General features: G+C 58.2%; 52 protein-coding genes and 1 tRNA gene (1 of these 53 cut by a window edge). 12 read left to right on the top strand and 41 right to left on the bottom strand.

What is annotated here, in order from left to right:
• The first annotated feature begins 738 nt into the window (after positions 1-738).
• The 4 genes from HBN79_RS14515 (at position 739) to HBN79_RS14505 (ending at position 4,863) form a co-directional block, all read left to right on the top strand.
• The gene (locus HBN79_RS14515; RefSeq protein ID WP_169916830.1) at positions 739-2,337 is read left to right on the top strand and encodes a VPA1262 family N-terminal domain-containing protein; all 1,599 of its coding nucleotides are present in this window, start codon (positions 739-741) and stop codon (positions 2,335-2,337) included.
• Positions 2,334-3,794, top strand: a complete 1,461-nt coding sequence (locus HBN79_RS14510; RefSeq protein ID WP_095020377.1) for a hypothetical protein — start codon at positions 2,334-2,336, stop codon at positions 3,792-3,794. The genes HBN79_RS14515 and HBN79_RS14510 overlap by 4 nt, the downstream gene beginning before the upstream one ends.
• Before the next feature lie 501 nt (positions 3,795-4,295).
• Positions 4,296-4,607, top strand: a complete 312-nt coding sequence (locus tag HBN79_RS23990; RefSeq protein ID WP_010655636.1) for a hypothetical protein — start codon at positions 4,296-4,298, stop codon at positions 4,605-4,607.
• A gap of 49 nt (positions 4,608-4,656) precedes the next feature.
• Positions 4,657-4,863, top strand: coding sequence for a hypothetical protein (locus HBN79_RS14505; protein WP_010655635.1), 207 nt, complete (start codon positions 4,657-4,659; stop codon positions 4,861-4,863).
• Positions 4,864-5,133: 270 nt separating this feature from the next.
• Here the strand turns inward: HBN79_RS14505 and guaA are convergent, their stop codons facing one another.
• The 4 genes from guaA to HBN79_RS14485 all read right to left on the bottom strand — a co-directional run bounded on the left by guaA (position 5,134) and on the right by HBN79_RS14485 (position 9,910).
• Positions 5,134-6,711 carry a glutamine-hydrolyzing GMP synthase gene (guaA, locus tag HBN79_RS14500; protein WP_095001455.1) on the bottom strand — a complete coding sequence of 526 codons (1,578 nt, stop codon included), beginning with the start codon at positions 6,709-6,711 and terminating at the stop codon, positions 5,134-5,136.
• 103 nt (positions 6,712-6,814) lie between these two features.
• Positions 6,815-8,284, bottom strand: a complete 1,470-nt coding sequence (gene guaB / locus HBN79_RS14495) for an IMP dehydrogenase (protein WP_016779630.1) — start codon at positions 8,282-8,284, stop codon at positions 6,815-6,817.
• Positions 8,285-8,567: 283 nt separating this feature from the next.
• Positions 8,568-9,116, bottom strand: coding sequence for a sugar ABC transporter ATPase (locus HBN79_RS14490; protein WP_095001456.1), 549 nt, complete (start codon positions 9,114-9,116; stop codon positions 8,568-8,570).
• A gap of 50 nt (positions 9,117-9,166) precedes the next feature.
• Positions 9,167-9,910, bottom strand: a complete 744-nt coding sequence (locus HBN79_RS14485; protein WP_095001457.1) for a sulfite exporter TauE/SafE family protein — start codon at positions 9,908-9,910, stop codon at positions 9,167-9,169.
• 80 nt (positions 9,911-9,990) lie between these two features.
• Between HBN79_RS14485 and xseA the strand changes: the two genes are divergently transcribed.
• The 3 genes from xseA to leuA all read left to right on the top strand — a co-directional run bounded on the left by xseA (position 9,991) and on the right by leuA (position 14,224).
• Positions 9,991-11,370, top strand: coding sequence for an exodeoxyribonuclease VII large subunit (gene xseA, locus HBN79_RS14480; RefSeq protein ID WP_095001630.1), 1,380 nt, complete (start codon positions 9,991-9,993; stop codon positions 11,368-11,370).
• 3 nt (positions 11,371-11,373) lie between these two features.
• The gene (locus tag HBN79_RS14475) at positions 11,374-12,198 is read left to right on the top strand and encodes a M23 family metallopeptidase (RefSeq protein ID WP_169916829.1); all 825 of its coding nucleotides are present in this window, start codon (positions 11,374-11,376) and stop codon (positions 12,196-12,198) included.
• A 346-nt stretch (positions 12,199-12,544) separates the two neighbouring features.
• Positions 12,545-14,224: a 2-isopropylmalate synthase gene (gene leuA, locus HBN79_RS14470; RefSeq protein ID WP_095026022.1), complete on the top strand. Its 1,680-nt coding sequence runs from the start codon at positions 12,545-12,547 to the stop codon at positions 14,222-14,224.
• A gap of 211 nt (positions 14,225-14,435) precedes the next feature.
• Here leuA and HBN79_RS14465 read toward each other — a convergent pair whose 3' ends face one another.
• The 21 genes from HBN79_RS14465 to trmJ all read right to left on the bottom strand — a co-directional run bounded on the left by HBN79_RS14465 (position 14,436) and on the right by trmJ (position 33,232).
• Positions 14,436-15,227, bottom strand: a complete 792-nt coding sequence (locus HBN79_RS14465; protein WP_095018338.1) for an amidohydrolase — start codon at positions 15,225-15,227, stop codon at positions 14,436-14,438.
• A complete protein-coding gene (locus tag HBN79_RS14460) occupies positions 15,215-16,363 on the bottom strand; it encodes a pyridoxal phosphate-dependent aminotransferase (protein WP_095024169.1) in 1,149 nt (382 codons plus the stop codon). The genes HBN79_RS14465 and HBN79_RS14460 overlap by 13 nt, the downstream gene beginning before the upstream one ends.
• Before the next feature lie 123 nt (positions 16,364-16,486).
• Positions 16,487-17,956 (bottom strand): ribosome biogenesis GTPase Der, encoded by a 1,470-nt coding sequence (gene der / locus HBN79_RS14455; RefSeq protein ID WP_016779615.1) that lies wholly within the window; start codon positions 17,954-17,956, stop codon positions 16,487-16,489.
• A gap of 138 nt (positions 17,957-18,094) precedes the next feature.
• Positions 18,095-19,246: an outer membrane protein assembly factor BamB gene (bamB, locus tag HBN79_RS14450; protein WP_095018336.1), complete on the bottom strand. Its 1,152-nt coding sequence runs from the start codon at positions 19,244-19,246 to the stop codon at positions 18,095-18,097.
• Positions 19,239-19,880: a tetratricopeptide repeat protein gene (locus HBN79_RS14445; protein WP_095001464.1), complete on the bottom strand. Its 642-nt coding sequence runs from the start codon at positions 19,878-19,880 to the stop codon at positions 19,239-19,241. Before HBN79_RS14445 ends, bamB begins: the two co-directional genes overlap by 8 nt.
• 40 nt (positions 19,881-19,920) lie before the next feature.
• Positions 19,921-21,210 carry a histidine--tRNA ligase gene (gene hisS, locus HBN79_RS14440; protein ID WP_169916828.1) on the bottom strand — a complete coding sequence of 430 codons (1,290 nt, stop codon included), beginning with the start codon at positions 21,208-21,210 and terminating at the stop codon, positions 19,921-19,923.
• Between the two features lie 22 nt (positions 21,211-21,232).
• Positions 21,233-22,342, bottom strand: a complete 1,110-nt coding sequence (ispG, locus tag HBN79_RS14435) for a flavodoxin-dependent (E)-4-hydroxy-3-methylbut-2-enyl-diphosphate synthase (protein ID WP_086795918.1) — start codon at positions 22,340-22,342, stop codon at positions 21,233-21,235.
• 3 nt (positions 22,343-22,345) lie between these two features.
• Positions 22,346-23,332: a RodZ family helix-turn-helix domain-containing protein gene (locus tag HBN79_RS14430; RefSeq protein WP_095020374.1), complete on the bottom strand. Its 987-nt coding sequence runs from the start codon at positions 23,330-23,332 to the stop codon at positions 22,346-22,348.
• Complete coding sequence (pilW, locus tag HBN79_RS14425; RefSeq protein ID WP_095020373.1) at positions 23,332-24,090, bottom strand: type IV pilus biogenesis/stability protein PilW; 759 nt, start codon at positions 24,088-24,090, stop codon at positions 23,332-23,334. The genes HBN79_RS14430 and pilW overlap by 1 nt, the downstream gene beginning before the upstream one ends.
• A gap of 12 nt (positions 24,091-24,102) precedes the next feature.
• Positions 24,103-25,251: a 23S rRNA (adenine(2503)-C(2))-methyltransferase RlmN gene (rlmN, locus tag HBN79_RS14420; RefSeq protein WP_095001468.1), complete on the bottom strand. Its 1,149-nt coding sequence runs from the start codon at positions 25,249-25,251 to the stop codon at positions 24,103-24,105.
• 28 nt (positions 25,252-25,279) lie between these two features.
• On the bottom strand, positions 25,280-25,705 hold the full coding sequence (ndk, locus tag HBN79_RS14415) for a nucleoside-diphosphate kinase (RefSeq protein ID WP_016779608.1): 426 nt from the start codon (positions 25,703-25,705) through the stop codon (positions 25,280-25,282).
• Positions 25,706-25,799: 94 nt separating this feature from the next.
• A complete protein-coding gene (iscX, locus tag HBN79_RS14410) occupies positions 25,800-26,000 on the bottom strand; it encodes a Fe-S cluster assembly protein IscX (RefSeq protein ID WP_016779607.1) in 201 nt (66 codons plus the stop codon).
• A 12-nt stretch (positions 26,001-26,012) separates the two neighbouring features.
• Positions 26,013-26,354, bottom strand: a complete 342-nt coding sequence (gene fdx, locus HBN79_RS14405) for an ISC system 2Fe-2S type ferredoxin (RefSeq protein ID WP_003443365.1) — start codon at positions 26,352-26,354, stop codon at positions 26,013-26,015.
• A 3-nt stretch (positions 26,355-26,357) separates the two neighbouring features.
• On the bottom strand, positions 26,358-28,220 hold the full coding sequence (gene hscA / locus HBN79_RS14400) for a Fe-S protein assembly chaperone HscA (protein WP_095018332.1): 1,863 nt from the start codon (positions 28,218-28,220) through the stop codon (positions 26,358-26,360).
• Between the two features lie 50 nt (positions 28,221-28,270).
• Positions 28,271-28,792 (bottom strand): co-chaperone HscB, encoded by a 522-nt coding sequence (hscB, locus tag HBN79_RS14395; RefSeq protein ID WP_095001470.1) that lies wholly within the window; start codon positions 28,790-28,792, stop codon positions 28,271-28,273.
• Positions 28,793-28,800: 8 nt separating this feature from the next.
• Entirely contained in the window at positions 28,801-29,124 is a 324-nt protein-coding gene (gene iscA / locus HBN79_RS14390; protein ID WP_016779604.1) for an iron-sulfur cluster assembly protein IscA, read from the bottom strand.
• A gap of 68 nt (positions 29,125-29,192) precedes the next feature.
• The gene (gene iscU / locus HBN79_RS14385; RefSeq protein WP_007929523.1) at positions 29,193-29,579 is read right to left on the bottom strand and encodes a Fe-S cluster assembly scaffold IscU; all 387 of its coding nucleotides are present in this window, start codon (positions 29,577-29,579) and stop codon (positions 29,193-29,195) included.
• A 96-nt stretch (positions 29,580-29,675) separates the two neighbouring features.
• Positions 29,676-30,890, bottom strand: a complete 1,215-nt coding sequence (locus HBN79_RS14380; RefSeq protein ID WP_019823684.1) for an IscS subfamily cysteine desulfurase — start codon at positions 30,888-30,890, stop codon at positions 29,676-29,678.
• Between the two features lie 49 nt (positions 30,891-30,939).
• Positions 30,940-31,431 (bottom strand): Fe-S cluster assembly transcriptional regulator IscR, encoded by a 492-nt coding sequence (gene iscR, locus HBN79_RS14375; RefSeq protein ID WP_003443378.1) that lies wholly within the window; start codon positions 31,429-31,431, stop codon positions 30,940-30,942.
• Positions 31,432-31,682: 251 nt separating this feature from the next.
• Positions 31,683-32,459: a serine O-acetyltransferase gene (gene cysE / locus HBN79_RS14370; RefSeq protein ID WP_095001471.1), complete on the bottom strand. Its 777-nt coding sequence runs from the start codon at positions 32,457-32,459 to the stop codon at positions 31,683-31,685.
• Positions 32,460-32,461: 2 nt separating this feature from the next.
• Positions 32,462-33,232, bottom strand: coding sequence for a tRNA (cytosine(32)/uridine(32)-2'-O)-methyltransferase TrmJ (gene trmJ / locus HBN79_RS14365; RefSeq protein ID WP_095018331.1), 771 nt, complete (start codon positions 33,230-33,232; stop codon positions 32,462-32,464).
• A gap of 144 nt (positions 33,233-33,376) precedes the next feature.
• Between trmJ and suhB the strand changes: the two genes are divergently transcribed.
• Positions 33,377-34,192 carry an inositol-phosphate phosphatase gene (suhB, locus tag HBN79_RS14360; RefSeq protein WP_016779599.1) on the top strand — a complete coding sequence of 272 codons (816 nt, stop codon included), beginning with the start codon at positions 33,377-33,379 and terminating at the stop codon, positions 34,190-34,192.
• 158 nt (positions 34,193-34,350) lie between these two features.
• Here the strand turns inward: suhB and HBN79_RS14355 are convergent, their stop codons facing one another.
• The 6 genes from HBN79_RS14355 to queA all read right to left on the bottom strand — a co-directional run bounded on the left by HBN79_RS14355 (position 34,351) and on the right by queA (position 40,425).
• Positions 34,351-34,878: a glycine zipper 2TM domain-containing protein gene (locus HBN79_RS14355; RefSeq protein WP_095001472.1), complete on the bottom strand. Its 528-nt coding sequence runs from the start codon at positions 34,876-34,878 to the stop codon at positions 34,351-34,353.
• 121 nt (positions 34,879-34,999) lie between these two features.
• Positions 35,000-35,914, bottom strand: a complete 915-nt coding sequence (gene secF, locus HBN79_RS14350) for a protein translocase subunit SecF (protein WP_095001473.1) — start codon at positions 35,912-35,914, stop codon at positions 35,000-35,002.
• Between the two features lie 9 nt (positions 35,915-35,923).
• The gene (gene secD / locus HBN79_RS14345) at positions 35,924-37,792 is read right to left on the bottom strand and encodes a protein translocase subunit SecD (RefSeq protein ID WP_095001474.1); all 1,869 of its coding nucleotides are present in this window, start codon (positions 37,790-37,792) and stop codon (positions 35,924-35,926) included.
• 66 nt (positions 37,793-37,858) lie between these two features.
• A complete protein-coding gene (gene yajC / locus HBN79_RS14340; RefSeq protein ID WP_095001475.1) occupies positions 37,859-38,194 on the bottom strand; it encodes a preprotein translocase subunit YajC in 336 nt (111 codons plus the stop codon).
• A gap of 42 nt (positions 38,195-38,236) precedes the next feature.
• Entirely contained in the window at positions 38,237-39,352 is a 1,116-nt protein-coding gene (gene tgt, locus HBN79_RS14335) for a tRNA guanosine(34) transglycosylase Tgt (RefSeq protein ID WP_083369874.1), read from the bottom strand.
• 11 nt (positions 39,353-39,363) lie between these two features.
• The gene (queA, locus tag HBN79_RS14330; protein WP_095025428.1) at positions 39,364-40,425 is read right to left on the bottom strand and encodes a tRNA preQ1(34) S-adenosylmethionine ribosyltransferase-isomerase QueA; all 1,062 of its coding nucleotides are present in this window, start codon (positions 40,423-40,425) and stop codon (positions 39,364-39,366) included.
• Positions 40,426-40,531: 106 nt separating this feature from the next.
• Between queA and HBN79_RS14325 the strand changes: the two genes are divergently transcribed.
• A tRNA-Leu gene (locus HBN79_RS14325) sits at positions 40,532-40,616 on the top strand.
• A 147-nt stretch (positions 40,617-40,763) separates the two neighbouring features.
• Here the strand turns inward: HBN79_RS14325 and HBN79_RS14320 are convergent.
• Positions 40,764-41,135 carry a hypothetical protein gene (locus HBN79_RS14320; RefSeq protein WP_169916827.1) on the bottom strand — a complete coding sequence of 124 codons (372 nt, stop codon included), beginning with the start codon at positions 41,133-41,135 and terminating at the stop codon, positions 40,764-40,766.
• A 145-nt stretch (positions 41,136-41,280) separates the two neighbouring features.
• Between HBN79_RS14320 and HBN79_RS14315 the strand changes: the two genes are divergently transcribed.
• The gene (locus HBN79_RS14315; protein WP_095024016.1) at positions 41,281-41,610 is read left to right on the top strand and encodes a hypothetical protein; all 330 of its coding nucleotides are present in this window, start codon (positions 41,281-41,283) and stop codon (positions 41,608-41,610) included.
• On the opposite strand, the gene HBN79_RS14310 is transcribed toward HBN79_RS14315, so the two are convergent.
• The 3 genes from HBN79_RS14310 to HBN79_RS14300 all read right to left on the bottom strand — a co-directional run bounded on the left by HBN79_RS14310 (position 41,611) and on the right by HBN79_RS14300 (position 43,293).
• Entirely contained in the window at positions 41,611-41,994 is a 384-nt protein-coding gene (locus HBN79_RS14310) for a cytochrome c family protein (protein WP_095020368.1), read from the bottom strand. It lies immediately after the preceding gene.
• A 91-nt stretch (positions 41,995-42,085) separates the two neighbouring features.
• On the bottom strand, positions 42,086-42,646 hold the full coding sequence (locus HBN79_RS14305) for a DUF924 family protein (protein WP_169916826.1): 561 nt from the start codon (positions 42,644-42,646) through the stop codon (positions 42,086-42,088).
• A gap of 29 nt (positions 42,647-42,675) precedes the next feature.
• Positions 42,676-43,293 (bottom strand): LysE family translocator, encoded by a 618-nt coding sequence (locus HBN79_RS14300; RefSeq protein ID WP_016779589.1) that lies wholly within the window; start codon positions 43,291-43,293, stop codon positions 42,676-42,678.
• A 170-nt stretch (positions 43,294-43,463) separates the two neighbouring features.
• Here HBN79_RS14300 and HBN79_RS14295 point away from each other — a divergent pair, with 170 nt between their 5' ends.
• The gene (locus tag HBN79_RS14295; RefSeq protein WP_095018326.1) at positions 43,464-43,916 is read left to right on the top strand and encodes an Lrp/AsnC family transcriptional regulator; all 453 of its coding nucleotides are present in this window, start codon (positions 43,464-43,466) and stop codon (positions 43,914-43,916) included.
• A gap of 122 nt (positions 43,917-44,038) precedes the next feature.
• On the opposite strand, the gene HBN79_RS14290 is transcribed toward HBN79_RS14295, so the two are convergent.
• Complete coding sequence (locus tag HBN79_RS14290) at positions 44,039-44,956, bottom strand: LysR family transcriptional regulator (protein ID WP_169916825.1); 918 nt, start codon at positions 44,954-44,956, stop codon at positions 44,039-44,041.
• 117 nt (positions 44,957-45,073) lie between these two features.
• Here HBN79_RS14290 and HBN79_RS14285 point away from each other — a divergent pair, with 117 nt between their 5' ends.
• The gene (locus HBN79_RS14285; protein WP_095001482.1) at positions 45,074-45,961 is read left to right on the top strand and encodes an SDR family oxidoreductase; all 888 of its coding nucleotides are present in this window, start codon (positions 45,074-45,076) and stop codon (positions 45,959-45,961) included.
• Between the two features lie 87 nt (positions 45,962-46,048).
• On the opposite strand, the gene uxuA is transcribed toward HBN79_RS14285, so the two are convergent.
• From uxuA to manD, 5 genes are all read right to left on the bottom strand, one after another.
• Positions 46,049-47,224, bottom strand: a complete 1,176-nt coding sequence (gene uxuA / locus HBN79_RS14280; RefSeq protein WP_095024020.1) for a mannonate dehydratase — start codon at positions 47,222-47,224, stop codon at positions 46,049-46,051.
• 17 nt (positions 47,225-47,241) lie between these two features.
• Positions 47,242-48,693, bottom strand: coding sequence for a mannitol dehydrogenase family protein (locus HBN79_RS14275; protein WP_095020363.1), 1,452 nt, complete (start codon positions 48,691-48,693; stop codon positions 47,242-47,244).
• An 11-nt stretch (positions 48,694-48,704) separates the two neighbouring features.
• On the bottom strand, positions 48,705-49,997 hold the full coding sequence (locus tag HBN79_RS14270; protein WP_095001485.1) for an MFS transporter: 1,293 nt from the start codon (positions 49,995-49,997) through the stop codon (positions 48,705-48,707).
• A 137-nt stretch (positions 49,998-50,134) separates the two neighbouring features.
• On the bottom strand, positions 50,135-51,163 hold the full coding sequence (locus HBN79_RS14265) for a Zn-dependent oxidoreductase (protein ID WP_095018323.1): 1,029 nt from the start codon (positions 51,161-51,163) through the stop codon (positions 50,135-50,137).
• Positions 51,164-51,239: 76 nt separating this feature from the next.
• Positions 51,240-51,556 carry the end of a D-mannonate dehydratase ManD gene (gene manD / locus HBN79_RS14260; protein ID WP_095001487.1) on the bottom strand. It continues 895 nt past the right edge of the window, so 317 of the gene's 1,212 nt are visible here — the last part of the coding sequence; its start codon lies beyond the right edge, outside the window; the stop codon is at positions 51,240-51,242.

The following is a 51,556-nucleotide window of genomic DNA, read 5'->3' as shown; positions in this document are numbered from 1 at the left end:
AGATATCTGCAACCAGATCCCAGGCTGCGTCGGGGAGTTCATACCGCTTTGCCATCTTGGCCTCCTGGCTTTAATGGCGGTGTATTTTACAGAAAATCGTATTTCTTGGGTTTACGTACAGAGCCTAGTATTGGAGTCTAAATTTCCTGCTTCCCGACTGCCATTAAAAACCTTCTTGGTGTTGAAGTCATTGACCTTGTCACCCGCGAATAACCCGCGATAAACCATGACAGCTTATCGCATGACGAGTGCCTTTAAGATGGAGTTAGAAAACAGCGCCAACTTACGAGGCATATATGACTACGCTGCGATCAAACTCCGCAGATAAGCGCTCATGAATTTAGCAACCAGGTACTCACACCGGTTTAGGCTAACCAAAATCAAGCCAACGCTGGGCACAGCTCACAACAATGGGAATACTCGCCTCACTACAGACTTGCAAAAATAAGGCCCGCAATTCGCGGGCCCTATATACATCAGAAAACGACTAAGTTCGCATATACCAACTTCAGGCTAACTCCCACTCTATTATCAGCAATAAATAAATATCCTTATAAATCAGTCGTTAACTACCATGCTTCTGATCCATGCCACGAGTAATACCATGTTAAGAAAACCTGATTTCATAGATCTGTCTTGAGCACGTAACTCAGCCAAACGCCTGCACAGCATCAAGCGAGGCGCTTGGCACTCGAATTGGAACATAATGAGAGTTTTTGAGCCCAGGCAGATACCCTCATGGACCGATACGAGCCACCCGAGCCTCGCTCTCCGTTGCCGGAGCTCACCCAGCTTCTCACGCCCGGCACGCTCGGGTTTTATACCCATGTCGAATGTACAGAGCTGTACGCCAGTCGACCCGATCATGACGGTATTATCAATATCTTCACGCTATTGATTGCCGAGGAACAATCTGATCTCGAGCCAGCGGCTGCCTGCTTCTTGACGCCGAAACCTATTCGAATCAAATCGCTCAATGGCTGGAGCTTTGGCCTCCGCCGTTACACGGTGGCGATCGGCACGCTCATCCCGGCTCTCACGGCTTTGGAGGCCGGGGAAGGATGGAAACTTTCAGGCGATGAACTCGAAATCGGCGAGCTTTTACCGATGCCCGCACAGTTTGTGCCGCCGGACAATGGCGCGCCGGTTCCATGGAACAAACTCCTCAAAAACAACTTCTGGACCGGCTCGCACCTATTTGAATGGACCGATCATAAGAAAGAACCCCTGACGCCGCTCTTCGCAGATCCTCGCCGGTTGCAAGAGCTATCGGCAGAGATCGAGAAGTATATCCCGCTCCAATTGGCCACAATGTCAGACCGGCTCGGCAACTTGGCGGTCCAGCTTCCGATCACTGTGCTGATGGCGAAATTCGAAAAGCTTCAAGATGGCGATTTTCAAGTCGAACATGCCTGGCATCCTAAGGCCTCCCCGCGTCCCTTGATGGCAGTCTGCGAATTGGAACACGACAACATCATCACTGGCTTTGCTTCAGCAAGACTAAAAGAAAGGATCACCCCTCTCCCGATGCGTGCTGGCCGTGGGCTGCATCGGGGCTTCATCTGGGACGAACAGAGCAGCACGCTCCTCGTCGCCTCCGGCGCAGGCTCTTTTATCTCTACCATTTCATTCAACATGCGTTCACCCGATCCGGAGCCACGCACCTTTTCGGTCAAAAAACCGGATGGCAGTTGGGACTCTCGACGCGTCGGTATGACTGCCTTTTCAAATCACAGTATCGTCGGCGACCCGCAGCCGGACGACAACGGGGGATGGACAGCGAAGCGGATGTACGCAGAGCAAGCCAATCGGCTCGCCGCCGAGCGCCGCTTTGTTCAATACCGTCCGACACGTGGTGATAAAAACGCAGGCCGCCGAAAGGCATTGGATGACCTTCGCGCGCTAATCATTGCCTACGGCGAAAAAGGCGCGTGGCTGTGGGACCCATATCTTTCAGCCAACGAGATACTTGAAACGCTGTTTTACTGCCCCTATCAAGGCGTGGACCTTCGCGGTCTGACGACGTCCAAAGCCGGCCCTAGCGACAAAATCCGCCAAACACTTGATGAATGTCAAAGCAACTGGCGGGGCCTGAAACTCGAACTTCGAGTACAGAAGGGCGCGGCGGGCTGGGACTTCCACGATAGGTTCCTGATCTTTCCATCCGGCCCAGATGGGGCAATGGCTTGGTCGCTCGGCACCTCGGTAAACTCCGTGGGCACGGCGCATCACATCCTGCAGAAGGTCGACAATGCTCAGCTTGTGGTGGATGCCTTCACCGACCTTTGGGAGCTACTCGGCGGACAGGATCATCTAATTTGGAGGAGGCCGTCATGAACGCTGCGGATGTTCTTCTCTCGGCTATGGCGGAAGCTACGCGACCTGGGGCGGTCGAAGTCCCCAACTCTCTTCTTGCGGCAATCGAAGCGCAATCCGATCCGTTTCATGCAATTTCTGATTGGGATGCCTGCAACGAGTTATTTGACGCGATCCGATCTCAATTTTCCTTCGTCGAGTTGGTCCGACGCGGCAAGCCTCCGAGCGGTGAGGACTTCGACAAACTCACCGGCCTGCTTCGGTGGATCATCCAAGAAGGCGCCGATTGGAACGTAAGCGCTGATCCGAGCCGTACCCGGCTGGTCGCCCTCTTCGTCGTCGGACAGTTCACAACGATGGAGGCGAATTTCTGGAGCACCGTGCCAGATGACTTCAGGCCCAACGATGGACTACTCGCTTCGCTCGAGAGAGTCATTGAGGGCCTGACGATGAGCTTCACAACTAAGGGCTTAGCGCCTCCAATCTGGGAGTTGGAAGCGGTCGAAAAGTTTGAAAAAGCTGATGCCAAAAGCGATTGGATCGGAATCGCACAAGGCTGGCGACTGATCGAGGATGGATTTTTTCCGAGCATTGCCATTGCGCAGACTGCCCAATGTCTCGACAGATTTGCACCAGAACGCTTGGTGCAGGCCATCTCGGGTCTGCGGCAGACCGCACCGGTCATGAGCGTCGTGCTATCGCTCCCCCCCAATGCAGCACTACGCCTCGGCTCTAGATCGACCAACCCTCATGTCCAGTTCGCAACGACTTACATATCTGTGTCGCTTAGGTCTAACCGCGAGCCGCTCAGTGAAGATTCCAAGAAGTCTCTGGTCCAAATCTTGGAAAATGTCTCGAAAGATAAGCCGCGCTGGGCTGCCTGGATGCACGTGTTCAACTTATTTCCTTCGCGATTTCCAGAATTACAGACGCCTCTCGGTTGCGCTCTTGCTGATGCGAACGATACTGCCCTTCAAGCCTACGTTGATGCGATTAGCCTGCACTGGTCTGGTCAACAGACCCGATTTTCAGTCGCAGAATGTCTCCGGGCCTTCCGGGACAGGGCCATAGCCAAGAAGCGCAAAGCTTTGTGGAATTTTGCTTTTCAGCGTTGGATGTGCTGGGGGTACGGTCTGAACGGGACTGCTGACAGCCTCATTAAGATCTCTCGGTGTGAGTTGGATTACGCTTTAGTAGGTTATGCCGTCGAATGCCTCGACGGTGACCAGAGGCAGCACATGATTGCCTCACTCATTGAGAAGCTTCAGACCGTGGAAAACAACTGGCACCCCGGGATCACGGACTGTCTCTCTGAGTGGAACGCAGTGCTATCGGAAATGCAGCCCCTTTTCTTGGCAATCAGTATCGAGGGCACAGACGCTGACTGGATCGATGAAAAGCCCACAATGCGACTACCATTCGATCCAGACAAGGAAGCCTATGTGATCCTCAAGTACGGCAGACCTCAAATCGACTAAGCAGCTGTATCCTCAAAAAATCAAAAGCCCACTATCACGCGGGCTTTTGGATATTAGCTACAAGGGGTCACTCCCACTCGAACATAAACAATCTTAAAAAACCAATGTAAATCATAGTTTTATTTTGATCATCTCTGCTGATACCACGAAAACACCATAGACGAAAACCTGTTTTCACGAGCACTGCATCATTCATGCGATGTAGTGATCGGCTGGGGAATTGACCCGTCTGCCAATACCGCACTTATCCCATATTGACTCAAGATCCAATGCTTGAAAGTACTCGCAGACCAGGAGTCACGGTCAGTGAAATGCTGGTAAATGGACCAATGCTTCATAAGCTGAAACACGCTCGTCTATGGGAATGACTTGACGTACTGGACGGCAATCAAACAGTGCATAACCGCTATGAGGGTGGCGGGACCGCTTGCAAGCCCTTCAAGAGCAACTCACCCTACGGCGTCTCACACTTATCCGAGTCAACCCATAAGGAAGAACGCAATGTTCACGAGGAGCCTATTGCTGAGTTTTTGCGCTGTGTTACTGGTTGGCTGCACGGGAAGGGGATTTCAACCGCCGGCTCCTGATTACACAAAATGGTACAAGGAGGGCGTATCGCAGACCGGGATCATTGCTGCGATGCGTGCGTGCGGATATACCAATGTTGATGGCGCGGGAGACAGGTCGCCAATCGATGTGAGGTTACTGAACTTCTATTGCATGAAAGACGCAGGCTACAAACGCAAAGATAACTTGGACATGTGCAAGCTCGGTCGTATTGGCGAATCGCCGGTGTGCGACGGCCGCCGTTAATCCATCACCAAAAGGACACAGGGAATGAACAATCTACGCAACGGACTGTATGGCACAGCATTGGTGTTGGCTGCAGTGTGCCAAGACCATGACCTTTGTGCCTCGGCCTGGCGTGGACTACATGGTGCAGGCCACCATGTCGGCGGACTGTTCGTTCCAGCTGGATGAATTGGAGGCGGGCGGCAAGCAGTGGGCGATGGTCCAACCGCAGCCAGCAGGGAAGGTGTCGATGTGCAACGCGATTGATAACTTCTAGCCGGAAATCTGCGCGGGTTGAATGCTGCGCGTAAAGTTCTTCAAAACACACGCCAACACCATAGGGGGAGATGGGCAAACAGTTATTGCTGACATCTGCGCTGCTAAGCGCTCTCGATACCATGCCGGCATTCCTTGTCCGGGACATGGTATCGATGTAGCTCTCTCACATACGTACGATGGGCGCCATTAAAAACGCCATTGATGACGTAGTAAAGATCACTATCAATTCTTATTTTTTACAATAAAATCAGATAGTTGAAAACAAACCTCACTCCCACTCAATCGTTGCCGGCGGCTTGCTCGACACGTCATAAGTTACGCGGGAGATGCCTTCGATTTCGTTGATGATCCGGCCGCTGACGGTTTCCAGCAGTTCGTAAGGCAGATGAGCCCAACGCGCGGTCATGAAGTCGATGGTTTCTACGGCACGCAGGGCAACTACCCAGGCGTAACGACGGCCATCGCCTACAACACCAACCGATTTAACCGGCTGGAACACTACAAATGCCTGGCTCACTTTGTGGTACCAGTCAGCCTTGCGCAGCTCTTCGATGAAGATGTGGTCAGCACGACGCAGGATGTCGGCGTATTCCTTTTTCACTTCACCCAGGATGCGCACGCCCAGACCCGGGCCCGGGAACGGGTGACGGTAGACCATGTCGTACGGCAGGCCCAGTTCCAGACCCAGACGACGGACTTCGTCCTTGAACAGCTCACGCAGTGGCTCAACCAGCTTGAGGTTCATTTCATCCGGCAGGCCGCCCACGTTGTGGTGCGACTTGATGACGTGAGCCTTGCCGCTCTTGGCGCCAGCCGACTCGATCACGTCCGGGTAGATGGTGCCCTGGGCCAGGTACTTGATGTTTTCCAGCTTGCAGGATTCGGCATCGAACACGTCGATAAAGGTACGGCCGATGATCTTGCGCTTTTTCTCCGGGTCGCTTTCGCCAGCCAGGTTGTTCAGGAACTGGTCGGCAGCGTTGGCGCGAATCACCTTGACGCCCATGTTCTCGGCGAACATGGCCATCACTTGCTCACCTTCGTGCAGGCGCAGCAGGCCGTTGTCCACGAATACGCAGGTCAACTGGTCGCCGATGGCCTTGTGCAGCAAAGCTGCTACTACCGAGGAGTCAACGCCGCCGGACAAGCCCAGCAATACGTTGTCGGTACCAACCTGGGCACGGATGTTGGCAATCGCGTCTTCGGCGATTTTCGACGGCGTCCACAGGGCTTCGCAGCCGCAGATGTCGAGGATAAAGCGCGACAGGATGCGGCCACCCTGTTTGGTGTGGGTCACTTCCGGATGGAACTGCACGCCGTAGTAGCCGCGCTCGTCGCTGAACATGCCGGCAATCGGGCAGCTTGGAGTGCTGGCCAGAATGTGGAAGTCGGACGGCATTTTGGTGACCTTGTCACCGTGGCTCATCCACACGTCCAGACCGAACAGGCCGTCGGCATCGATATGGTCTTCGATGCCGTCCAGCAGGCGGCTTTTGCCAACCACGTCGACGCGGGCATAACCGAACTCGCGCAGCTCGGAACCTTCAACCTTGCCGCCCAGTTGCTCGGCCATGGTCTGCATGCCGTAGCAGATACCGAAAACCGGTACGCCCAGGTCAAATACAGCTTGTGGGGCGCGCGGGCTGCCGGCTTCGTGTACCGACTCCGGGCCACCGGCCAGGATGATGCCTTTAGGGGCGAATTCGCGGATCGCTGCGTCGTCCATGTCGAACGGGTGCAGTTCGCAGTAAACGCCGATTTCGCGCACGCGGCGGGCGATCAGCTGGGTGTACTGAGAACCGAAGTCCAGGATCAGGATGCGGTGAGCGTGAATGTCGAGGGCCATGACAAAATCTCGATTAATTTCAGAAACGACACGGGGCTGAATCAAACAGCCCCGGTGACTTAATTCGTATCGCACCCGGGTGTGAACCCGGGTGCGACCACTATCAACCTACGCGATAGTTGGGTGCTTCCTTGGTGATCTGCACGTCGTGGACGTGGGATTCAGCCATGCCAGCGCCGGTGATACGCACGAACTCGGGCTTGGTACGCATTTGTTCGATGTCGGCACAGCCGGTGTAACCCATCGAAGAACGCAGACCGCCCATCAGTTGGTGAATGATCGCCGTCAGCGAGCCTTTGTACGCCACGCGACCTTCGATACCTTCCGGTACCAGCTTCTCGGCACCCGCGGAGGAGTCCTGGAAGTAACGGTCAGAGGAGCCCTGGGATTGCGACATCGCACCCAGCGAACCCATGCCGCGGTAAGCCTTGTACGAACGGCCCTGGTACAGCTCGATTTCGCCTGGTGCTTCTTCAGTACCGGCAAACATCGAACCCATCATCACGCAGGAAGCGCCGGCAACGATGGCCTTGGACAGGTCACCCGAAAAACGGATGCCGCCGTCGGCGATCAGAGGTACGCCAGTGCCTTCAAGGGCAGCGGCCACATTGGCAATCGCGCTGATTTGCGGAACGCCAACACCGGCAACGATACGGGTGGTGCAGATCGAGCCCGGGCCGATACCGACTTTAACTGCGTCAGCGCCGGCTTCAGCCAGGGCCAGGGCAGCAGCGCCAGTGGCGATGTTGCCGCCAATGACCTGAACTTCAGGGAAGTTCTGCTTGACCCAGCGAACGCGGTCGATCACGCCTTTGGAGTGACCGTGGGCGGTGTCGACTACCACCACGTCAACGCCGGCAGCCACGAGGGCGGCCACGCGATCAGCGGTGTCCTTGCCGGTACCGACCGCAGCGCCTACGCGCAGACGACCCTGGTCGTCCTTGCTGGCCAACGGGTAAGCCTTGGCTTTTTCGATGTCGTTAACGGTCATCATGCCCTTGAGGGCAAAGTTGTCGTCGACGATCAGCACGCGCTCGATACGGTGCTTGTGCAACAGCTCGCGGGCTTCTTCCTTGTCGGCGCCTTCCTTGACCGTAACCAGACGCTCTTTAGGCGTCATCACGTCACGAACGGTAGCTTCCAGACGGTTTTCAAAGCGTACGTCACGGGATGTCACGATGCCGACCAGGTCGCCATTGTGCAGTACCGGAACGCCGGAGATATTGTGCTGGCGGGTCAGCTCAAGCAGCTCACGTACCGTGGCATCAGCCTCGATAGTGATCGGCTCTTTAACCACGCCGGCTTCGAAACGCTTGACCTTGCGAACTTCGTGAGCTTGCTGCTCGATGGTCATGTTCTTGTGGATGATACCGATACCGCCTTCCTGAGCCATGGCGATTGCCAGACGAGCTTCAGTTACGGTGTCCATTGCAGCGGAAACCAGCGGAATATTCAGTTCAATGCCACGGGTCAAACGAGTCTTTAAATTGACTTCGTTCGGGAGAACCTCGGAATAACCGGGGACGAGAAGGATGTCATCGAATGTGAGTGCTTCTTGGCTGATACGCAGCATCGCTGGGGCTCCCGAGCGGGAAAATGGAAGCGCGCCATTGTACTCAAAACCCCTGGATCTCTCAACGGAAACCTTTAGAGAGTTTTGCGCTAAGGGCCAATGATTAGCTGACTTTGAAGGCAGAAATTGAACCGTAGCAGCTGCCGAAGGCTGCGTCCGGCGGCGTAGTCGTCGTAAATCCATAGCACGCGTTTTTTCAGCTGAACCGCGTGCCCCGGACTTACGATCGCTTCGCAATCGAACGCAGCCTCGTTCCTTCGGCAGCTGCTACGGAATTTTCACCTCACAGTTCGACTTTCACCCACGCCACCGGCTGGTCGAGCCAGTCGGCGAACTCGTCGAGAAAGCTTTGCTTGAATCCAGCCTCGGCCCAGTTGTTGAAAATAAACCCAAGGTTGGAAAACGCACACGGCTGTAAAAACAGAAAACCGTTGATGTCGTCTTCGTGGGCGCACAGCGGACAGATGAAGTTGTCGGTACGCCCCGGCATCCAGTCTTCGAGGCTTTCAAACAGTGCCTCGCCCACTTCCTTGCGGCACTCGGCGCAACCGGCTTCTTCAAGAAAACCTTTGGCCGGTGTGTAGATGCAGCGCTTGGTGATGATCTCCAGGCCATTGACCGGCTGCCCGAAAGGCAGCGCCTCGGGGTGCAGCACCACTTCACGGGCACCGGGGGCGATGGCGTAGGCCATGCCATTGCCAGTACGGCCGCAGGTGGTGAGCTCTTCTTCGATGATGTTCTTGCGCACCAGCCAGCGCACGATGGCCCGGGCACGCGGCTCATGCACCGGCAAGGTGGAGATTTTTGGAACGATGATGCTTTGCGAGTTCATGGGGTACGGCACATATGGATAAGAGCGACTACAGGGTTCAGCCACGCAGTTTAACTCAGGTAACGCGCAATCAGCGCAATGCCGCTGGCCAGCACCAGCCACGTTACCAGCCGCACAAACGCCTCGCGGGACAATTTGCGCGTCAGCCGGCGGCCAACCCACAGTCCCATTGCCATCGCCGGCAACAGGCAGGCGCCAAGCAACAACAGCTCGCCATCGGCATACACACCGGCAAGCACGAACAACGTAAGACGCACCACGGTGCTGCAACTGATCAACGCACTCTGGGTGGCGCGGGCAGCGTCTTTGGGCAAGCGGGCATTCAGATAAAGCGCATACAAAAAACCGCCACTGCCAAACAGCGCACCAAACAACCCGCCGGTGATACCCGTGGGGATGGCCCAACCGGCAGCGAGCCGTGCCGGCTTCACCTTCACCGCCAGGCTGTACAAGGCGTAAGCGGTGATAAAAACCCCCATCAACAGCAACAACAGGTCGGATTTAAGGTTCAGCAAAAACACCACGCCCACCACACAGCCGATCGCCATGCACGGCAGCAAACGCAGCAACTCGGGCCGCACAACATCCCGGCGCGACGGCAGCCAGTTACCAAAGGCCGCCACAAAATCCAGCAGCACCAGCAGCGGGATGATTTTCGACAGCGGCAGGCACAGAATCAGGATCGGCCCGGCCACCAGCGCCGTGCCGAACCCGGCCACACCAAAGACGATATAGGCCAGGGCAATGGCCAGCTCCAGCAGCACCCACTCACCACCACTAAACGGCAAATCCATTGCTCTGCTTCCTTGTTTTTAGTGCGCAGACTTCTATCAGACAGGTGCAGTGATAACAATCCGCCCTTATGATGACCCGCATGATTAAAGACCCCTTTGCAAGACTCAATCTCGACCGGGAAGTCCTGACCGTCAGCCAGCTCAATGGCCGGGCGCGGGTGCTGCTCGAAGACGTGTTCAGCAATATCTGGGTAGAAGGCGAAATCTCCAACCTCGCCCGCCCGGCCTCTGGCCACGTATATTTCACCCTCAAGGACAGCGGCGCCCAGGTGCGCTGTGCACTCTTTCGCAACAACGCTGCGCGGGTTCGTCAGGCGCTCAAGGATGGCCTGGCGGTCAAGGTGCGCGGCAAGGTCTCGCTGTTTGAAGGCCGTGGCGATTACCAGTTGATCCTCGATACCGTGGAGCCCGCCGGCGACGGCGCACTGCGCCTGGCCTTCGATGCACTCAAGGAAAAGCTCGGCGCCGAAGGCCTGTTCAGCCCCGAACGCAAGGTCGCCCTGCCCGCTCACCCGCAGCGCATCGGTATTGTCAGCTCGCCCACCGGCGCGGTGATTCGCGACATCATCAGCGTGTTCCGCCGCCGTGCGCCACAAGTCGAACTGACCCTGATCCCCACCGCCGTTCAAGGCCGCGAAGCCACGGCGCAAATCGTCCGTGCCCTCAAGCTGGCCGATGCACGGGGCTTTGACGCACTGATCCTGGCCCGCGGCGGCGGCTCGCTGGAAGACCTGTGGTGTTTCAACGAAGAAGCCGTGGCTCGCGCCATCGATGCCTGCGTTACCCCTGTCGTCAGTGCCGTGGGTCACGAAACCGATGTCTCGATCGCCGACTTCGTGGCAGACGTGCGCGCGCCCACGCCTTCGGCCGCGGCCGAGCTGCTGGCACCGGACTCAAGCGACCTGCAACGGCGCATCGACAGCCTGCATCGGCGCCTGGTGATGCGCATTCGTGATCGCCTGATGCGCGACCGCTTGCGCCTCGACGGCCTGGCGCGACGCCTGCGTCACCCCGGCGAACGTCTGCGCCAGCAAGCCCAACGCCTGGATGATCTGGACATGCGCATGCGCCGGGCTTTCGAGCGCAGCCTGAATACTCGCCGCGAACGCCTGATCCGCCTCGAAACCCGTCTGGCCGCACAACATCCGGGGCGTCAGCTGGCCATGTTGCGCCAGCGTCTGGACAGCCTGGCCGAGCGCTTGCCCCGGGCCATGCGCGAAGGCCTCAAGGCGCGCCGCATGCAGCTGCAAAACCAGATGCAAACCCTGCATGTGGTCAGTCCGCTGGCGACCCTGGGCCGTGGCTACAGTATCCTGCTCGATGAAAAGGGCAATGCCGTTCGCCGGGCCGCGCAAACGCAAAACGGTCAGCGCTTGACCGCCAGGCTGGGCGAAGGCGAACTGCAAGTGCGCGTTGAGGACAATCACCTCACGCCTGTCACCCTTTCTTTACTGGATTAACCAATGCCACGTTTTTTCTCTGCCGTGCTGTTGCTGTGCCTGACTTTCAATGCTCAGGCGGCTGACAGCTATATCACCCGCCTGCTGAACAAACCGGTGCCCGGAGGGGTGGCTGTGATCGAGCTGGGCAGCGGCGCCCAGGCGCCCAAGGCCAGTTATGACGGCAAGCCGGTCATGGTGATCAAGGAGCAGGACACCTGGCGGGCGATTGTCGGCATCCCGTTGACGGTCAAACCCGGTAGCCAGCAGATCACCTCCGGCGGGCGCAACCTGAGCTTTGCGGTGGGCAGCAAAAAATACCCCGAGCAACACATCACCTTGAAAAACAAGCGTCAGGTCAATCCCGACCCGGCCGATATCAAGCGCATCGACAACGAGCTGGAGATCCAGATCAAGGCCTACCGCACCTTCAGCCCCAACACGCCGAGCAACCTGTTGCTGGACAAACCGGTCAATGGCCCGCTGTCGAGCAAGTTCGGCGTGCGCCGCTTCTTCAATGGCGAAGAGCGCAACCCTCACGCCGGTCTCGACTTCGCCGTACCTGCTGGCACGCCGATCAAGACCCCGGCAGCGGGCAAGGTAATCCTGATCGGCAATTACTTCTTCAATGGCAATACGGTGTTTGTAGATCACGGCCAGGGCTTTATCAGCATGTTCTGCCATATGTCGAAGATCGACACCAAGGTCGGCCAGCAACTGGCCCGCGGCGATGTGGTGGGCAAGGTCGGCTCGACAGGCCGCGCCACGGGCCCGCATATGCACTGGAACGTCAGCCTCAATGATGCAAGGGTTGACCCGGCGATTTTCATTGGCGCCTTCGCACCCTAACAAGCGCCCAGAAAGGGGAAAACCCCTGTAGCACGCAAGGCATGCCCTCCCTTTAAACAACGCAATCCAGAGCAAGGCAAAAATTAATATGCGCTATAAAAACGCGCATATCTTGTCTTTTCGAGCATTTATATCAATGTTTTTTATAGGCTTGCCATCTTTCCCGCCAATGGTTAGGGTTGAGCCTATGAACACACCTCACGTCCTCATTCTGCTTCGTCAACACCGCAGCCTTTGCCTCGTCAGTGCACGACTGCAACGCTAGTCGCGGTGCCTCGCCTTCTGCTTTGTATTTCTTCGGCTAGCCGCCTCCTCAATGACCGGCTCGCATAAAAAGGATTGCCTGATGACCATGCTCAAAGACCCTTCTTCCAAATACCGTGCCTTCCCGGTCATTGATTTGCCCGACCGAACGTGGCCGTCAAAAACCATCACCCAGGCGCCGATCTGGTGCAGTTCCGATTTGCGCGACGGTAACCAGTCGCTGATCGAGCCGATGGATGCGGTAAAGAAGCTGCGATTCTGGAAAACCCTGGTCAGCGTAGGCGTTAAAGAAATCGAGGCATCGTTCCCGGCGGCATCGCAAACCGACTTTGACTTTGTCCGCACCCTGATCGAAGACGGCCATATACCGGACGACACCACTATCCAGGTGCTGACCCAGGGCCGCGAAGACTTGATCGCCCGCACCTTCGAATCGCTGCGCGGCGCGAAAAAGGCTATCGTCCACCTGTACAACGCCACTTGCCCTGCTTTCCGCCGCATCGTGTTCAACCAGGACAAGGACGGCATCAAGGAAATCGCGGTCAGCGCGGCGAAGCTGTTCGTCAAATACGCCGCTCAGCAGCCCGAAACCCACTGGACGTTCGAATACTCGCCAGAGACCTTCAGCGCCACCGAACTGGAGTTCGCCAAGGAAGTGTGTGACGCGGTAATCGAAGTGTGGAACCCGACGCCTGAGCACAAGATGATCCTCAACTTGCCTGCCACCGTTGAGTGCGCGACGCCGAATATCTACGCCGACCAGATCGAATGGTTCGGCCGCAATATCAATCGCCGTGACAGCGTGCTGATCAGCCTGCACACCCACAACGACCGTGGCACCGGTGTAGCCGCCACCGAGCTGGGCCTGATGGCTGGCGCCGATCGTGTCGAAGGCTGCCTGTTCGGTAACGGCGAACGGACCGGTAACGTCGACCTGGTGACCGTGGCCCTGAACATGTACACCCAGGGCCTGGATCCGCAGCTGGACTTCTCCGATATCGATGGCGTGCGCAAGGTTGTCGAAGAGTGCAACCAGATCCCGGTGCACCCGCGTCACCCGTATGTGGGCGACCTGGTGCACACCGCGTTCTCCGGTTCGCACCAGGACGCCATTCGCAAAGGCTTCGCCCAGCAGAAACCGGACGCCCTGTGGGAAGTGCCGTACTTGCCGATCGACCCGGCGGATATCGGTCGCAGCTACGAAGCCGTGATTCGGGTTAACAGCCAGTCTGGCAAAGGCGGGATCGCTTACCTGCTGGAGCAGGAATACGGCATCAGCTTGCCGCGCCGGATGCAGATCGAATTCAGCCAGGTGGTACAACGCGAAACTGACCGTCTGGGCCTGGAAATGACTGCTCAGCAGATTCACAGCTTGCTGCGCACCGAGTACTTGCAGGCCAACACTCCTTACGCGCTGGTCAGCCATCGCTTGCAGGAAGAGAACGGTCACAGTGCGGTCGAAGTCGAAGTCTCGGCCAAAGGCGACGGCGAAACCAATCTGCGCTGGAGCGGCAAAGGCAACGGCGCGCTGGAAGCACTGGTAGCCGGCCTGCCGGTCAATGCCGAAATAATGGACTACAACGAGCATGCGATTGGTGCTGGCACCAACGCCAAGGCTGCGGCTTATATAGAGTTGCGGGTCAATGGCGGCCGAGCCGTGCATGGCGTGGGCATTGATGAAAACATCACCACGGCAAGCTTCAAGGCATTGTTCAGCGCTCTGAACCGTTCCCTGAGCGAAGCCGAGGCGAAAGCCGCGTAAACGTTGGCCTGAAACGCAAAAGCCCCCAAGGTGAGAACCCTGGGGGCTTTTTATTGCATCATGACCGGCAATCACCAGCCCCTGTGGGAGCGGGCTTGCTCGCGATTCAGGCGGCGCGATTTGGCAGGCAGACCGCGGTGATGCCATCGCGGGCAAGCCACGCTCCCACAGGTTTACGTCGTACACACAATCTGATAACTGCTTCTACAAATCAGCGCAGATCAAAACTGTCCGCATCCAGGTTGGCCGGGAAGCGCTCGCGGTAAGCACCCAATTCGCCCGCATTCAGGCTCATGGTAAATACGCCATCCGCCTCCCCTGCACTGAGCAGCGACTCGCCCTGAAAATCGAGGATATGACTGTCCCCGGTATACACCAGACCTTTGCCGTCCGTGCCCACCCGATTCACCGCCGCGACATAACACAGGTTTTCGATGGCCCGCGCCGGCAGCAAACGGTTCCAGTGCAACCGCCGCGCACCCGGCCAGTTGGCGGTGTACAGCAACAGGTCGGTATCATGGGGGTCGCAGCTCCACACCGGGAAGCGCAGGTCATAGCAAATCAGCGGGCGAACACGCCAGCCCTTGACCTCAAACTGGACCTGACGCTCACCCGGAGTGAAATGCTCATGCTCACCGGCCATTCGGAACAGGTGGCGTTTGTCGTAATGCAGCACTTCGCCATCCGGACGCGCCCACAACAGGCGGTTGCGGTGGCTGCCATCCGCCGCGAGCACAATCACGCTGCCCGTCACCACGGCATTGAGCCTTTGTGCCTGCTTGCGCAGCCACTCGGTGGTCGGGCCGCTTTCGGGCTCAGCAAGGGTACTGGACTCCATGCTGAAGCCGGTGGTGAACATCTCAGGCAAGACCACCAGGTCAGCGCCAACAGCCTGCTCGAGCAGCTCGTCGAAATGATCGAAGTTGGCCTGACGGTCATGCCAGGCCAGCGTGGTTTGCACCAGCGCTACGTTTAAATCGGGTAATCCCTTTAGATCACGCATAGTTTCTCTGCTGCTTCACGCAGCGTCTCCTCGCGTTTGGCAAAACACAGTCGAACCAGCCGTTGCCCTGCGGGCGGGGCCTGGTAGAACACCGACACCGGAATGGTGGCTACACCATGCTCACGGGTCAGCCACACCGCCATGTCGACATCATTGAGGTCCGGACGAATTCGGGAGTAATCCACCAACTGGAAATACGTCCCTGCCACCGGTTTGAAAGTAAAACGCGATGGGTTCAGCAAATCACAAAACAGGTCTCGCTTGGCCTGATAAAACCCGGGCAACTCTTCAACGTGCTCGGGGTGGGCACTCATAAAGTCAGCCAATGCATATTGCAGGGGAGTGACCCCGCAAAAACTGACGTACTGGTGAACCTTGCGCAATTCGGCGGTCAGAGCCGGCGGTGCCACGACATAACCGGTTTTCCAGCCCGTAACGTGATACGTCTTGCCGAAAGAGCTGACCACGAATGCACGATCGTACAGTTCAGGATGGGACAAAACACTGACATGGGGCACGCCATCGAACACCAGGTGTTCGTACACCTCATCGCTGATGAGGTAGATATCCCGATCAGCAATCAGGCGGGCCAACTGGTCAAGCTCGGCACGGCTGATCAAGGCACCACTGGGGTTGTGCGGGCTGTTGAGAATGATCATGCGCGTGCGCGGGCTCAGCGCATCTTCAAGCTTTTGCCAGTCTATCGAAAAGTCATTCAGCCCCAACTGCACATGCACACAACGGCCACCCGCCAGTTCGACCGAAGGCTCGTAGCTGTCGTAGCACGGATCAAACACAATGACTTCATCGCCAGCATGAATCACGGCCTGAATGGCGCAGAAAATAGCCTGGGTAGCGCCGGGGGTGATGGTCACTTCAGTGTCAGCATCCACCTGTGCGCCATAGCTACGGGCGATCTTGGCCGCCACTTGCTGACGCAACGCAGGCAGGCCGGTCATTGGGGAGTACTGGTTATGGCCACTGGCAATGTGCTGGCCAACTGCATCACGCAACGCCTGCGGGCCATCGAAGTCAGGGAACCCCTGAGACAGGTTGAGTGCGCCGGTTTCTGCCGCGAGCTGCGACATGCGCGTGAAGATGGTGGTGCCGACGTTCGGCAACTTGCTGGTGATCATGGCCGTTCCCTGTTGAGTTCCCGGCACTGACTGCGGCACAGGACCCACCGAGGATAGCCCAAACGCCTGACACGAAAAAGGGTCCTTTCGGACCCTTTCTCATTACGCTTTGAGCTTGCGCGGTTAGCGCTTGTCTTTGCGATTTTTCTCGGCTTTCTTGTGGTGCGACATCATGCGACGTTTCTTGTTGACCTGACGGTCGGTCAGCGAGTTCTTGTTGCCTTCGTACGGGTTCTCGCCACCTTTGAACTCGATGCGGATCGGCGTACCGACCAGCTTCAAGACGCGACGGTAGGTGTTTTCGAGATAACGGACGTAAGACTTCGGCACCTTCTCAACCTGGTTACCGTGAATCACGATAATCGGCGGGTTGGCACCACCCAAGTGGGCATAACGCAGCTTGATCCGGCGGCTGTTGACCATCGGTGGCGCGTGCTCGCTAACCGCATCTTCCAGAATCTGGGTCAGGCGGTTGGTCGGCCAGCGGGTAACCGCCGACTTGAAGGAGTTTTGCACCGACTGGTACAGGTTGCCCACGCCAGTGCCGTGCAGCGCCGAGATAAAGTGGATATCGGCGAAGTCGACGAAGAACAGGCGACGGGTCAACTCGACCTTGACGAACTCGCGCTCGCTAGGGGTCATGCCGTCCCACTTGTTGATCGCGATAACCAGAGCCCGACCGGCCTCCAGGGCAAAGCCCAACAGGTTGAGGTCGTGGTCAACCACGCCTTCACGGGCGTCCATCACAAAGATCACCACGTTGGCGTCTTTGATCGCTTGCAGGGTTTTGACCACGGAGAATTTTTCAACTTCTTCGTGGATCTTGCCGCGCTTGCGCACACCGGCGGTGTCGATCAGCGTGTACTTCTCGTCGTTACGCTCGAACGGGATGTAGATACTGTCGCGAGTGGTACCCGGTTGGTCATAGACGATTACCCGGTCTTCACCAAGCATGCGGTTAACCAGGGTCGATTTACCGACGTTCGGGCGACCGATGATTGCGATCTTGATGCCGTCTTTTTCGCTAGGGCCCGGAATGCGCTTGGCTTCCTCACCTTCGAGAACAACTTCTTCTTCGCCGTCTTCCGGCTCTTCTTCGTCACGCGGGAAGTTGCTCAGGGCAATTTCCAGCATCTGCGTGATACCACGGCCATGGGCACCGGCGATCGGGATTGCATCGCCCATACCCAGCGGCGCGAACTCGGCGCGAGCCATGTCCGGGTCGATGTTGTCGACCTTGTTGGCCACCACGTAGGAGCGCTTGTTACGTTTGCGAAGGTGTTCGCCGATCATCTGGTCAGCGGCAGTGAAACCCGCCTTTGCATCTACCAGGAACAGAACGACGTCAGCTTCTTCGATGGCCAGCAGCGACTGCTCGGCCATTTTTTCGTCCATACCGTGCTCGTCACCGGAGATACCGCCGGTGTCGACCAGAATGTAGGAACGCCCTTGCCACTTGGCCTCACCGTATTGGCGATCACGGGTCAGACCGGACAAGTCGCCGACGATGGCGTCACGAGTCCTGGTCAGGCGGTTGAACAAGGTGGACTTGCCGACGTTTGGTCGGCCCACCAGGGCGATTACGGGAACCATGCGGCTCTCCACTTCGTTATTTCAGAAAATACAAAAGCCGCTGCAAGGCAGCGGCCAGAGTTCGGAACAGCACAAATGTGCCGCAAACCTTGCCAGAGCAAGGCTGCCCGAGGCCCTAGAGCCTCAAGCATAGACGCCTTAGCGAATGGTCAGGGCTTCCAGTTTGCCGCTGTTACCAAACACGTAAATCATGTCACCGACCACCAGCGGACGTGCCCGAAGGCCATCACTGTCAACACGGGTACGGCCCACGAAACGACCATCGACCTGGCTGAGCAGGTGCAGATAGCCTTCCATGTCACCGACTGCCACATAGCTGGAGAAGACCTCTGGAGCCGACAATTGGCGGCGTGCCAGAGCATCATTGCTCCACAGCGAGGTGGTCGAACGCTCGTCAACGCCTTCTACAGTGCCCGACGCCAGGCTGACGTAGACGCTGCCGAAACCTTGGGCGACACCTGCATAGCTGGAAGCATCACGCTGCCAGAGCACGCGACCCGATTCCATGTCCAGTGCCGCCATGCGGCCCTGGTAGCTGGCGACGTACAGTGTACCGCCAGACAACAGCAGGCCACCGTCGATATCGACAATGCGTTCAAGCTCGGAGCGACCCTGCGGGATGGCAACACGTTGCTCCCACACAGGCACGCCGTTGCGGGTATCCAGGGCGACCACTTTACCGGTCGACAAACCGCCGATGGCCAGGTGATTGGTCACCAGTGGCGCCCCCGTACCACGCAGGGTCAGCACGCCCGGCGTGCTGTCATACGTCCAGCGCTGATTGCCGGTGTCAGCATCCAGACCGATCAGACGATCGTCCTGAGTCTGTACCACCACCACATCACCGTTGGTCGCAGGAGGTGCAAGCACTTCGCTGTTAACGCGAGAGCGCCATTTTTCTTCGCCTGTGCTGGAATCCAGGGCAATCACGTCACCTTGCAAGGTGCCAAGCATGACCAGGCCATAGCCCAGGCCAACTGCGCCGGAAACAGGCAGATCGAGGTCTTTTTTCCACTCAACGTCGCCGTTCATGCGGTCCAGAGACATCACCACGCCCGTTACGTCAGCAGCGTAGATATTATTGCCTTCAACAGCCGGAACCAGCATGTTGTAGGTTTTGCCCTGACCGTCACCGATCGAGCGGCTCCACTGCTTTTGCAGCACGACTTCTTCTTTGAAGTCGGTCAGCTCCGCCGGTGGCAATTCTTTTTTGCTGTTGCTGCTGCAACCCGCGGCCAAAACGACCAGAGCCAGCAATGCTGCATGTTTCCATCGCATCACGTCACGCATCCCCTTTGGCCAGGTCATCGAGCTTGATTTGCAAGCCGCCTACTGCTGCTTCATCCGACAATCCGGCCTTGGCCTTCTCGTAGGCTGCACGCGCATCGTCAGTACGGCCCTGCTGCACCAGCAGGTCGCCCTTGAGTTCTTCACGGCTGGCCAGGAATGCCTTGTCCGAGTCGCCTTCCAGCAGCTTCAGGGCATCGTCAACCTTGCCCTGTGCTGCCAGTACCTGAGCCAGACGCTGACGCGCCACTTCGCCCAGAGTGGCATTGGCCGGCTTGTCGACAATGACTTTCAGCTCGGTAGCCGCGTCATCAAGCTTGCCGTTGTCCACCGCCACCTTGGCCACAAACAGGCCGCCAAATTGCGAATAGGCAGTGCCTGCGTATTCACTTTTCAGCTTGTTGGCCAGATCCGCCACGCGGGCCACATCCGGCTTGCCGTCAGGGGTGAGCGTGGTTTCAAGCAATTGTTGGTAGAGAACCGACGCACCTTGCGACTGATTCGCCTGATATTTGTGCCAGAGCTGCCAGCCGGACACCACTACCAGCGCAAGCAAGCCGCCAGTCAGCAGGGGTTTGCCGTTGCGCTGCCACCAGTCTTTCAACTCGCCCAGCTGATCATCTTCGTTACTCGACACCCCAACACTCCTTATTCGCTAAATCGGCTGTTTTGCAGCTTCAACCCTGCACGATGCAGGTGGCCAAGTGCTCGGCTAGAGCATCCCAGGCAATCGTTTGTTGTTCGCCCTGGCCACGCAGGGGTTTTACACCTACCACTTGCTGGGCCAATTCGTCGTCACCCAGGATCAGCGCAAACAGTGCACCGCTCTTGTCAGCCTTTTTGAACTGGCTTTTGAAGCTGCCCGCACCGGCATTGATCTGCAGGCGCAGGTTTGGCAGTTGATCACGAACGCGTTCGCTCAAAGCCAGGGCTGCCAGTTCGGCGGCTTCGCCGAAAGCACACAGGTAAACATCGACCTGACGTGCGATTTCTTCGGGGATCTGCTCAAGGGTTTCGAGCAGCAGGATCAGGCGCTCGATGCCCATGGCAAAACCGACACCGGCAGTAGGCTTGCCGCCCATCTGCTCGACCAGGCCATCATAACGACCGCCCGCACACACGGTGCCCTGGGCGCCCAGTTTGTCGGTTACCCATTCAAATACGGTCTTGCTGTAGTAGTCCAGGCCACGAACCAGCTTCGGGTTTATCGTGTACGGGATGCCGGCGGCATCGAGGCGAGCCTTGAGGCCCTCGAAATGCACGCGGGACTCTTCGTCCAGGTAGTCCACCAGTTTCGGTGCATCCACCAGAACCGCCTGGGTATCGGCGTTCTTGGTGTCGAGCACACGCAGCGGGTTGGACTTGAGGCGACGTTGGCTGTCTTCGTCAAGTTCGCTCAGACGCGAGGACAAATACTCGACCAGGGCCGCACGATAGCGCGCACGGGCTTCGCTGGTGCCCAGGCTGTTGAGTTCGAGCTTGACCGCATCGCGGATACCCAGCTCGCCCCACAGGCGCCAGGTCAGCACGATCAGTTCGGCATCGATGTCCGGACCATCGAGGTTGAACACCTCGACGCCAATCTGGTGGAACTGGCGATAACGGCCTTTTTGCGGGCGCTCGTGACGGAACATCGGGCCGATGTACCAGAGTTTTTGCACCTGGCCACCGCCGGTGATGCCGTGCTCAAGCACCGCACGCACGCACGCCGCAGTCCCCTCAGGACGCAGCGTCAGCGAATCGCCGTTGCGGTCCTCGAAGGTGTACATCTCTTTTTCGACGATATCGGTCACTTCACCGATCGAGCGTTTGAACAGCGCGGTGAATTCGACGATTGGCATGCGGATCTGCTTGTAACCGTAGTTATCCAGCAAACGCGAAACCTTGCTCTCGAAGTAGCGCCACAGAGGCGTCTGCTCCGGCAGGATGTCGTTCATGCCACGAATGGCTTGCAAAGACTTGCTCACAATAAATCCTTTATTCGTCTGGTTAGCCGCGCGCGATAACGGCTGCGTCAGCTTCGACCTTTTCGGCCGCCTTCTGCCGGATCAGTCTTTCGAGCTCATCCACCAGATTGTCATTCGTCAGTTTCTGCGACGGCTTGCCGTCGATGTAAATCAGGTTGGGTGTACCACCGGTGAGCCCCACATGGGCTTCCTTGGCTTCGCCAGGGCCATTGACCACACAACCGATCACGGCAACATCCAGCGGCACCAGCAGGTCTTCGAGGCGAACTTCAAGTTCGTTCATGGTTTTCACCACGTCGAAGTTCTGCCGCGAGCAGCTCGGGCACGCGATAAAGTTGATGCCGCGCGAGCGCAGGTGCAAGGACTTGAGGATGTCGTAACCGACTTTTACTTCCTCAACCGGGTCTGCTGCCAGGGAGATGCGGATGGTATCGCCAATTCCTTCGGCGAGCAGCATACCTAGGCCCACGGCAGATTTCACTGTGCCTGAACGCAAACCACCGGCTTCGGTAATGCCCAGATGCAGCGGCTGGACGATTTCCTTGGCCAGCAGACGGTAGGCTTCAACCGCCATAAACACGTCGGAGGCCTTTACGCTGACCTTGAAGTCCTTGAAATTCAGGCGTTCAAGGTGCTCAACGTGGCGCAGTGCCGATTCGACCAGGGCGGCAGGCGTCGGTTCGCCGTATTTTTTTTGCAGGTCTTTTTCCAGGGAACCGGCGTTGACGCCGATTCGGATCGGAATACCGCGATCGCGGGCTGCATCAACCACCGCCCGCACACGGTCTTCGCGACCGATGTTGCCCGGGTTGATGCGCAGGCAGTCCACACCCAACTCTGCAACGCGCAGGGCGATGCGGTAATCGAAGTGAATGTCGGCGACCAATGGCACCTTGACCAGTTGCTTGATCCGGCCAAAAGCCTCGGCTGCGTCCATATCCGGCACGGAAACCCGCACGATATCGACACCCGCGGCTTCCAGGCGGTTGATTTGCGCAACGGTTGCAGCGACGTCATTGGTGTCACTGTTGGTCATGCTCTGCACAGCAATAGGGGCATCGCCACCTACAGGTACATTACCGACCCAGATTTTGCGCGATTCGCGACGTTTGATTGGTGATTCGCCGTGCATGACTTATTGACCCAACTTCAGACGAGCAGTCTCGCCACTGGTGAAAGGAGCGACATCCACAGGCTGGCCGTTATAGCTGACCTGGGCACCGCGGGCATAGCCCAGGCGCAAGCTCAGGGGTGGCTTGCCGCTCACTTCTAGATTTTCGCCCTTGCGCTTCAAGCCACCAAACAGCACTTTGCCCGTGCCGTCGGTCACTTGAGTCCAGCAATCAGCGGTGTATTGCACGCTCACTTTGCCAGCACCGGCAACCGGGGCGGCAGTGTCGGGCGCAGGCGCGGTGGACGTAACAGGTGCCACTACTGGCGCAACTGGCGCAACAGCAGCAGGTACTGGCTGTACCGGAACGGCAACGGGTGCCTGGGGCTCGGCAGCGGGAGCACCCGGCAATGCCAGTGCCGTGGTCGCGCCCTGCTCCGGCGCCGATTCGGCCGCCAGAGGTGTTTCGCCTTCGGCCTTGGCCTCGGCTACTGCCTGATCTTCAGGTTCGTCCAGCGGGTGGATGCGGGTTGTGCCGTCAGCCCCTTCGACTTCGACGTGTTCCGGAGCAAGACCAATCAGGTCCTTGGCGCGCATGGACGTCTGGTCTTGCCACCAGATAAAACCGCCTCCGACCACGGCGATCAACAGCAACAGGCTGACGATACGCAAAATGGTATGCGACACGCGCACCGGCTCTTCTATGCGACCCAGGCTGTGCACGTTGCTGCCGTTGGCATCAGTGCCGGTGTACAGGTCAAATTCACGCACAAGGGCGGCCTGGTCCATACCCAGCAATTTGGCATAGGCCCGGATATAGCCACGGGCAAAGGTATGCCCAGGCAGTTTGTCGAACGCGCCCGTTTCAAGGTTGCTCAGGGAGCTGGCCGTGAGGTTGAGTTTCAAGGCGACTTCAGCCAGCGTCCAGCCATTGTTTTCACGGGCCTGACGCAGAGTCTCACCGGGATTGACACGAGTCGCTGCTAGAACTTCGGGTTGCGCCGCTTTCATCATTGCTCCGACAGGTATTGCTGATATTCCGGCGTGCCGGGATAGAGTCGTTTTAGTTGCTGGCCATGGTTGGCAGTTGGGGTGCGGTCATCGAAAACACTCGCCAGTCGCGCACCGAGCAATAGACTACGTGCATTTTGCCCGCTAAGCAGGCTAAAACGATCGTAAAAGTCACGCGCCGTTACATATTGTTTGTCCTGATAAGCCATCTCGGCCATTTCAAGCAACGCACGGGGTTGTCGAGGGTTCAGGCGCAGTGCTTTTTCAAGCTGCTGGCGCCCCGCTTCAGGTTGCCCCAACTCAAGTGACGTTATACCCAGATTTTCGTAAATGCGGGAGCGTTCCGGATAAAGGTTGTCTGCTGCCGCCTTTTGAAACTGCACGCTGGCCTCCTGATAGCGCTGACGCTCAAACAGGAAACTGCCGTAATTATTGAGGATCCGGGCATCAGCTGGCCGACCGTTCAACGCGGTACGGAATGCCTGCTCGGCCAGGGCAAACTCCATTTCGGCCTGAAACACCAAGGCCAGTGCGGCGTTGGTGTCCGGGTCGGTCTTGTCGAGCTCAAGGGCCTTGCGCAAAGGGACTTTGGCCTGTTCGGTCATCCCTTGCTGCAAATAGCCCAGACCCAGCTGAACATAAGCCTGACGCGCCTCGTTACGCCCTTTGTCGCCAGCCATCGGGCTTGAATCGCCCGATGACACGCAGCCAGCCAAAAAGCTGACCAAAACGACCGGGAGCGCAGCGCGCAGGATCATGGATGTCCTCTCTCAGGGCGCAGAGGCAGCGTTTTGCGCTGTATCGGCGTCAGCACTGAGCTCACGCGCCGCGATCAGGCGCGAACTGCGGCGGGTACGGTCATTGACCTGACCTACCAGCTGCCCGCACGCCGCATCGATGTCTTCACCACGGGTGGTGCGCACGGTCACGTTGTAGCCAGCCTGCTGCAACAGCTCCTGGAAACGGCGAATGGCATTGTTGCTCGGGCGCTCATAGCCAGAATGCGGGAACGGATTGAACGGGATCAGGTTGATCTTGCACGGTGTGTCTTTAAGCAGCTCGATCATTTCTCGGGCGTGATCGACATGGTCGTTCACATCCTTGAGCAAGGTGTACTCAACGGTCAGCACGCGCTTTTCGCCCAGGGTCGCCATATAGCGACGGCAGGAATCAAGCAGCATGGCCAGCGGGTACTTCTTGTTGATCGGCACCAATTGACTACGCAGTTCGTCGTTAGGTGCGTGCAGCGACAATGCCAGCGAAACGTCAATGTGCTTGGCCAGCTCATCGATCATCGGCACCACGCCGGAGGTAGACAGGGTGACACGGCGCTTGGAGATGCCGTAGCCCAGGTCATCCATCATCAGGTGCATGGCAGAAATGACATTGTCGAAGTTCAGCAGCGGTTCGCCCATGCCCATCATCACCACGTTGGTGATGGCGCGGTCGATGGTTGCCGGAACGCTGCCAAAGGATTTGTTGGCAATCCACACCTGGCCAATCACTTCGGCGGCGGTGAGGTTGCTGTTGAAGCCTTGCTTGCCGGTGGAGCAGAAACTGCAGTCCAGGGCACAGCCAGCCTGGGACGAAACGCACAGGGTGCCACGTTTGCCCGAGGGAATATAAACGGTCTCGACGCAGCTGCCGGACTCTACGCGTACCACCCACTTACGGGTGCCATCGCTGGAGATGTCCTCGCTGACGACTTCGGGTCCACGAACCTCAGCAATGGCCTTGAGCTTGTCGCGCAAGGCCTTGCTGACGTTAGTCATGGCGTCGAAATCATCGACGCCAAAGTGGTGAATCCACTTCATGACCTGACCGGCACGGAAACGCTTCTCCCCGATTGAGTCGAAGAATTTCTCCATTTCCGGTTGAGTCAAACCCAACAGGTTGGTTTTGCCAGTCGTTGCAATCATGTCTTCACCCTCACTCACAAGCCAATACTTAGCGAGTGGTTACTTCAGTAGCTGCGAAAAAGTACGAGATTTCACGAGCAGCAGCGGCTTCAGAGTCGGAACCGTGAACAGCGTTTGCGTCGATGGATTCAGCGAAATCAGCACGGATAGTGCCGGCAGCTGCTTCTTTAGGGTTGGTAGCGCCCATCAGCTCGCGGTTCAGAGCGATAGCGTTTTCGCCTTCCAGAACCTGAACAACAACAGGACCGGAGATCATGAAAGCAACCAGGTCGCCGAAGAAGCCGCGCTCGCTGTGCTCAGCGTAGAAGCCTTCAGCTTCAGCTTTGGACAGTTGCTTCAGTTTGGAAGCTACAACCTTCAGGCCAGCGTCTTCGAAACGGGTAACGATCTTGCCGATAACGTTTTTAGCAACGGCGTCAGGCTTGATGATGGAGAAAGTACGTTGAACAGCCATGGTGTAACTCCAGAAACAGTGATTTAAGCGAAAAATTAAACCCGCGAATTATACGCGGGTTCTTGGGTATTGCATAATTACGTGCGTTGCAAGCTTAGTCGGCTTCTTCGATCCACAAACCCTGAATGGCTTCGAGCACCTTCTCTCCGCCGCGATCAGGGATATCGTCGAACTCCGGCAGCGCCATGACCAGATTGCGCAGCGTGACGAAATTCACCGAGAGCGGATCGACATCCGGGTGAGCTTCAGCCAGCTGGATCGCGATTTCCTGTACATCAACCCATTTAAGGCTCATGCCAATTCCTTATCAGTGCGGCGCTTCGGCAGCATGGTTGAGCGAGTATTTCGGAATCTCGACGGTGATGTCTTCAGTACCAACGCGGGCCTGACAGCTCAGGCGCGAAGTCGCTTCCAGACCCCATGCTCTATCAAGATAGTCCTCTTCCAGCTCGTCAGCTTCGTTCAACGAGTCGAAACCCTCGCGAATCACGCAATGACAAGTGGTGCAGGCACAAACACCACCGCAGGCACTTTCGATTTCAATGTGGTTGTCGTGGGCCACTTCGAGAATGGTCTTGCCGGTCTCAGCCTCTACAACCATACCGTCCGGGCAGTGCTCGGCGTGTGGCAGAAAAATGATCTGCGGCATCAGTTATTCCTCGATTTCATTCAGGTTGCGACCCGACAAAGCGGCCTTGACGGTCAAGTCCATGCGACGGGCTGCAAAGGCATCGGTCACTTGCGACAGACGCTTGGTCTGCTGCTCGATGGCGTAACCATCGGTGCCTTTCAACAATTCGGACAGTTCCTGCATCTGCAGCTCGATCACCATGCGCTCTTCGGCATCCAGCAAACGCTCGCCATCGACTTCGAGGGCTGCTTGCACGGCCTCGATCAGACGCTGGGCATCCACCTGCTGCTCGCGCAATACGCGGGCGACCTTGTCGTCGCTGGCGTACTGGAACGAATCCTTGAGCATTTTGGCGATTTCGCCGTCGGTCAGGCCGTAGGAAGGCTTGACCTGGATATTGGCTTCAACACCTGAACCCAGCTCGCGGGCCGACACGCTGAGCAAACCGTCGGCATCGACCTGGAAGGTCACGCGAATTTTTGCGGCACCGGCCACCATCGGCGGGATGCCACGCAATTCAAAGCGCGCCAGGGAGCGGCAATCGCTGATCAGCTCGCGCTCACCCTGCAGCACATGAATCATCATGGCCGTCTGACCATCTTTATAGGTGGTGAAATCCTGCGCGCGCGCCACCGGAATCGTGGTGTTGCGCGGAATAACCTTTTCCATCAAGCCACCCATGGTCTCCAGACCAAGGGACAACGGAATCACATCAAGCAGAAGCAGCTCGCCGCCATCGCGCTTGTTGCCGGCCAGGGTATCAGCCTGGATCGCAGCACCAATGGCAACCACTTGATCCGGGTCGATATCGGTCAGGGGCTCGCGACCAAACATCTGAGCGACCGCTTCACGCACACGAGGTACACGGGTCGAACCACCCACCATGACGACGGCCTGGACGTCTTCAATCTCGATATTGGCGTCGCGCACAGCACGGCGACAAGCCTTGAGGCTGCGCGCAACCATTGGCTCGATCATGGCGTCGAAGGCTTCACGGGTCAGCTCGGACTGCCAGCCACCAAAGGCAACCGTCACCGAGGACGCATCGGTCAGCGCTTCTTTTGCAGCGCAGGCAGCCTGCAGCAAGGTGCGCTGCGTGCCTGGATCAAGGTCGGCAGACAATCCGGCCTGCTCGACCATCCAGCTGGCAATCGCATGGTCAAAGTCATCGCCACCCAGCGCGCTGTCGCCGCCGGTAGCCAAGACTTCAAACACACCGCCGGTCAGGCGCAGGATCGAGATATCGAACGTACCCCCACCCAGATCATAGATAGCCACCACGCCTTCAGCCGACTGGTCCAGGCCATAGGCCACGGCGGCCGCTGTCGGCTCATTGAGCAGGCGCAGCACATTCAGACCAGCCAGTTTGGCCGCGTCTTTAGTGGCCTGGCGCTGAGCGTCATCGAAATAGGCCGGGACCGTAATCACCGCCCCCACCAATTCACCACCCAGGGTCTTTTCGGCGCGCTCACGCAGCACCTTCAAGATTTCGGCAGACACTTCAACCGGGCTTTTAGGGCCTTGCACCGTGTCAATAAACGGCATGTGCGACTCACCGCCGACAAAGCGGTAAGGCAACTGCTCGCCCAACTGCTTGACGTCGGACAGACCACGTCCCATCAAGCGTTTGACCGACAGCACGGTATTGAACGGGTCGCTGGAGGCTGCCAGACGTGCCGACTCGCCTACCTCGACGCGATCAGCGTGATAGCGCACGGCAGACGGCAAAATGACATTGCCATTGGCGTCGGCCAGAGGCTCGGAAAGGCCGCTGCGTAAAGCAGCGACCAGCGAATTGGTAGTGCCCAAGTCGATCCCCACAGCCAGACGTCGCTGGTGCGGTTGAGGACTTTGGCCGGGTTCGGCGATCTGCAGTAGGGCCATCGTAATCAGGACTTATCTGTAATCAGGCGTGCCATCAGGGAAGCACGGAGTTAATCGTCGAGGCGCTCTTCTAGCTGGCGCACTTCGTAAGTTAGCTTGTCGAGGAACTGCATGCGGCGCATCAGGCGTTCAGCCTGCTCACGCTGCGCAGCATCATCCCAACACGCTGCGAAGCTGTCGTTCAGGTGTTCCTGAGCGACTTTCAGTCGACGCTTGAATGCTGCAATACCGGCCATATCGGCGCTGTCATGCAAATCTTCAAGTTCTTCGCGCCACTGCATCTGCTGCATCAGGAACTCGGGATCGTGCACCGTGACTTCCAGCGGCAACTCGCCCCCCTTCAGCGCAAGCAGGTAACGCGCACGCTTGGCAGGGCTTTTGAGCGTCTGGTAGGCCTCATTGAGGCTGGCGGACTGCTCCAGCGCCAGGCGCTGCTCGCGCTCGGAAGCATCGGCAAACCGATCCGGGTGAACACCACGCGCCAGCTCTCGATAGCGCACAGCCAGCTGATCGAGATCCAGATTGAAACCCGGTTGCAGCTCAAACAAAGCAAAATGACAAGGAGTACCCACGATCAGCCTCAGATATTGAAGCTTTCGCCGCAGCCACATTCACCGCGCACGTTAGGGTTATTGAACTTGAAGCCCTCATTGAGGCCTTCCTTGACGAAATCCAGTTCGGTGCCGTCAAGATAGGTCAGGCTTTTCGGATCAATGATCACTTTTTCGCCATGGGTTTCGAAGACCTGGTCTTCTTCACCTACTTCATCGACAAACTCCAGCACATAGGCAAGACCGGAACAGCCCGTGGTGCGAACACCCAGACGAATCCCCTCACCTTTGCCGCGCCCATCAAGGGAGCGGCGAATGTGTCGCGCAGCCGCTTCTGTCATGCTGATAGCCATCGTGACTCCTTACCTTTTGCCAGTTTCTTCACCTTGCCTGCGCCACTTGCGGGCGCAAGCAGTACGGATCAGATCAAACCTTTCTTCTGCTTGTAATCGCGAACAGCAGCCTTGATGGCGTCTTCAGCGAGTACCGAGCAGTGAATTTTTACCGGCGGCAAAGCCAGTTCTTCAGCCAGCTGAGTGTTCTTGATGGTCTCTGCTTCATCCAGAGTCTTGCCTTTCATCCACTCGGTCGCCAGGGAGCTGGAAGCGATTGCCGAACCGCAACCATAGGTCTTGAACTTGGCATCTTCAATGATGCCCTGCTCGTTGACCTTGATTTGCAGGCGCATTACGTCGCCGCACGCAGGGGCGCCGACCATGCCGGTGCCGACATCCGGGTCTTCCGCGTTCATCTTGCCGACGTTGCGCGGGTTTTCGTAGTGGTCGATGACCTTTTCGCTGTAAGCCATGGTACTAATCCTCACTCATCAGAGAGTCGCTCTTGAGACGCTGTAAAAGCTGCTGTTCGCTGCGCTTACAGCGTCTACTTACGGCGACTTAAATTGTTAGTGCGCCGCCCATTCGATTTTCGAGATGTCGATGCCGTCTTTGTACATGTCCCACAGCGGCGACAGGGCGCGCAGCTTGGTAACAGCCTCGCAAACCTTCTGCGCGGCGTAATCGATTTCTTCTTCGGTGGTGAAACGGCCGAAGGTAAAGCGGATGGAGCTGTGAGCCAGCTCGTCATTGCGGCCCAGGGCGCGCAATACGTAGGACGGCTCGAGGGAAGCAGAAGTACAGGCCGAACCGGACGACACAGCCAGATCCTTGAGCGCCATGATCAGCGACTCGCCTTCAACGTAGTTGAAGCTCAGGTTCAGGTTGTGCGGAACGCGGTGGACCATGCTGCCGTTGACGTACAGTTCTTCAAGGTGTTCAACCTGCTTGAAGAAACGGTCGCTCAACGCCTTGATACGGATGTTCTCTGCAGCCATTTCTTCTTTGGCGATCTGGAACGCTTCGCCCATGCCCACGATCTGGTGGGTGGCCAGGGTACCCGAACGCATGCCGCGCTCGTGACCGCCGCCGTGCATGGCTGCTTCAATACGCACCCGAGGCTTGCGGCTTACGTACAGTGCGCCGATGCCTTTAGGGCCGTAGGTTTTGTGCGCCGAGAACGACATCATGTCGACCTTCAGCTTGGCCAGGTCGATTTCAACCTTGCCGGTGGACTGTGCCGCATCGACATGGAACAACACGCCGCGCGAGCGAGTCAGCTCACCAATGGCAGCGATATCGTTGATGGTGCCGATTTCGTTGTTCACGTGCATGATCGAAACCAGGATGGTGTCGTCGCGCATCGCGGCTTCAACCATGGCCGGCGTTACCAGGCCATCGGTGCCCGGCTCGATATAGGTCACTTCAAAGCCTTCACGCTCAAGCTGACGCATGGTGTCGAGAACGGCCTTGTGCTCGATCTTGTCGGTGATCAGGTGCTTGCCCTTGGTGGCATAGAAGTGCGCTGCACCTTTGATTGCCAGGTTGTTGGCCTCGGTCGCACCGGAGGTCCAGACAATTTCACGGGGGTCAGCGTTAACCAGGTCAGCAACCTGACGACGCCCGTTCTCAACCGCTTCTTCAGCTTTCCAGCCGAACACGTGAGAGCGCGAAGCCGGGTTACCGAAGTTCCCGTCAACCAGCAAGCAGTCGCTCATTTTTTGAGCAACACGCGGATCAACCGGGGTAGTGGCTGAGTAATCGAGGTAAATTGGCAACTTCATGGACTATCTCCTAAATCAGGCTGGCTGGCGCACCGTCGTTTTTATGCAATCACTCGACGGCGGACGCTTCGATCTTATCCAGGTGCGGCGCCTTGCCATTACAGCGGCGCTGATCCTGACGCTGGGCTACTTCTTGTACCTCACGGCGAGTGACAAGGTCAGCCAAGCTGATACCGCTGAGAAAATCGTGTATTTGCAGGCTGAGGTCGCACCACAGGTGGTGGGTCAGGCAGGTGTCGCCGGCATGGCAGTCGCCAAGGCCCTGGCAACGCGTGGCATCGACGGACTCGTTCACGGCATCGATCACCTGAGCTACCTGGATGCCCTGCATGTCGCGTGACAGCTGATAGCCGCCACCCGGGCCACGCACACTGGAAACCAGGCTGCTGCGGCGCAATTTGGCAAACAGTTGCTCAAGGTAGGAAAGCGAGATGCCTTGGCGCTCGGAAATATCGGCCAGGGACACCGGCCCGTGCTGTGCGTGCAACGCCAAATCGAGCATTGCAGTTACGGCGTAACGGCCTTTTGTAGTCAGTCTCATGGACAGGTACCACGGAATTCGGAATGGAAGCGAGTATGCTATTCCCGACTATTTAAGTCAACTATTAGACCTAGTACTTTAGTCGGGATTACCCGCAAAAGAGCGCGCGCATTGTAGCAGGGTCTGCGGCGTAATGGCACATGACACACATCTTGTGGGAGCGGGTTTGCTCGCGATGGCGGCAGCTCGACCAGCCTCAAAGACTGCAGCGCCAGCATCGCGAGCAGGCTCGCTCCCACAGCACCCAGAATCTAGACCGCCGTGCTTTCGTCCTTGCCCTTGACGCAGGCGAAGTCTTCTTCGCGCAGCTCAGGTAGTTCTTTCGCACAGTAAGGGCTGCCCAAATCCTTGAGCGCGCCACACATACCATCCAGCTTGCCATCGACCGCCTGCAGATGATCCAGCAACTGGCCAATGGCCCGCGCCACCGGATCCGGCATATCTTCACTGACACCGTATGCGTCAAAACCGATTTTCTCAGCCATTGCCTTGCGCTTGGCCTCGGTTTCATCGTCATTCTTGATAATGATGCGCCCCGGAATACCCACTACGGTCGCGCCCGGCGGCACAGCCTTGGTCACAACCGCATTGGAACCGACCTTGGCCCCCGCCCCGACAGTGAACGGCCCCAACACCTTGGCGCCCGCCCCTACCACGACACCATTTTCCAGAGTGGGGTGGCGCTTGCCCTTGTTCCAGCTCGTACCCCCCAGGGTCACACCCTGATACAGGGTCACGTCATCCCCGATTTCGGCGGTTTCACCAATCACGATACCCATCCCGTGATCAATAAAGAAACGACGCCCGACCTTGGCCCCCGGGTGAATTTCAATCCCGGTCAGCCAGCGCCCGAAGTTGGACACCAGACGAGCCAGCCACTTCCAGCCAGCCTGCCACAACAGCGCCGACAAGCGGTGAATCCAGATCGCATGCATCCCCGGGTAGCACGTCAGCACTTCAAAAGCATTACGGGCTGCAGGATCACGGTGAAACACACTTTGGATATCTTCACGCAGACGCTCGAACATCATTAATCCTTGCGCTTGAGCAGCTCGCCACGGGCTGCTTTTTGGGTTTCGGTGAGAATGCCACGCAAAATATTCATCTCGGCACGACTGACAGCACTGCGACCGTAGAGCCGACGCAGACGCGCCATGAGGTGGCGCGGCTTTTCCGGATCCATGAATTCGATAGCTACCAGGGTTTGCTCCAGATGCTCATAAAAGCGCTCCAGCTCATCCATGGTGGCCAGCTCGCCACTCTTGGTGGACGCCACCTCTTCTTTCTCGATCTTGCTCGGCTGCCCCTGGGCCGCCAGCCAGGCCATGCGGATCTCGTAGCTGAGCACCTGCACGGCCGCGCCGAGGTTCAGGGAACTGAATTCGGGATCAGAGGGGATATGCACATGGAAGTGACAACGCTGCAACTCGTCATTGGTCAGACCGGAGTCTTCACGACCGAACACCAGCGCGATTTCCGCACCCTGGGCCGCCTCTGCAACCACTTTCTGCCCGCACTCGCGCGGATCCAGCAGCGGCCAGGGGATACGACGGTCGCGGGCACTGGTACCCAGCACCAGATTGCAGCCCACCAGGGCATCTTCAAGGGTCGCGACAACCTGTGCATTTTCCAGAATGTCACCGGCGCCCGAGGCGCGCGCGTCGGCCTCATGGTGCGGGAACACCCTCGGCTCAACCAGAACCAGCCGCGACAACCCCATGTTTTTCATGGCACGCGCAGCACCGCCGATGTTCCCGGGATGGCTGGTATTGACCAGAACGACACGAATATTAGGCAGCAAAGGAAGCGCTCACAGACCAGCAAAAGGGAGCAAATCTTACCTAAGCAAAACGTCATAAGCTACGAAAGCTAACGCAAACCTTCATCTACCAAAGTTTTCTGATAGAATATTCGGCTTTCTTTAACAACCTTAGGTGAAACGTCCATGCAGCCCATGCTGAATATCGCGCTGCGCGCCGCCCGCAGCGCCAGTGAATTGATTTTCCGCTCCATCGAGCGCCTGGATACCATCAAGGTTGACGAAAAAGACGCCAAGGATTACGTCTCTGAAGTCGATCGTGCTGCTGAACAGAAAATCATCGACGCCCTGCGCAAGGCTTACCCGACGCACGGCATCCTCGGTGAAGAAACCGGCATGCACCCAGGCAGCGGTGAAGGTGAAGACTACCTGTGGATCATTGACCCACTGGATGGCACCACCAACTTCCTGCGCGGCGTTCCACACTTCGCCGTCAGCATCGCCTGCAAATACCGCGGCCGCCTTGAGCACGCAGTGGTTCTTGACCCGGTTCGCCAGGAAGAATTCACCGCCAGCCGTGGCCGTGGCGCCCAACTGAACGGTCGCCGCCTGCGTGTTAGCGGTCGTACCAGCCTGGAAGGCGCCCTGCTGGGTACCGGGTTCCCGTTCCGTGACAACCAGATGGACAACCTGGACAACTACCTGGGCATGTTCCGCAGCCTGGTTGGCCAGACTGCCGGCATCCGTCGCGCAGGCGCTGCCAGCCTGGATCTGGCCTACGTGGCTGCAGGTCGTTTCGATGCATTCTGGGAGTCGGGCCTGTCCGAGTGGGACATGGCTGCAGGCGCACTGCTGATTCAAGAAGCAGGCGGCCTGGTCAGCGACTTTACCGGTAGCCACGATTTCCTTGAAAAAGGTCATATCGTTGCCGGTAACACCAAGTGCTTCAAAGCTGTCCTGACTGCAATCCAGCCTCACCTGCCAACCTCGCTGAAACGCTAAGCGAATACCGCAGACAAAAAAAGCACCCTTCGGGGTGCTTTTTTTTGCCTTGCAATTACCCCACCCTGTGGGAGCGGGCTTGCCCGCGATAGCATCACCGCGATTTGCCTGACAGACCGAGCTGCCTGCATCGCGAGCAAGCCCGCTCCCACAAGAATTTAATTCAGGATCAGCTTGCCTTCCTTGTCCACGGCAATTTCATTGCCCGGCTCGTGATCCATACGCACCTTGCCTTCCTTGCCATTGAGCGAATAGCGCACGTCATAGCCGACGACCTTGCTGCTGATGTCATTGACCGTGTTGCAACGCGTCTGGGTCGTGGTGTAGGTATCACGCTCCTGCATGCCTTCCTGCACCTTGTTACCGGCATAACCGCCACCCACCGCACCGGCAACCGTCGCGATCTTTTTGCCGTTACCGCCGCCCACCTGATTACCCAGCAAGCCGCCGGCGACAGCACCAATCACGCTGCCGACAATCTGATGCTGATCCTTGACCGGCGCCTGACGCGTCACAGTCACATCCTTGCACACCTCACGCGGCGTTTTGATCTGCTGGTTGACCGGCACAACGGCCAGCACCTGCGCAGACTCAGGGCCTTTCACCAAGCTGTAAGTGGCAAAAGCACCACCGGCTGTAACACCGACAGCACCCAGTACAGCACCCACCAGCAATGACTTGTTCACGTGAACCTCCAGACCATCTTAAGTGGGAACAGTCCCACACCAATCCTGGAGTTGGAGCACAAAAAAAGGCGCGAGTTCAATAACTCGCGCCTTTTAGGTGACAGTCGTCGATAACTATTGGTTATGGACGATCATCGACTTCCTTCTCACTCGCCGCAGGCGGGATCAGATCCTCTGCACTGAGATTCAGCCAGATCAGCACCACGTTGGCGATGTAGATCGACGAATAAGTACCCGCCAGAACACCCACGAACAGGGCAATCGAGAAGCCCCACAGGTTGTCGCCACCGAAAATCAGCAATGCGGCAATGGCCAGCAAGGTGGAGATCGATGTCGCCATGGTGCGCAGCAAGGTTTGCGTGGTCGAGATGTTGATGTTGTCGATCAGGCTGGCCTTGCGCAGAACCCGGAAGTTCTCGCGCACCCGGTCAAATACCACAATGGTGTCGTTGAGCGAGTAACCGATGATCGCCAGCACCGCCGCCAATACCGTCAGGTCGAAGGTGATCTGGAACCACGACAGCACGCCCATGGTCACGATCACGTCGTGAACCAGGGACACGATCGCGCCGACAGCGAACTTCCACTGAAAGCGGAAGGCCAGGTAAAGCATGATGCCGCCCAGCGCCATCAGCATGCCGAGGCCGCCCTGGTCGCGCAGCTCTTCACCCACCTGCGGGCCAACGAACTCGACGCGCTTGATCACCGCCGGATTGCTGGTATCTGCCTGACCCAGCGCAGCCGCTACCTTGTTGCCCAGCAACGGATCATCGCCGGGCATACGCACCAGCAAGTCGGTGGTGGCACCAAAGCTCTGCACCACGGCATCGTGGAAGCCGGCCGAAACCAGCTCGTTACGCACCTTGGTCAGATCAGCCGGCTTCTCGTAGGTCAGCTCGATAAGCGTACCGCCGGTGAAGTCCAGGCCGTAGTTCATGCCCTTGTGGAACATGCTGAACAAGGCCAGCACGGTAAGCAGTACAGTGACGCCGAACGCTACGTTGCGAACGCCCATGAAGTTGATTGTACGTAACATGGCAGCCCCTTAAATCCACAACTTCTTGAAGTCCCGACCGCCATACACCAGGTTGACCAGTGCGCGGGTGACCATAATGGCCGTGAACATCGAGGTAAAGATACCCAGCGACATGGTCACCGCGAAGCCTTTAACCGGCCCGGTACCCATGGCGAAGAGGATCCCGCCGACCAGCAGGGTTGTCAGGTTGGAGTCAACGATGGCGGTAAAGGCACGGTTGAAACCTTCGTTGATCGCCCGCTGCGGTGTCATGCCATTGGCCAGCTCTTCACGTATACGCGAGAAGATCAGTACGTTGGCATCGACCGCCATACCCATCGTCAACACGATACCGGCAATGCCCGGCAGGGTCAGGGTTGCACCCAGCACCGACATCAGCGCCAGCAGCAAGACCATGTTGCCCGCCAGTGCCACCGTCGCGATCACACCGAAGAAACGGTAGATGGCGATGATGAAGATCGACACGAACAACATACCCCACAGCGATGCATCGACACCCTTGGTAATGTTGTCAGCACCCAGGCTCGGGCCAATGGTGCGCTCTTCAGCGAAGTACATTGGCGCGGCCAGACCACCGGCACGCAACAGCAGTGCCAGCTCGGAAGCCTCACCCTGGCCATTCAGACCGGTAATCCGGAACTGACTGCCCAGCGGCGACTGAATGGTCGCCAGGCTGATGATCTTCTTCTCTTCTTTGAACGACTGAACCGGTACGTCCTTCTCGACACCGTCAACCACTTGCTTGGTGTAAGTCGTCACCGGCTTCTGCTCGATGAAGATTACCGCCATGCTGCGACCAACGTTGCTGCGCGTCGAACGGCTCATCAGCTCGCCACCGTGACCATCAAGCTTGATGTTCACTTGTGGCCGGCCGTGCTCGTCAAAGCCTGCCTGAGCATCGGTTACCTGGTCACCGGTGATGATCAGACCACGCTCGATTTGCGCGCCAGGACGGTTGCCTTCACGGAACTCGAAAGTTTCGGACGTCGCTTTGGAAGCGCCCGGCTCGGCCGCCAGACGGAACTCAAGGTTGGCCGTCTTGCCCAGGATACGCTTGGCTTCGGCGGTGTCTTGCACGCCCGGCAGCTCAACCACGATGCGGTTGGCACCCTGACGCTGAACCAGAGGCTCGGCAACACCCAACTCGTTGACCCGGTTACGGACGGTTGTCAGGTTTTGCTTGATGGAATATTCACGGATTTCCGCCAGCTTGGCCGGGGTCATCGCCAGACGCAGAACCGGCTGACCGTTCAGGTCTGCAGCGGTAATGTCGAAATCATTGAAGCTTTTACGGATCAGGCTACGCGCTTGCTCACGGACAGCTTCATCAGTGAAGCCCAACTGAATGGCACCGTTGAGTTGCGGCAGGCTGCGATAACGCACTTTTTCTTTACGCAACAGGCTTTTGACATCGCTCTCGTACACTTTCATGCGTGCATCGACAGCTTTGTCCATGTCCACTTCCAGCAGGAAGTGCACACCGCCCGACAAGTCCAGACCCAGTTTCATCGGGTGAGCACCCAGACTGCGCAACCATTGTGGCGTGGTCTGTGCCAGGTTGAGCGCTACGACATAATCGTCACCCAGAGCCTTGCGTACAACATCCTTGGCTGGCAACTGGTCGTCTTTCTTGACCAGGCGCAGCAAACCACCTTTGCCGTTCTGGGCCAGGGAAGCACCCTTGACTTCAATGCCTGCATCCGTCAGCGCCTTGCTTGCGCGATCCAGATCAGCTTGAGTGACCTGCAGGGCCGTGCTCGCACCCGACACTTGAATGGCCGGATCATCAGGGTACAGATTGGGAGCGGAATAAATAAAACCGATCGCCAGCACTGCCAGGATCAGTATGTATTTCCACAGAGGGTATTTGTTCAGCATCAATCACGCCGCCCGCTTAAAACGCGGGGCGCCTTGCGCGCCCCGTCGATTGTTGAAAGTTGAAACTTAGATCGCTTTCAGCGTGCCTTTAGGCAACGTGGCTGCAACCGAGCCTTTCTGAATTTTCAGCTCGACAGTGTCAGACACTTCGATGACAACAAAAGCATCGGAAACCTTGACGATTTTGCCGGCGATACCGCCAGTGGTCACGATTTCGTCGCCTTTTTGCAGGTTACCCAACAGGGCTTTCTGCTCTTTAGCGCGCTTGGCCTGTGGACGCCAGATCATCAGGTAGAAGATGACCAGGAAGCCGACCAGGAAGATCCATTCAAAACCGCCACCCATTGGGGCAGCAGCAGGTGCAGCAGCGTCCGCGAAAGCGGAAGAGATGAAAAAGCTCATTAAGCACTCCAGTTGCAATGTTGTTTCTTAAAGGTCCGAAACTCAGTCCAAGGGCGGCACAGGCAGCCCGCGCTTGGCATAGAAGGCGTCGACAAAGGTGGCCAATGTACCCTGTTGAATAGCCTCGCGCAAACCAGCCATGAGCACCTGATAGTGGCGCAAATTATGGATGGTATTGAGCATGCTACCCAGCATTTCGCCGCACTTGTCCAGGTGATGCAGATAAGCGCGGGAGAAGTTCTGGCAGGTGTAGCAATCGCAGGTCGGATCCAGCGGCGAATCATCATGGCGATGGAACGCGTTGCGGATCTTGATGACACCCGTGTCGATAAACAGATGCCCATTGCGGGCATTGCGGGTTGGCATCACGCAATCGAACATGTCCACACCGCGGCGCACACCCTCAACGAGATCTTCCGGCTTGCCAACCCCCATAAGGTAACGAGGTTTGTCAGCAGGCATCATCGCCGGCAGGTAATCCAGCACCTTGATCATTTCGTGCTTGGGCTCGCCGACCGACAAACCGCCGATGGCCAGGCCGTCAAAGCCGATCTTGTTCAGGCCTTCGAGCGAGCGCTCGCGCAGGTTCTGGTGCATGCCGCCCTGAACGATACCGAACAGTGCCGCCGTGTTGTCGCCATGGGCATTCTTGGAGCGCTGCGCCCAGCGCAACGACAGCTCCATGGAGACACGGGCAGTGTCTTCATCGGCCGGGTACGGGGTGCATTCGTCGAAAATCATCACCACGTCAGAGCCCAGATCGCGCTGGACCTGCATCGACTCTTCGGGGCCCATGAACACCTTGGCACCATCTACCGGCGAAGCGAAGGTCACACCTTCTTCCTTGATCTTGCGCATGGCGCCCAGGCTGAACACTTGGAAACCGCCGGAGTCGGTCAGGATCGGGCCCTGCCACTTCATGAAGTCGTGCAGGTCGCCGTGTTTTTTGATGACTTCAGTGCCTGGGCGCAGCCACAGGTGGAAGGTATTGCCCAAAATCATCTGCGCGCCGATCGCTTCGATATCGCGGGGCAGCATGCCCTTGACCGTACCGTAAGTACCGACCGGCATGAACGCTGGGGTTTCAACCACACCACGGGGGAAGGTCAAACGACCGCGACGAGCCTTGCCATCAGTGGCCAGCAGCTCGAAGGACATACGACAGTTGCTCATGCTTGATCCTCTGGGGCCGGGGCTGGAGCCGTCGGCGCAGGATTGCGGGTGATGAACATTGCATCACCGTAACTAAAGAAGCGGTACCCATGCTCAACCGCAGCCTTGTAGGCCGCCATGGTTTCGGGATAACCGGCGAATGCCGAAACCAGCATCAGCAGCGTGGATTCCGGCAGATGGAAATTGGTCACCAGCGCGTCAACCACATGAAAGGGTCGACCGGGGAAGATAAAGATATCGGTATCGCCACTGAACGGCTTGAGCACGCCATCACGCGCGGCACTTTCCAGCGAACGCACGCTGGTGGTACCCACGGCGATCACCCGTCCGCCACGGGCACGGCATGCGGCCACGGCATCGACCACATCCTGGCCCACTTCGAGCCACTCGGTGTGCATATGGTGATCTTCAAGACGCTCGACCCGCACCGGCTGGAATGTACCCGCGCCCACGTGCAAGGTCACGAATGCCGTCTCGACGCCTTTGGCGGCGATGGCCTGCATCAGCGGCTCATCAAAGTGCAGCCCTGCCGTTGGCGCCGCGACGGCACCCAGGCGCTGGGCGTAGACCGTTTGATAGCGCTCGCGGTCCGAACCTTCGTCCGGGCGGTCGATATAGGGCGGCAATGGCATATGCCCGACACGGTCCAGCAGCGGCAATACCTCTTCGGCAAAGCCCAGCTCGAACAGCGCATCGTGACGCGCCAGCATCTCGGCTTCGCCACCGCCATCAATCAGGATCTTCGACCCGGGTTTTGGCGACTTGCTGGAACGCACATGGGCCAGCACGCGGTGGCTGTCGAGCACCCGCTCAACCAGAATTTCCAGCTTGCCGCCCGAGGCCTTCTGGCCAAACAGACGGGCCGGAATCACCCGGGTATTGTTAAACACCATCAAATCGCCCGGACGCAAATGTTCAAGCAAATCAGTGAATTGACGATGTGCCAGTACGCCGCTCTCCCCGTCCAGGGTCAGCAGGCGACTGTTGCGGCGCTCCGCCAAAGGATGGCGTGCGATGAGCGAATCAGGGAGTTCGAAAGTAAAGTCAGCAACGCGCATGATAGGTTTCGTCTAGCAGGGCCGGGGAGTTTAACGGACTTGGCAAAAATAGACCAATAAGTTGTTGACCGACCTAAACCTCATCTCTATACTTCGCCGCCATTGAGCCCTGATGGCGGAATTGGTAGACGCGGCGGATTCAAAATCCGTTTTCGAAAGAAGTGGGAGTTCGATTCTCCCTCGGGGCACCAAACATAGATTCAAGGTGCCGCTCAATGCACCCTGGATACACAGAGAAACCGGCCACCGCGCCGGTTTTTTTGTGCCTGCGATTTGTCCCGCCCGGGCTGACCTGCTTGCCCTCAGCCCGTACCCCCATCACCCACAGGTTATGGCGTTCAAGATTGCGGAACGCGCTCGATATAGGATTTGAAGCACTGCCCCTTCACCTTGTTGCTGAACTTTTCTGCAGCAGCCCATTTTTTTTCTTTTGTATCTTCTATCGGGTATGCCTGGGCATCGCGCACAAATAGCACGCGCATCTTCCTGGTGATGTCTGAAGGCTCATGGTAGGCATCGTAGACATAATCTACGGGCCTGCCCTCCTGTCGACTCAACATGATTGAGGCCGCATCAAGTGCCCAGCCGTCGCAATAAGACACTTCGCCGTTACTGAACTGGATAACGCCGTCCTTCATGGTCCAGGCCCCGACTCCGCCCGCTGCGAGCAAGCCCATTGCAGCTACCAGGGCTGACGCTGTCTTGCGCATGTTCATCTTCCTTCCCTGAAAAAACCGGAGGGTATCACCGCATCAACCTAAATGCTGAAAGCCTCTTGTGCTGCCCCTTGGCCTTTTTTTTCGCCAGCAGAAAAGCGATGATCGCCGCCCGGCATCAACGTAGAGGATCTTGTCGATGGAATTGCCACTGGAATCAGTCGCCCTTTATGCACTCAAGCTGGCGTACGAGTCCGAAGGTTCGAGCCCGATTTTGCGCGACGACCCGGCCATGAGCGACTATCAACGCGATGTCTTTGCCTTTGACCTGCGCAAGGGCGATATCGACGCCATCCAGGATAAAATCGAGCGCTGTGTGGCACTGGCGCTGGACGCCCTGGGCGGCGCGCAAACGGTCATGGGCCGCGAACTGCAAAAGCTGGCCGCCGGTTTCAGCAATGCGCAGACCCCGGAGCAAATGCACCCGGCGCTGCTGACGCTCAAGGATTACCTCAAGGACGTGCAGTAATCACTGCCCCTGGACGGACTCGATATAGGCCAGCAGATTGTCGATCTTCTCTTGATCGCTGATGCCCCAAAAGATCATCCGCGTGCCGCTCACCACTTTTTTCGGTGCTTCTATATAGGCCGCCAGTTTTTCCCGCGTCCATACAACACCTGAGTTTTTCATGGCGTCGGAATACTGGTAGCCCTCGCTGGTGCCGGCCAGCCGTCCGATCACACCATTGAGTTGCGGACCAAAACCATTGCGGGCGTTTTCGCCGATGCTGTGGCAGCCGCCACAGGTTTTGGTGAACAGCCTGCCCCCCGCTTCGGCATCCCCTGCAGCTATCGCGCCGTGACTCAACAGCGCGGCACAAAGGCTAAGGATCAACAAGGCTGGGTACTTCATCGGTCACTCCATCAGGTAAGGGTGTTCAGGCTCAGGCGGCAATTATGCCTGCCCGCCAGCGGTTACACCTTGCTGGTGGTCAAGACAGGGCTTACCCGGCAAACCCGCCTTCATCCAGAAACGTACGTTCCTCCACGGTGGTATTGCGCCCCAGCACATGATTGCGATGGGGGAAACGCCCAAAACGCTGGATGATCACGGCGTGTTCTTCAGCCCAGACGCTGGCTTGCGGCCCAAGACTGTGGTGCAGTTGCAGGGACAGCTGTTGGTCGGCACTGTCTTCGGAATGCTCGAACGGCAAATAACAGAACACTCGCAAGTCGGCCTCGAACGCCTTGTCCATACCGCCATTGATCATCTCCCGGGCATAAAAGCGCGCCAGCGAGTCGGTGGCAAACATATGTGCGGTTCCACGAAAGGCATTGCGCGGGTACTGGTCCAGCAGCAACAGCAACGCCAGGGCGCCTTCAGGTTGCGCCAGCCAGTGCTCCAACTTGCGACTGGCCGCCAGGAAATGAGCGCTGTAGAAAGTGTCGCGAAACAAGGTATCGAAGGCTTCATCCTTGGCAAACCAGTGCCTGGGGCCAGCCTGTTTCCAGAACTCGATTACCGCCTGCGGTGTTATTTGCTGATCCTTCCCGGTCGCTGCCACAGTTTGTTCCTCAGGTTGTTGGCCAAGCCTCAACTGTAGGCCTGCTCCGCCAGCAGCACCACCGCAATCAGGATCATTATCGCCCCCGATACCCGGCTGACATTCTTTGCAGCACCTGGCCGGGTGCGCAACACGGCGTGGGCACTGAAACCCACCGCCAGATACACCAGCGCACAACTGACCGCATGCAGCCCGCCCAGGGCAATGATCTGTGTCGGTATCGACCAATTCGACAGCGGGTCGGTGAACTGCGGCAAAAGCGCCAGAAACAACAGCAGCACCTTGGGATTGAGGCCGCTGACACACAACCCCTTCCACGCCCAGCGCGACCATGAATCAGACGCCTGCCCCTGCCCGGACTGGGGGGTTGCGGGATCCCTGAGCATGCACACACCCAGCCAGAGCAAATACAGCGCCCCCGCAACCGTCAGCACGCTGAGGATCATCGGATTGCGCGCCACCAGCCCGCCCACGCCTGCCGCCACAATCACCGTAGCCAGCAAATGCCCCGAGAGCATACCCGCCACCGCTGGCGTCACCAGCCGCCCGCGCATGCCCGCGGAAATCGCATAGGCCCAGTCTGCGCCGGGGGTGATGATAAACAAGAACGATACCGCCCAAAACGCGGCCAGGACGCTGAGAGTCACGGGACATTTCCTTTCTACACTGGAACTTTGATGATGAGAGATGGGGCACAAGCCCCGCGCCGCTGCTTTCTGGGAAGGTCTAAGCGGGCAAAAGAAGAATAAGCAAATGCCGCCAGGATTATCTTTCGTTTATCCTAAGCAACAGTTATTAACGGGAAAGGTTCTTCCATATGGATCGCATTGACAGGAATATTCTTGCGCAGCTGCAAGCTGATGGCCGACTTTCCCTCACCGAACTCGCAGAACGGGTGGGTTTGAGTCTCTCACCCTGCCATCGGCGCGTACGGGCGCTGGAAGACTCGGGGGTGATTCTTGGCTATCGCGCCCTGCTGGCGCCCGGCGAACTGGGACTTAACTTTTCCGCCATGGTATTTGTCACCCTGCGCGAAGTGACCCGTCAGGCGATTGCCGATTTTGAAGCGGCAGTGATCGAGACCTCGCAGATCGTCGACGCACAAAGGCTGTTTGGTGACCCGGACTACCTGCTGCATGTGGTCGCCGCCGACCTGCCGGCCTTCCAGCAGCTCTACGATGAGCGCCTGACCTCACTGCCCAATGTGCAACGCCTGACGTCCACGCTGGTAATGAAGCGGGTTATTCAGGACCGGATGCTGCCGTTGTGAGGCGGCATAAAAACATGTGGGGGCTGGCTTGCCTGCGATGCAGACGATGCGCTGTCACTGTAAAACCGCAGTGATCCAATCGCGAGCAAGCCCGCTCCCACAGGACGAGTGCAACCCGCCAATTAATCCGCCAACGGCATCAGCCCGACGGTCAGGGCATCAAGCAAAGCACTGACCTTGGGCAGGGCCTTGCGGCTTTTTGGCCACACCAGGTTGATCGCCAGCCCCTCGCTCGCCAGATGCGGCAGCACCTGCACCAGTGAACCATCAGCCAGATGCTGCTTGATCAGCCAGGTGGGCAGTTGGGCGATGCCGCATCCCGCCAGCACTGTCATCACTTGCCCTTCACCATCTCCTACGATGTACCTGGCGGGCATCACCCGGCGCTCTACCTCTCCGGGGCGGCTGCCTGCGAAGTTCCAGGGGCTGACCGTGCCGTCGGCCCGCCCATAGGCCACACACTGGTGATGCTCCAGATCGCGGTCGGTCACAGGCGTGCCGTGAATGTTCAGATAAGCCGGCGCAGCACAGAACACATGCCGCTCACGCCCCAGAAAACGATGCTCCAGCGCCGCTGGCCAGATATCCGCCCCACCGACCCGCACGACAATATCCACACCCTCTTCGACCGGGTCGATAAAGCGGTCGGAGAACGAAATATGCGGCAGCAGCAGTGCGTGTTTTTGCACAAACTGCAAAATCACCGGCAACGCCTGCAAACGCCCGAAGGCCGCCGGCAAGTCAATGCGGATCCTGCCCTGCGGCTCAGCATTGTCGGCCTGCATGGCCAATTCGGCCTCCTCCAGTTCGGCCAAAACCCCGGTACAGGTCCGGTAAAAAGCCGCTCCGCCATCGGTCAATGCCAAGCGCCGCGTGGTGCGCTGGAACAAGCGCACCCCAAGCCTGCCTTCCAGCCGGGCGATGCCCTTGCTGATCGCCGACGCCGTCAGGTTCAAACGCTCGGCAGCAGCCCTGAAGCTGCCCGAGTCGGCGACACAGACAAATACATCGATACCTTTCAGGCGCTCGGAAGCAAACATGCACGGCCCTCATTAGTGAATTCAGTTCATCTTATTAGATAAAAGGCATCCTAAATACGCCAGCAGTTCCCCAGTAAGCTTTTACACCACGAACTTACTCAAGCATCAGGCGTATTTATGACTTCGCACAAACCCACCGTTTTAATCACCGGCGCCACCGGCCAGATCGGCGGCGACACCCTGCGCAACCTGCTGGCTGACAAGACCATTACCCTGGTCGCGGCCGTGCGCTCCCACGCTAAGGCCCAGCCTTTTACTGCACAGGGCATTCGCACCGTGATCATGGATTTCGACCAGGAACACACCCTGGCCCCGGCGCTGGAGGGTATCGACCGCGCCCTACTGGTCACCGGCTACACCGTGGACATGCTGCGCCAGAGCAAGGCATTCATCGACCAGGCGAAAAAATCCGGCGTGCAGCATTTGGTGCATCTGGGTGCCTGCGGGCGGGACGACACCACCATCGGCCACTGGGCCTGGCACCAGTTTGTAGAACGTTATATCGAGTGGTCCGGTTTCTCGTTTACCCATTTGCGTCCCGAGTGCTTTATGCAAAACCTGCTCAGCTACGATGGCACCCGCGCAGTCATCAACGGAGTGATCGAGCAGTACACCGGTGATACGCGGTTCAGCTGGGTTGACGGCGAAGATGTGGCCCGGGTGGCCGCACAAGCTTTGTTGCACCCGCAAAAGCATGCAGGTCAGACCTATCGACTGGGCTACGACGTACAGTCCTATGGCGATATCGCCGCGATCATGACCCGCCTGCTGGGCCAGCCATTTCGTTATGACGCACAGTCACCGGACGTATTTGTGCAGAACATGCGCGCGGCAGGTGCAGAAATGGCTTATATGACCTGCGTACAGGACAACTTCACGCGCATGGCCGCCGGGCAAATTCCCGGGGTTGAAGAAACCTTCGACAACTTCAGCCAGATCACCGGGCGCCAGCCGGTGCGCTGGGAAGACTTTGTGCAAAAGCACCGCAAGGTGTTTGCCTATTGATTCAACCCTGTCGCCGCTGCCACAGGCTGCGATGGGGCGCGCAGCCAGCGGCAGTGGCTACAGGTCAGCTGTGCAAGGCAAACGGTGTCACGCCAGTTGCTGGCGCATCGCCATTTCCACCCCGCGAATCTCGGCCAGGCCCTTGAGGCGACCGATCAGCGAATAACCCGGGTTGCTCTTGCGGTGCTGGTCATCGAGCAACTGGTGACCGTGGTCCGGGCGTAGCGGCAAGCGCGGGCCGCCCTCACGTTCACGACGCAGGTCCTCGGTCACCAGCGCACCGATCACCCCGACCATGTCCACATCCCCTCCCAGGTGATGGGCTTCGTGGAAACTGCGCGGATCGGCCTCGCGGCGGGTCGAGCGCAGGTGGGTGAAGTAGATGAAGGGCGCAAACTGTTTGGCCATCGCCACCAGATCATTGTCTTCACGCACGCCATAAGACCCGGTGCAAAAAGTCAGGCCATTGGCCGGGCTTGGCGCGGCATCCAGCAACCATTGCGCATCTGCGGCAGTCGACAGGATACGCGGCAGGCCCAGCAACGCCCGCGGCGGATCGTCCGGGTGGATGGCCATGCGCACACCCACTTCCTCTGCGACCGGAATCACTTCACGCAAGAAATGCCCCAGGTGCTCACGCAACTTCGCCTCGTCGATCTCGGCGTAGGTGCGCAGCAAGGCGCGGAAATCTTCCAGGCTGTAGTGCTCTTCTGCGCCAGGCAGACCGGCAATCAGCGTGTTGACCAGGCTGGTATTCTGCTCGGGGGTCAGCTTTTCAAAGTAGGCCCTGGCTTGCGCGATATCCTCGGCACTGTACTCGGCCTGCGCCTCCGGGCGCTGGAGGATAAACAGGTCAAATGCGGCAAAGGCGGTCTGGTCAAAACGCAGGGCCCAGCCACCGTCATCCATCTCCCAGGCCAGGTCGGTGCGGGTCCAGTCCAGCACCGGCATAAAGTTGTAGCAGACGATATCGATGCCGCAACTCGCCAGATTGCGCACGCTTTGCTGATAGTTGGCGATGTACTCGTCACGGCGACCACAGCCGCGCTTGATGTCTTCGTGCACCGGGATGCTTTCCACCACCGACCAGGTCAGGCCAGCGTCTTCGATCATCTGCTTGCGTGCCGCAATCGCTGCCACCGGCCATACCTGGCCATTGGGGATGTCGTGCAAGGCAGTGACAATCCCGGTGGCTCCGGTCTGGCGCACATCTGCCAGTGAAATCGGATCCTGGGGGCCAAACCAGCGCCAAGTCTGTTCCATGTCTATCTCCCTTCTTGTTAGTTATGTGCTGCAAAAGTTTTTAGCTGAGCCGCCATACCGGCCTGCTCAATGGCGCTGTAAGCGCGCTGCACCGCATCGCGAAAGGCCGGCCGCGCCGACAGCGCGAGCGGGAATACCTGCTCCAGATCGAGAAAGGCATCGACGCGCTGTGCCCCGTCAAGGCTGCCCGCCAGATCGGCAAACGTGGCGCTTAGCGGATCATCGACCACATGGGCTTCACGGCCCGGCAAAGGCCGGGTGCAGTAGTGAATCCAGGCTGCAACCCCCAGCGCGATACAGTCAACGTCGCGCCCCGCTTCAAGCAGTGCCTGTGCACCCTGGAGCCAGCGCTGCGGCAGTTTTTGCGAACCATCCATGGCGATCTGGCGCAACCGGTGTTGCAGGCTGTCATTGGCAAACCGCGCGCACAGGTCACGGCCATAACTCGTTACGTCGATCTGCGCCGGCATATCCAGCGTCGGTGCGGCCTCTTGGGCCATATAGCGCTGGATAAACAACAGCAAATCAGGATCGCTGATGGCCTCGAATACCGTCTCGTGGCCCGCCAGCAAACCGATATAGGCCAGCAGCGAATGGCTGCCGTTGAGCATGCGCAGCTTCATGGTCTCGAACGGCCGTACATCCGCGACCATCTGCACGCCGTCCAGCTCCCAGTCCGGGCGCCCCTGGGGGAAGTGATCCTCGATCACCCACTGGCTGAAGCTTTCACACACCACTGCCGCGGGATCCTGGCAGCCAAGCTGCTGCAGGTCGCTGAACGCCTGCGCATCCATGGCCGGAACAATGCGGTCGACCATGCAACCGGGGAATGCCACGTGCTGCCCGATCCAAAGCGCCAGCTCACTGCCTTTAACCGCCAACCCCATGACCGCCTGACGGGTGCGCTGGCCGTTGTCCGGCATGTTGTCGCAGCACAGCACGGTAAAGGCCGGGATACCCGCCTGGAACCGGCGGCGCAGGGCCTCCAGCACAATCCCCGGTGCCGTACGTGGTGCTTGCGGGTGGGCAAGGTCGTGGATAACGCCCGGGTCTTGCAGGCGTAACTGGCCAGTGGCCGGGCTCAGGCAATAACCTTTTTCGGTAACCGTCAGGGTCACAATCCGTGTCTGCGGATCGGCCATGCGCTGCAACAGCTGCTCCAGTTCCGCGCCGCCATCACCGGCGTACAGGGCCTCACGCAATACCGTGATCTCGCGCAACGTCACCTGCTCGCGGTCACGATACTCGGCCACCGAGTAACGGCATTGCTGCTCGCGCAACTGCTCTACCAGGGTCCGGTTGGAACGCAGGTTGGCGCTGCACAAGCCCCACGGACCCTCACCGTGACGGTTGTGATGGCGTTGCAGATAGACCGCCTGGTGAGCACGATGAAACGCCCCCAGGCCCAGATGCACGATCCCGATTTCAGCTGCTGCGGCCACTGCGGGTACTGGTTGAATCACAGGCATCGACAGGCTCCTCAAGGATGGCTCAGGGCGGCAGCCGGCAAGACGCTGCCTGCTGGTGGTACGGCTTCATCGATCACCGGCAGTGGTTTGACATAGCGCGCTACACATACTGCACCGATGATGGTCAGCACACCGGCCAACAGGAAGGCGCTGGTGAACGAACCGGTGAACTGCACCAGGAAGCCGGTCAGGGTCGGACCGATAATGCCCGAGGTGTTGGCCAGAAAATGCATGAAGCCACTGACTCCGCCGACGCGGGCAGCAGGTACGGTGTCCTGGATGATTGCCCAGTAAATGGCACCGGTGAGGTACAGAAAGAACACCGCCAGGGCCACCAGAATCACGGCCGGGTACAGGGTGGTGACGAGCCCGGCAAGGCCGATGCACACGGCACAGGCCAGCAGACAGGTCACCAGTACCACTTTGCGTGAAAACATCATCCGCCCGGTTTTCTTGAACACGAAGTCGGAAATGAAACCGCCCAGTGCCAAACCGAGGAAGCCCAGCAACCATGGAATGACCGTGGCGATACTCATCTCTTTAACGTTGAGGCCGTGGGCCATCGTCAGGTAGCTGGGGAACCAGGTCAGAAAGAAGAACAGTGTGTAGTTGTACGAAAAGAACGCCAGCGAGGTGAACAGCACGGTCGGCTGCTTGAGGTAGTAACGCAGCGGGTGCACCGGCTGCGCCGCCATCTCGCTCTGGCCTTCGCCTTGCGCAATCTCTTCGGCAACCTTGCCGGTGGGCTTGTCCTTGACGAATTTGTACCAGACCGCCGCCCACACCAGGCCAATCAGCATGATGATGATGAACGACACCTTCCAGCCGTAGCTGATGGCGATAAAGCCCACTACCGGTCCGGAAATAGCCCCACCCAACGGGGTGCCGGACATGGAGGAACCCAGCGCCCGTGCCCGTTGCTTGGGGGTGTACCAGTTATTGACCATCTTGCTGGTGGTCACGCTCAACGGGCCTTCACCCATGCCGAACAGGATGCGGATAAACACCAGCGACATAAAGCCGACGGTCAATACCGTCAGACCGCTGAACAACGACCACAGCACCATGGCCAGCAGCAGTGTGGTTTTCGCCCCGTAGCGGTCAGCAGCCCAGCCGCCGATAAAGTTGAATGCCGCATAGCCGACGAAAAAACTGCTGAAAATCATGCCCATCTCACCCGTGGTCAGACCGTAGTCTTTCTGGATGAAGGGGGCGGCCACAGACAATGCCGAGCGATCCAGGTAGTTAATAACGCCTGCCAGGAACAGCATGATGATGACTAAGGTACGACCTTGACCAAACATTGGAACCTCCCGCTTGTTTTTGTATTCGGTGAGGGTGCCCGCTGGGGGCACGTGTATCGGTTGAATCCTTGACGCCGAAAGCCGTAACGCCTGACCTGTAGCCGCCGGAAGCGCAGCGCGGCTGCGCTTCTGAACGGCTACAGGGCGCTGTTGAGTTGCACCAGCACCTTGCGGGTCTGCTCGGGGTGGTTTTCGATCAGGGCAATCGCTTCGGGCATTTCATCGAACTGGATGCGGTGGCTGATCATTTCCTGAACCTGCAACTTGCCGCTGGCAATCAGTTCAATCACCCGCGCGAACTTGCGGTTGTTGAGCCGCGATCCCACCAGCGTCAGTTCTTTCTTGATCATTTCCAGCTGCACCAGATCGGTGGGCGTGGTGCTGAAACCCAGCAGGCCGATACGGCCGGCCGGTGAGGCAATACGCACCATTTGCGGCATCAGCGCCGGGATGCAGGCAGCATCGACAATCAGTGGCACGCCTTCGCCATGGGTCAACTCGCGCATCGTCGCCTCTACATCCACTTCCTTGCCGTTGAGGGTGCGGCTGGCGCCCAGGGCGCGGGCGGTTTGCAGGCGCTCGTCAATCACGTCAGTCACGGTAATGTCGGTCAGCCCCAATGCCCGGGCCATTTGCACCAGGGTCAGGCCGATCACCCCGGCGCCGTAGATCAGCAGGCTGTCGCCGGGGTGCGGCTGCATGCGATCCAGCACGTTAAGGGCAATGGAGTACGGTTCCACCAGCGCGGCATGGCTCAGCGACATAGTGTCCGGCAGGCGATAAACATTGCTCGCAGGCACGCAGACTTGCTCACTGAAACCACCGTCACGGTGCACACCGATCACTTGCAGTTGGGTGCACACATTGGGCCGATTGATGCGGCACGGGTAGCAGGTACCGCAGCTGATCACCGGGTCGATGCACACACGGTCGCCGACCTTGATCTGCGCAACGTCAGCACCCACTTCGCTGACCACTCCGGAAAACTCATGGCCGGTAATCCGAGGGAAGCGCACAAAGGCGTTTTGCCCGTGAATGATGTGCAGGTCCGAACCGCAGATTCCGGCATAGGCGACGTCGACCCTGACTTCACTGCGAGACAGTTGCGGGACATCGACCTGGGCCAGGCCGAATTCAAAGGGAGCTCTTACTTGAAACGCTTTCATCGGGTAACTCCTGCCAGGACATGACGCCCCGTTTTTTATAGTTATTAAACAGTCGAGCAATCAGCTTTAAGCGGTATTACCAGTGCCAGAGCGTGCCATCTTCCAGGCGGTTGACCGGCAGGCTGGCGCGCTTGTAGGGGTACCTGGCAGCCAGTTCTTCGTTGATGTCGACGCCATGGCCCGGGGTTTCACCCGGGGTGAAATGGCCGTCCTCAAAGCGATAGGCATGGGGGAAGACGTCATCAGTCAGCGGGTCGTGGGGCATGTGCTCCTGAATGCCGAAGTTGGGCACCCAGGTATCGAAATGCAGCGCCGCGCCCATGGTCACCGGCGACAGGTCGGTGGCGCCATGAAAGCCGGTGCGCACCTGGTACAACGCGGCAAAGTCGGCGA

It is taken from the genome of Pseudomonas sp. WS 5051, assembly GCF_012985715.1.
Lineage (GTDB): Bacteria > Pseudomonadota > Gammaproteobacteria > Pseudomonadales > Pseudomonadaceae > Aquipseudomonas > Aquipseudomonas bubulae.
Note: the sequence above shows the minus strand (reverse complement) of the source record. Positions and strands in the feature narration are given on the sequence as shown.

What these genes read in the sequence shown, in the direction of transcription:
- pilW (WP_095020373.1), bottom strand. Translation starts at nt 24,090, where the DNA reads ATGATCCTGCGCGCTGCGCTCCCGGTCGTTTTGGTCAGCTTTTTGGCT.
- hscA (WP_095018332.1), bottom strand. Translation starts at nt 28,220, where the DNA reads ATGGCCCTACTGCAGATCGCCGAACCCGGCCAAAGTCCTCAACCGCAC.
- secF (WP_095001473.1), bottom strand. Translation starts at nt 35,914, where the DNA reads ATGTTACGTACAATCAACTTCATGGGCGTTCGCAACGTAGCGTTCGGC.
- xseA (WP_095001630.1), top strand. Translation starts at nt 9,991, where the DNA reads ATGATTAAAGACCCCTTTGCAAGACTCAATCTCGACCGGGAAGTCCTG.
- HBN79_RS14490 (WP_095001456.1), bottom strand. Translation starts at nt 9,116, where the DNA reads ATGAACTCGCAAAGCATCATCGTTCCAAAAATCTCCACCTTGCCGGTG.
- HBN79_RS14320 (WP_169916827.1), bottom strand. Translation starts at nt 41,135, where the DNA reads ATGCGCAAGACAGCGTCAGCCCTGGTAGCTGCAATGGGCTTGCTCGCA.
- HBN79_RS14290 (WP_169916825.1), bottom strand. Translation starts at nt 44,956, where the DNA reads ATGTTTGCTTCCGAGCGCCTGAAAGGTATCGATGTATTTGTCTGTGTC.
- HBN79_RS14515 (WP_169916830.1), top strand. Translation starts at nt 739, where the DNA reads ATGGACCGATACGAGCCACCCGAGCCTCGCTCTCCGTTGCCGGAGCTC.
- fdx (WP_003443365.1), bottom strand. Translation starts at nt 26,354, where the DNA reads ATGCCGCAGATCATTTTTCTGCCACACGCCGAGCACTGCCCGGACGGT.
- guaB (WP_016779630.1), bottom strand. Translation starts at nt 8,284, where the DNA reads ATGCTGCGTATCAGCCAAGAAGCACTCACATTCGATGACATCCTTCTC.
- HBN79_RS14285 (WP_095001482.1), top strand. Translation starts at nt 45,074, where the DNA reads ATGACTTCGCACAAACCCACCGTTTTAATCACCGGCGCCACCGGCCAG.
- secD (WP_095001474.1), bottom strand. Translation starts at nt 37,792, where the DNA reads ATGCTGAACAAATACCCTCTGTGGAAATACATACTGATCCTGGCAGTG.
- suhB (WP_016779599.1), top strand. Translation starts at nt 33,377, where the DNA reads ATGCAGCCCATGCTGAATATCGCGCTGCGCGCCGCCCGCAGCGCCAGT.
- iscX (WP_016779607.1), bottom strand. Translation starts at nt 26,000, where the DNA reads ATGAGCCTTAAATGGGTTGATGTACAGGAAATCGCGATCCAGCTGGCT.
- HBN79_RS23990 (WP_010655636.1), top strand. Translation starts at nt 4,296, where the DNA reads ATGTTCACGAGGAGCCTATTGCTGAGTTTTTGCGCTGTGTTACTGGTT.
- iscU (WP_007929523.1), bottom strand. Translation starts at nt 29,579, where the DNA reads ATGGCTTACAGCGAAAAGGTCATCGACCACTACGAAAACCCGCGCAAC.
- ndk (WP_016779608.1), bottom strand. Translation starts at nt 25,705, where the DNA reads ATGGCTGTTCAACGTACTTTCTCCATCATCAAGCCTGACGCCGTTGCT.
- iscR (WP_003443378.1), bottom strand. Translation starts at nt 31,431, where the DNA reads ATGAGACTGACTACAAAAGGCCGTTACGCCGTAACTGCAATGCTCGAT.
- ispG (WP_086795918.1), bottom strand. Translation starts at nt 22,342, where the DNA reads ATGCACGGCGAATCACCAATCAAACGTCGCGAATCGCGCAAAATCTGG.
- HBN79_RS14505 (WP_010655635.1), top strand. Translation starts at nt 4,657, where the DNA reads ATGGCACAGCATTGGTGTTGGCTGCAGTGTGCCAAGACCATGACCTTT.
- tgt (WP_083369874.1), bottom strand. Translation starts at nt 39,352, where the DNA reads ATGTCCTTCGAGCTGCTGGCCACTGATGGCAAGGCTCGTCGCGGTCGT.
- queA (WP_095025428.1), bottom strand. Translation starts at nt 40,425, where the DNA reads ATGCGCGTTGCTGACTTTACTTTCGAACTCCCTGATTCGCTCATCGCA.
- iscA (WP_016779604.1), bottom strand. Translation starts at nt 29,124, where the DNA reads ATGGCTATCAGCATGACAGAAGCGGCTGCGCGACACATTCGCCGCTCC.
- leuA (WP_095026022.1), top strand. Translation starts at nt 12,545, where the DNA reads ATGACCATGCTCAAAGACCCTTCTTCCAAATACCGTGCCTTCCCGGTC.
- HBN79_RS14465 (WP_095018338.1), bottom strand. Translation starts at nt 15,227, where the DNA reads ATGCGTGATCTAAAGGGATTACCCGATTTAAACGTAGCGCTGGTGCAA.
- yajC (WP_095001475.1), bottom strand. Translation starts at nt 38,194, where the DNA reads ATGAGCTTTTTCATCTCTTCCGCTTTCGCGGACGCTGCTGCACCTGCT.
- HBN79_RS14460 (WP_095024169.1), bottom strand. Translation starts at nt 16,363, where the DNA reads ATGATCACCAGCAAGTTGCCGAACGTCGGCACCACCATCTTCACGCGC.
- HBN79_RS14430 (WP_095020374.1), bottom strand. Translation starts at nt 23,332, where the DNA reads ATGAAAGCGGCGCAACCCGAAGTTCTAGCAGCGACTCGTGTCAATCCC.
- HBN79_RS14485 (WP_095001457.1), bottom strand. Translation starts at nt 9,910, where the DNA reads ATGGATTTGCCGTTTAGTGGTGGTGAGTGGGTGCTGCTGGAGCTGGCC.
- cysE (WP_095001471.1), bottom strand. Translation starts at nt 32,459, where the DNA reads ATGTTCGAGCGTCTGCGTGAAGATATCCAAAGTGTGTTTCACCGTGAT.
- uxuA (WP_095024020.1), bottom strand. Translation starts at nt 47,224, where the DNA reads ATGGAACAGACTTGGCGCTGGTTTGGCCCCCAGGATCCGATTTCACTG.
- guaA (WP_095001455.1), bottom strand. Translation starts at nt 6,711, where the DNA reads ATGGCCCTCGACATTCACGCTCACCGCATCCTGATCCTGGACTTCGGT.
- HBN79_RS14310 (WP_095020368.1), bottom strand. Translation starts at nt 41,994, where the DNA reads ATGAAGTACCCAGCCTTGTTGATCCTTAGCCTTTGTGCCGCGCTGTTG.
- HBN79_RS14265 (WP_095018323.1), bottom strand. Translation starts at nt 51,163, where the DNA reads ATGAAAGCGTTTCAAGTAAGAGCTCCCTTTGAATTCGGCCTGGCCCAG.
- HBN79_RS14510 (WP_095020377.1), top strand. Translation starts at nt 2,334, where the DNA reads ATGAACGCTGCGGATGTTCTTCTCTCGGCTATGGCGGAAGCTACGCGA.
- bamB (WP_095018336.1), bottom strand. Translation starts at nt 19,246, where the DNA reads ATGCGTGACGTGATGCGATGGAAACATGCAGCATTGCTGGCTCTGGTC.
- HBN79_RS14475 (WP_169916829.1), top strand. Translation starts at nt 11,374, where the DNA reads ATGCCACGTTTTTTCTCTGCCGTGCTGTTGCTGTGCCTGACTTTCAAT.
- HBN79_RS14380 (WP_019823684.1), bottom strand. Translation starts at nt 30,890, where the DNA reads ATGAAGTTGCCAATTTACCTCGATTACTCAGCCACTACCCCGGTTGAT.
- HBN79_RS14315 (WP_095024016.1), top strand. Translation starts at nt 41,281, where the DNA reads ATGGAATTGCCACTGGAATCAGTCGCCCTTTATGCACTCAAGCTGGCG.
- rlmN (WP_095001468.1), bottom strand. Translation starts at nt 25,251, where the DNA reads ATGATTGCAACGACTGGCAAAACCAACCTGTTGGGTTTGACTCAACCG.
- HBN79_RS14295 (WP_095018326.1), top strand. Translation starts at nt 43,464, where the DNA reads ATGGATCGCATTGACAGGAATATTCTTGCGCAGCTGCAAGCTGATGGC.
- HBN79_RS14270 (WP_095001485.1), bottom strand. Translation starts at nt 49,997, where the DNA reads ATGTTTGGTCAAGGTCGTACCTTAGTCATCATCATGCTGTTCCTGGCA.
- der (WP_016779615.1), bottom strand. Translation starts at nt 17,956, where the DNA reads ATGGTTCCCGTAATCGCCCTGGTGGGCCGACCAAACGTCGGCAAGTCC.
- HBN79_RS14275 (WP_095020363.1), bottom strand. Translation starts at nt 48,693, where the DNA reads ATGCCTGTGATTCAACCAGTACCCGCAGTGGCCGCAGCAGCTGAAATC.